At 61.2% G+C, this 56,860-nt stretch carries 47 protein-coding genes (2 of these 47 cut by a window edge); 17 read left to right on the top strand and 30 right to left on the bottom strand.

The window, feature by feature from the left end; genetic code table 11:
* Both ABFB52_RS00775 and cfaB read left to right on the top strand, forming a co-directional pair.
* Positions 1–1,821, top strand: the 3' portion of a protein-coding gene (locus ABFB52_RS00775) for a heavy metal translocating P-type ATPase (RefSeq protein WP_129972455.1). The gene continues 87 nt to the left of window position 1, outside the view; the window shows 1,821 of its 1,908 coding nt (coding positions 88–1,908); its start codon lies beyond the left edge, outside the window; its stop codon occupies positions 1,819–1,821.
* Positions 1,822–1,998: 177 nt separating this feature from the next.
* A complete protein-coding gene (cfaB, locus tag ABFB52_RS00770) occupies positions 1,999–3,186 on the top strand; it encodes a C17 cyclopropane fatty acid synthase CfaB (RefSeq protein WP_085747978.1) in 1,188 nt (395 codons plus the stop codon).
* A gap of 2 nt (positions 3,187–3,188) precedes the next feature.
* Here the strand turns inward: cfaB and cls are convergent, their stop codons facing one another.
* Entirely contained in the window at positions 3,189–4,628 is a 1,440-nt protein-coding gene (gene cls / locus ABFB52_RS00765; protein WP_085747977.1) for a cardiolipin synthase, read from the bottom strand.
* Between the two features lie 146 nt (positions 4,629–4,774).
* Here cls and ABFB52_RS00760 point away from each other — a divergent pair, with 146 nt between their 5' ends.
* Entirely contained in the window at positions 4,775–5,293 is a 519-nt protein-coding gene (locus tag ABFB52_RS00760; RefSeq protein WP_007954220.1) for a DUF3617 domain-containing protein, read from the top strand.
* Between the two features lie 45 nt (positions 5,294–5,338).
* Here the strand turns inward: ABFB52_RS00760 and ABFB52_RS00755 are convergent, their stop codons facing one another.
* The 6 genes from ABFB52_RS00755 to folE2 are packed head-to-tail and all read right to left on the bottom strand — an operon-like array spanning position 5,339 to position 10,551.
* The gene (locus ABFB52_RS00755) at positions 5,339–6,676 is read right to left on the bottom strand and encodes a dihydroorotase (protein WP_085747976.1); all 1,338 of its coding nucleotides are present in this window, start codon (positions 6,674–6,676) and stop codon (positions 5,339–5,341) included.
* 3 nt (positions 6,677–6,679) lie between these two features.
* On the bottom strand, positions 6,680–7,240 hold the full coding sequence (locus tag ABFB52_RS00750) for a carbonate dehydratase (protein ID WP_011336655.1): 561 nt from the start codon (positions 7,238–7,240) through the stop codon (positions 6,680–6,682).
* Positions 7,237–8,112, bottom strand: coding sequence for a metal ABC transporter substrate-binding protein (locus ABFB52_RS00745; protein ID WP_129972454.1), 876 nt, complete (start codon positions 8,110–8,112; stop codon positions 7,237–7,239). The genes ABFB52_RS00750 and ABFB52_RS00745 overlap by 4 nt, the downstream gene beginning before the upstream one ends.
* A gap of 11 nt (positions 8,113–8,123) precedes the next feature.
* The gene (locus ABFB52_RS00740; protein ID WP_129972453.1) at positions 8,124–8,990 is read right to left on the bottom strand and encodes a metal ABC transporter permease; all 867 of its coding nucleotides are present in this window, start codon (positions 8,988–8,990) and stop codon (positions 8,124–8,126) included.
* Complete coding sequence (locus ABFB52_RS00735) at positions 8,990–9,658, bottom strand: ATP-binding cassette domain-containing protein (RefSeq protein WP_129972452.1); 669 nt, start codon at positions 9,656–9,658, stop codon at positions 8,990–8,992. The genes ABFB52_RS00740 and ABFB52_RS00735 overlap by 1 nt, the downstream gene beginning before the upstream one ends.
* Positions 9,655–10,551, bottom strand: coding sequence for a GTP cyclohydrolase FolE2 (folE2, locus tag ABFB52_RS00730; protein ID WP_129972451.1), 897 nt, complete (start codon positions 10,549–10,551; stop codon positions 9,655–9,657). Before folE2 ends, ABFB52_RS00735 begins: the two co-directional genes overlap by 4 nt.
* An 84-nt stretch (positions 10,552–10,635) precedes the next feature.
* Between folE2 and ABFB52_RS00725 the strand changes: the two genes are divergently transcribed.
* Positions 10,636–11,835: an N-acetylmuramoyl-L-alanine amidase gene (locus ABFB52_RS00725; RefSeq protein ID WP_129972450.1), complete on the top strand. Its 1,200-nt coding sequence runs from the start codon at positions 10,636–10,638 to the stop codon at positions 11,833–11,835.
* Here the strand turns inward: ABFB52_RS00725 and ABFB52_RS00720 are convergent.
* Positions 11,832–12,206 (bottom strand): glutamine synthetase, encoded by a 375-nt coding sequence (locus ABFB52_RS00720; RefSeq protein WP_085747970.1) that lies wholly within the window; start codon positions 12,204–12,206, stop codon positions 11,832–11,834. The genes ABFB52_RS00725 and ABFB52_RS00720 overlap by 4 nt on opposite strands.
* A gap of 224 nt (positions 12,207–12,430) precedes the next feature.
* Between ABFB52_RS00720 and zigA the strand changes: the two genes are divergently transcribed.
* Entirely contained in the window at positions 12,431–13,636 is a 1,206-nt protein-coding gene (gene zigA / locus ABFB52_RS00715) for a zinc metallochaperone GTPase ZigA (protein ID WP_085747969.1), read from the top strand.
* Positions 13,636–14,286 (top strand): DUF1826 domain-containing protein, encoded by a 651-nt coding sequence (locus tag ABFB52_RS00710; protein WP_085747968.1) that lies wholly within the window; start codon positions 13,636–13,638, stop codon positions 14,284–14,286. The genes zigA and ABFB52_RS00710 overlap by 1 nt, the downstream gene beginning before the upstream one ends.
* A 4-nt stretch (positions 14,287–14,290) precedes the next feature.
* Here the strand turns inward: ABFB52_RS00710 and ABFB52_RS00705 are convergent, their stop codons facing one another.
* Positions 14,291–14,647 (bottom strand): NADH:ubiquinone oxidoreductase, encoded by a 357-nt coding sequence (locus tag ABFB52_RS00705; protein ID WP_129972449.1) that lies wholly within the window; start codon positions 14,645–14,647, stop codon positions 14,291–14,293.
* Between the two features lie 25 nt (positions 14,648–14,672).
* Here ABFB52_RS00705 and ABFB52_RS00700 point away from each other — a divergent pair, with 25 nt between their 5' ends.
* Complete coding sequence (locus tag ABFB52_RS00700) at positions 14,673–15,644, top strand: CobW-like GTP-binding protein (protein WP_129972448.1); 972 nt, start codon at positions 14,673–14,675, stop codon at positions 15,642–15,644.
* Between the two features lies 1 nt (position 15,645).
* Here the strand turns inward: ABFB52_RS00700 and ABFB52_RS00695 are convergent, their stop codons facing one another.
* Positions 15,646–16,059 (bottom strand): DUF3301 domain-containing protein, encoded by a 414-nt coding sequence (locus tag ABFB52_RS00695; protein WP_007954242.1) that lies wholly within the window; start codon positions 16,057–16,059, stop codon positions 15,646–15,648.
* A gap of 117 nt (positions 16,060–16,176) precedes the next feature.
* On the opposite strand from ABFB52_RS00695, the gene pdxY reads away from it, so the two are divergent.
* Entirely contained in the window at positions 16,177–17,049 is an 873-nt protein-coding gene (gene pdxY / locus ABFB52_RS00690) for a pyridoxal kinase PdxY (RefSeq protein ID WP_129972447.1), read from the top strand.
* Positions 17,050–17,151: 102 nt separating this feature from the next.
* Here the strand turns inward: pdxY and ABFB52_RS00685 are convergent, their stop codons facing one another.
* Complete coding sequence (locus tag ABFB52_RS00685; RefSeq protein WP_003229693.1) at positions 17,152–17,634, bottom strand: acyl-CoA thioesterase; 483 nt, start codon at positions 17,632–17,634, stop codon at positions 17,152–17,154.
* Between the two features lie 282 nt (positions 17,635–17,916).
* Here ABFB52_RS00685 and ABFB52_RS00680 point away from each other — a divergent pair, with 282 nt between their 5' ends.
* A complete protein-coding gene (locus tag ABFB52_RS00680; protein WP_064379734.1) occupies positions 17,917–19,680 on the top strand; it encodes a cation:proton antiporter in 1,764 nt (587 codons plus the stop codon).
* A 21-nt stretch (positions 19,681–19,701) separates the two neighbouring features.
* Here ABFB52_RS00680 and ABFB52_RS00675 read toward each other — a convergent pair whose 3' ends face one another.
* The 4 genes from ABFB52_RS00675 to uvrD all read right to left on the bottom strand — a co-directional run bounded on the left by ABFB52_RS00675 (position 19,702) and on the right by uvrD (position 23,979).
* Positions 19,702–20,109: an SMI1/KNR4 family protein gene (locus ABFB52_RS00675; RefSeq protein WP_007954245.1), complete on the bottom strand. Its 408-nt coding sequence runs from the start codon at positions 20,107–20,109 to the stop codon at positions 19,702–19,704.
* 138 nt (positions 20,110–20,247) lie between these two features.
* Entirely contained in the window at positions 20,248–21,126 is an 879-nt protein-coding gene (locus tag ABFB52_RS00670) for a Tim44 domain-containing protein (RefSeq protein WP_102717918.1), read from the bottom strand.
* A gap of 175 nt (positions 21,127–21,301) precedes the next feature.
* A complete protein-coding gene (locus tag ABFB52_RS00665; protein ID WP_102717917.1) occupies positions 21,302–21,742 on the bottom strand; it encodes an EamA family transporter in 441 nt (146 codons plus the stop codon).
* A 53-nt stretch (positions 21,743–21,795) separates the two neighbouring features.
* The gene (gene uvrD, locus ABFB52_RS00660; RefSeq protein WP_007954248.1) at positions 21,796–23,979 is read right to left on the bottom strand and encodes a DNA helicase II; all 2,184 of its coding nucleotides are present in this window, start codon (positions 23,977–23,979) and stop codon (positions 21,796–21,798) included.
* A gap of 259 nt (positions 23,980–24,238) precedes the next feature.
* Here uvrD and ABFB52_RS00655 point away from each other — a divergent pair, with 259 nt between their 5' ends.
* The 3 genes from ABFB52_RS00655 (at position 24,239) to ABFB52_RS00645 (ending at position 28,444) form a co-directional block, all read left to right on the top strand.
* Positions 24,239–27,112 carry a GGDEF domain-containing phosphodiesterase gene (locus ABFB52_RS00655; RefSeq protein WP_129972446.1) on the top strand — a complete coding sequence of 958 codons (2,874 nt, stop codon included), beginning with the start codon at positions 24,239–24,241 and terminating at the stop codon, positions 27,110–27,112.
* Between the two features lie 150 nt (positions 27,113–27,262).
* Complete coding sequence (gene hexR / locus ABFB52_RS00650) at positions 27,263–28,129, top strand: transcriptional regulator HexR (RefSeq protein ID WP_007954250.1); 867 nt, start codon at positions 27,263–27,265, stop codon at positions 28,127–28,129.
* A gap of 108 nt (positions 28,130–28,237) precedes the next feature.
* Positions 28,238–28,444, top strand: a complete 207-nt coding sequence (locus ABFB52_RS00645; protein ID WP_007954251.1) for a hypothetical protein — start codon at positions 28,238–28,240, stop codon at positions 28,442–28,444.
* On the opposite strand, the gene ABFB52_RS00640 is transcribed toward ABFB52_RS00645, so the two are convergent.
* Positions 28,386–29,348: a LysR family transcriptional regulator gene (locus ABFB52_RS00640; protein ID WP_039765068.1), complete on the bottom strand. Its 963-nt coding sequence runs from the start codon at positions 29,346–29,348 to the stop codon at positions 28,386–28,388. The two genes, ABFB52_RS00645 and ABFB52_RS00640, sit on opposite strands and share 59 nt — an antisense overlap.
* 190 nt (positions 29,349–29,538) lie before the next feature.
* On the opposite strand from ABFB52_RS00640, the gene ABFB52_RS00635 reads away from it, so the two are divergent.
* Positions 29,539–30,954: an acetyl-CoA carboxylase biotin carboxylase subunit gene (locus ABFB52_RS00635; protein ID WP_007954255.1), complete on the top strand. Its 1,416-nt coding sequence runs from the start codon at positions 29,539–29,541 to the stop codon at positions 30,952–30,954.
* 11 nt (positions 30,955–30,965) lie between these two features.
* Positions 30,966–32,774, top strand: coding sequence for a sodium-extruding oxaloacetate decarboxylase subunit alpha (gene oadA, locus ABFB52_RS00630; protein WP_011336637.1), 1,809 nt, complete (start codon positions 30,966–30,968; stop codon positions 32,772–32,774).
* Positions 32,775–32,879: 105 nt separating this feature from the next.
* On the opposite strand, the gene ABFB52_RS00625 is transcribed toward oadA, so the two are convergent.
* From ABFB52_RS00625 to ABFB52_RS00605, 5 genes are all read right to left on the bottom strand, one after another.
* On the bottom strand, positions 32,880–34,346 hold the full coding sequence (locus ABFB52_RS00625) for an autotransporter domain-containing protein (RefSeq protein ID WP_129972445.1): 1,467 nt from the start codon (positions 34,344–34,346) through the stop codon (positions 32,880–32,882).
* A 200-nt stretch (positions 34,347–34,546) separates the two neighbouring features.
* The gene (locus ABFB52_RS00620) at positions 34,547–37,504 is read right to left on the bottom strand and encodes an autotransporter outer membrane beta-barrel domain-containing protein (RefSeq protein ID WP_129972444.1); all 2,958 of its coding nucleotides are present in this window, start codon (positions 37,502–37,504) and stop codon (positions 34,547–34,549) included.
* Between the two features lie 220 nt (positions 37,505–37,724).
* On the bottom strand, positions 37,725–38,396 hold the full coding sequence (locus ABFB52_RS00615) for a GNAT family protein (RefSeq protein WP_102718384.1): 672 nt from the start codon (positions 38,394–38,396) through the stop codon (positions 37,725–37,727).
* Between the two features lie 12 nt (positions 38,397–38,408).
* Positions 38,409–38,855, bottom strand: coding sequence for a GNAT family N-acetyltransferase (locus ABFB52_RS00610; RefSeq protein ID WP_129972443.1), 447 nt, complete (start codon positions 38,853–38,855; stop codon positions 38,409–38,411).
* Between the two features lie 10 nt (positions 38,856–38,865).
* Positions 38,866–39,489, bottom strand: coding sequence for an FMN-binding negative transcriptional regulator (locus ABFB52_RS00605; RefSeq protein ID WP_085747958.1), 624 nt, complete (start codon positions 39,487–39,489; stop codon positions 38,866–38,868).
* Between the two features lie 92 nt (positions 39,490–39,581).
* Between ABFB52_RS00605 and ABFB52_RS00600 the strand changes: the two genes are divergently transcribed.
* A complete protein-coding gene (locus ABFB52_RS00600; protein ID WP_102688440.1) occupies positions 39,582–41,135 on the top strand; it encodes a PLP-dependent aminotransferase family protein in 1,554 nt (517 codons plus the stop codon).
* Here the strand turns inward: ABFB52_RS00600 and ABFB52_RS00595 are convergent.
* The 7 genes from ABFB52_RS00595 to aspA all read right to left on the bottom strand — a co-directional run bounded on the left by ABFB52_RS00595 (position 41,132) and on the right by aspA (position 53,625).
* Positions 41,132–45,916: a DUF6543 domain-containing protein gene (locus ABFB52_RS00595; protein ID WP_346836113.1), complete on the bottom strand. Its 4,785-nt coding sequence runs from the start codon at positions 45,914–45,916 to the stop codon at positions 41,132–41,134. The genes ABFB52_RS00600 and ABFB52_RS00595 overlap by 4 nt on opposite strands.
* Complete coding sequence (locus tag ABFB52_RS00590; protein WP_129972441.1) at positions 45,864–46,967, bottom strand: polyamine ABC transporter substrate-binding protein; 1,104 nt, start codon at positions 46,965–46,967, stop codon at positions 45,864–45,866. The genes ABFB52_RS00595 and ABFB52_RS00590 overlap by 53 nt, the downstream gene beginning before the upstream one ends.
* Positions 46,964–47,989, bottom strand: a complete 1,026-nt coding sequence (locus tag ABFB52_RS00585; RefSeq protein WP_007954279.1) for a histone deacetylase family protein — start codon at positions 47,987–47,989, stop codon at positions 46,964–46,966. Before ABFB52_RS00585 ends, ABFB52_RS00590 begins: the two co-directional genes overlap by 4 nt.
* Before the next feature lie 132 nt (positions 47,990–48,121).
* Positions 48,122–49,120 carry an AraC family transcriptional regulator gene (locus ABFB52_RS00580; protein WP_085747955.1) on the bottom strand — a complete coding sequence of 333 codons (999 nt, stop codon included), beginning with the start codon at positions 49,118–49,120 and terminating at the stop codon, positions 48,122–48,124.
* Positions 49,121–49,208: 88 nt separating this feature from the next.
* Complete coding sequence (locus tag ABFB52_RS00575; RefSeq protein ID WP_129972440.1) at positions 49,209–50,213, bottom strand: asparaginase; 1,005 nt, start codon at positions 50,211–50,213, stop codon at positions 49,209–49,211.
* Positions 50,214–50,312: 99 nt separating this feature from the next.
* Positions 50,313–51,758: an alanine/glycine:cation symporter family protein gene (locus ABFB52_RS00570; RefSeq protein ID WP_085747953.1), complete on the bottom strand. Its 1,446-nt coding sequence runs from the start codon at positions 51,756–51,758 to the stop codon at positions 50,313–50,315.
* 442 nt (positions 51,759–52,200) lie between these two features.
* Entirely contained in the window at positions 52,201–53,625 is a 1,425-nt protein-coding gene (gene aspA / locus ABFB52_RS00565; protein ID WP_039765095.1) for an aspartate ammonia-lyase, read from the bottom strand.
* 180 nt (positions 53,626–53,805) lie between these two features.
* Here aspA and ABFB52_RS00560 point away from each other — a divergent pair, with 180 nt between their 5' ends.
* The gene (locus tag ABFB52_RS00560) at positions 53,806–54,717 is read left to right on the top strand and encodes a LysR substrate-binding domain-containing protein (RefSeq protein ID WP_085747952.1); all 912 of its coding nucleotides are present in this window, start codon (positions 53,806–53,808) and stop codon (positions 54,715–54,717) included.
* Positions 54,718–54,774: 57 nt separating this feature from the next.
* On the opposite strand, the gene ABFB52_RS00555 is transcribed toward ABFB52_RS00560, so the two are convergent.
* Together ABFB52_RS00555 and ABFB52_RS00550 are read right to left on the bottom strand one after the other, a co-directional pair.
* Entirely contained in the window at positions 54,775–55,362 is a 588-nt protein-coding gene (locus tag ABFB52_RS00555; protein ID WP_085747951.1) for a hypothetical protein, read from the bottom strand.
* A gap of 34 nt (positions 55,363–55,396) precedes the next feature.
* Positions 55,397–56,002, bottom strand: a complete 606-nt coding sequence (locus ABFB52_RS00550) for a reprolysin-like metallopeptidase (RefSeq protein ID WP_085747950.1) — start codon at positions 56,000–56,002, stop codon at positions 55,397–55,399.
* A 493-nt stretch (positions 56,003–56,495) separates the two neighbouring features.
* Here ABFB52_RS00550 and purE point away from each other — a divergent pair, with 493 nt between their 5' ends.
* A protein-coding gene (purE, locus tag ABFB52_RS00545) for a 5-(carboxyamino)imidazole ribonucleotide mutase (protein ID WP_007954291.1) crosses the window boundary here: on the top strand, positions 56,496–56,860 show its 5' portion. The gene runs 127 nt beyond the window's last position; 365 of the gene's 492 nt are visible here — the first part of the coding sequence; its start codon is at positions 56,496–56,498; its stop codon lies off the right edge, out of view.

Raw genomic sequence — 56,860 nt, 5'->3', positions numbered from 1 at the left:
CTCGGCTTGCTCGGTCTGGGGCTGATCTGGCGCTGGGTGATGCCGGAACAGTCGGGCGTCAGTCAGTTGTTGCTCGGATTCGCTTCTTTATTAGTCGCGGTGCCGGTGATGCGTTCGGCGTGGTTCAGCCTGCGTTATCCGAGCCTGCACGGCATCACCGATCAGTTGATCGCCCTGGCGATGATCGGGGCCTGGGCCACGGGCGATCTGCTCACGGCAGCGCTGTTGCCGATCATCATGATCTTCGGCCACATGCTGGAAGAGCGCAGTGTGATCGGCTCCCAGGAAGCGATTCATGCCCTCGGCCAACTGACGCGCAGCCATGCACGCAAGGTGCAGGCGGACGGCTCGATCATCGAGGTCGACAACGGCACGCTCAAAGCCGGAGACAAAGTGGAAGTGCGCGCCGGGGATCGGGTGCCGGCGGACGGTCGGGTGTTGTCCGGCCAGGCCAGCCTCGATACGGCGTCGATCACCGGTGAGTCGGTGCCGGTGGAAGCGGGCGTCGGCATGGCGGTGTTCGGCGGCGCGATCAACCTCGACGGGTTGCTGCGAATCGAAGTGACCCGTACCGGGGATGAGTCCACCCTCGGCAAAGTCATCGCGCTGATGCAGAACGCCGAACGCTCCAAACCACCGATCACTCGTTTGCTCGAACGTTATGCCGGCAGTTACATGGTGCTGGTGTTGTTGCTCGCGGCGGTGACCTGGTTCATCACCAATGATGCACAGGCGATGCTCGCGGTGCTGGTGGCGGCATGCCCATGCGCTCTGGTGTTGTCGGCGCCGGCCACGGCGATTGCCGGGGTGGCGGTGGCGGCTCGGCACGGGATTCTGATCCGCAGTTCGGCGTTCCTTGAGGAACTGGCCGATCTCACCTCGCTGGTGGTCGACAAGACCGGCACCCTGACTTACGGCACGCTGCGCTTGCAGTCGATCAACAGCCCGCGAGCGGATCACGGGTCGGTGATGGCGCTGGCTGCAAGTCTGGGTGCGGCGAGCAGCCATCCGGTCAGCCGCGCGCTGGCCGGATTGATCAGCGCGGAACAGGTGCTGGTGCTGACCGATATTCATGAGCGGCAGGGATTGGGCGTAGTCGCCGGAACTGCGCAAGGCGAAGCAGCGCTCGGGCGCCCGGAGCTGTTTGCGCAGTTGGGCATCCCGACCACGGCGATCCCCGAACACGACGGCCCGATTGCCGGGCTGGCGCTGAACGGCGAATTCCTCGCCTGGCTGTTGCTGGCCGACACCGTCAAACCGGAAGCGCGATTTGCGCTGAGTGAACTGCGTGACCTCGGATTGGGACGACAACTGCTGTTGACCGGTGACCGGCAAAGCGTCGCGCAGACACTGGCCAAGGATGTCGGCCTGCACGAAGTCGAAGCCCAGGCGTTGCCCGAAGACAAACTCAATCGAGTGCTCAAGGAAATCGACAACGGCTTTCGGCCGATGGTGGTCGGCGACGGGATCAACGACTCGCTGGCGCTCAAGGCGGGCGTGGTCGGAGTGGCGATGGGAGCGGGCGGCGCGGACATCGCGCTGGCCTCCGCCGACATCGTGCTGATTGGCAGCGACCTGCGTCGGCTCGGCACTTGTGTGCGCCTCAGCCGTCAGTGCCGACGGACCTTGCAAGTGAACGTGGTCATCGGCCTGGGCTGGACGCTGGCCATTGTGGTGTTCGCGGCCTTCGGCTGGCTCGGTGCAGCGGGTGCGATGATCGCTGCGTTGCTGCACAACCTGAGCACGTTGCTGGTTCTGGGCAATGCCGGTCGCTTGCTGCGTTTTCAGGAACCACTGCTGAAGCTGAAAGCGTTGGATTGATCATTTTTCGAACTGTGCGCCGCTCTCGCAGTCATTTGAAAAGGCGCACTGAAACAGGGATGACAGCGCGGTGACAGCCGATGTGGCTGATAGTCGGCGACTATCAAATCGATAGCCTGCTAATTTTCAAGGATGGTCTACCCTCAGATCAGACGTCTGAAACCAGGGGGATATTCCATGCTCGCGCAACTTCCACCGGCCTTACAGAATCTGCAGCTTCCGCTTCGCCTGCGACTCTGGGACGGCCATGAATTCAATCTGGGCCCGACGCCCAGCGTCACCATTGTGGTCAAGGACCCATTGATGGTGTCCCAGTTGACTCATCCAAGTCTCGACGCGCTGGGGGCGGCGTTCGTCGAGGGCAAGCTCGAACTGGAGGGCTCGATCAGCGAAGTCATCCGGGTGTGCGATGAGCTGAGCTCCGCGCTACTCGATGAAGACGATGACAGTCAGCCGGTGCGCACGCTCCACGACAAGGAAACCGACGCCAAAGCCATCTCCTATCACTATGACCTATCGAACGCGTTCTACCAGCTGTGGCTGGACAGCGACATGGCGTATTCCTGCGCGTATTTCGAAACCGGCAGTGAATCCCTGGAGCAAGCCCAGCAAGCCAAGTTCCGGCACCTGTGCCGCAAGCTGCGTTTGCAGCCCGGCGATTATCTGCTGGACGTCGGTTGCGGCTGGGGCGGATTGGCGCGTTATGCCGCCCGCGAATTTGGCGCCAAGGTCTTCGGTATCACCCTGAGCAAAGAACAACTGGCCCTGGCCCGCGAGCGAGTCAAAGCCGAAGGTCTGGAGGATCAGATCGAACTGCAACTGCTCGACTACCGCGATCTGCCCCAGGACGGGCGTTTCGACAAAGTGGTCAGCGTCGGCATGTTCGAGCACGTCGGTCATGCCAACCTCGCCGAATACTGCAAAACCCTGTTCGGCGCGGTGAAAGAGGGCGGTCTGGTGATGAACCACGGCATCACCGCCAAGCACACCGATGGCCGCCCTGTAGGGCGCGGCGCTGGGGATTTCATCGAGAAATATGTGTTCCCCAACGGCGAACTGCCGCACCTGGCGATGATCTCGGCCGAGATCAGCGAAGCGGGTCTGGAGATCGTCGACGTCGAGAGTCTGCGCCTGCACTACGCGCGCACCCTGGACCACTGGAGCGAACGGCTGGAGGACAACCTTGAAGCCGCCGCGAAACTGGTGCCGGACCAGGCGCTGCGTATCTGGCGTCTGTACCTGGCAGGCTGCGCTTATGCATTCGCTCGCGGCTGGATCAACCTGCACCAGATCCTCGCCGTGAAGGCCCATGCCGACGGCAGCCATGAACTGCCGTGGACGAGGGACGACATCTACCACCCTTGAATCTAGAGAATCGGTGAAATCAGCCGGGCGATCCGCATGCCGACCTGTTGCAGGCGGTGGATCTCCCGGCTTTCTTCTTTGGCGACTTCATAGGCCTGGGTGAAGTCATCGTTGAGCATCTGTTCCACACTGGCGGCGAACTCGCTGTCGACGGTCAGCAGCATCACTTCGAAATTCAGCCGGAACGAACGGTTGTCCAGATTGGCGCTGCCGATCGCGCTGATTTCGCTGTCGATCAACACCACCTTCTGATGCAGGAAGCCCGGTTCGTAGCGGAATACCCGCACGCCGGCACGCACCGCTTCGAACGCATAAAGGCTGGAGGCGGCGTAGACGATGCGGTGGTCGGGACGCGAAGGCAGCAGCAGGCGCACATCGACCCCGCGCAGCACCGCGAGGCGTAATGCTGCGAACACGGCTTCGTCGGGAATGAAGTAGGGGCTGGTGATCCACACGCGCTCGGTGGCCGCGTGGATGGCTTCGACGAAGAACAGCGAGCAGGTCTCGTAGGCATCCGCCGGGCCGCTGGCGAGCAATTGGCAAAGCACGCCGTCCTCCGGGTATGCGTCCGGCAGGATCAGCGGCGGCAATGACCGTGCGGCCCAGAACCAGTCTTCGGCAAATGACTCCTGCATGCACGCCACCACCGGGCCGCGCACCTGGACGTGAGTGTCGCGCCACGGCGCCAGCGGTGGTTTTTCACCCATGTACTCGTCGCCGACGTTATGCCCGCCGACAAACCCGATCAGCCCGTCGACCACCACGATCTTGCGGTGGTTGCGGAAATTCACCTGGAACCGATTGAGCCAGCCGCTGCGGGTGGCGAATGCTTTTACCTCGACACCGCCGTCGCGCAGCGCCTGCACATAACTGTGGGGCAGGGCGTGGCTGCCGATGCGGTCGTAGAGCAAATGAATCACCACGCCTTCGGCCGCTTTCTTCAGCAGCAGGTCACGCAGGCGTTGACCGAGACGATCGTCGTGAATGATGAAAAACTGGATCAGCACCGCTTCCCGTGCCTGGTCGATTGCGTGGAAAATCGCCTCGAAGGTGGCCGCGCCGTTGATCAGCAATCGCACTTCATTGTTCGCCAGGCACGGCATGCGTCCCAGCTTTGGCATCGCGCGCAACGAGTCATAGGCATTCGAGGCGCGGGCGGTCAGGGCTTCTTCCACCCACGGGCGCCAGTTGAGTTCGGAAATCGCCTGGCGCATCTGTTCGTTGGCCTGGCGGCGGGCCTTGATGTAGCCATCGAAGGTGCTGCGGCCGAACACCAGATACGGGATGAGGGTGAGATAGGGAATGAAGATCAACGACAGCGCCCAGGCGATCGAGCCTTGGGCGGTGCGTACGGTCAATACGGCATGGATCGCGGCGATCGAGCCGAGGGTGTGTATCAGGGCGATCAGATAACCGAAAATGTGCGGTCCGAAATAATCCATGGGGCAACCTTGCTCCTGAAGATTCAATGCTTAACAGACCATGTTCCATGGCGATTGTCGCTATTTGTTTTCAAGCCGCCAGCGCCCGCCATGAACCGAAACAGGCGGCCGGCGTCTAACGGCCACTACTGATCAGGAGTTTTTCAATGAACGTTCGTCTGCTGGGTTTGGCGCTGGGCCTGGGTTTGGCCTTGCCGGTGGTTGCTCAGGCGCAAATGCTGCAGCCGGGGTTATGGGAAATGACGTCGAGCAATGTGAAGGTCGACGATCAGGTGATGGATGTGCAATCGATCCTCGGCCAGATTCAGGGCCAGATCACCCCGCAACAGCGGGCGGAACTGGAGAAGCAGGGGATCAACATCGGTGGCAAGGGCATCCGCGCCTGCCTGACGCCGCAGCAGGTGGCGACCAACGATATTCCGCTGGCGGACCCGCAGTCGGGCTGCAAACAGCAGATCACCGAGCGTGTCGGCAACCAGTGGAAATTCCGCTTCAGTTGCCCGAAAGCCCAGGGCACTGGCGTCGCGACGTTCCTCAGTGACCGTGAGTTCACCACCGTCGCCAATGGCACCTTCAATGCCATCGGGATCAACCAGAAGGGCAGTCTGGAAACCCGGGCAGTCTGGCTGGGTCAGGATTGCGGCACGGTCAAACCGCGAGCGTAACGTCACCATCGAAACCGCCTCCACATCGAGTGGAGGCGGTTTTTTTCAGCGCATGAACCGCAGCGGCAATCCCTGGCAGTTGTCATGGATCCGATGGTCATGCCACGCGATCTGCCCAGACACCATCGTCGTGCTGACCCGATGCCGAAAGCTGCGCTGAGCGAAGGGCGTCCAGCCGCATTGCGACAGAACCGGCTGACGTGACACAGCGACACCCTTGGGCTCCGGTTGAATCAACACCAGATCCGCCCAATATCCCTCACGCAAATAACCGCGATCCGGAATGGCAAACAGATCCGCCACCCGGTGGCTGGTCTTCGCCACCAGCGTGGTGATCGGCAACACGCCATCCGCCACCAGTTCCAATAACGCCGGCAGCGCGTGTTGCACCAGTGGCAGTCCTGACGGTGCCTGTTCATACGCTTGCTGTTTTTCCGCCCAGGTGTGCGGCGCGTGATCGCTGCCGATCACGTCCAGTCGATTGCTCAGCAGCGCCTGGCGCAGGGCGTCACGATCGCTCTGGGACTTGATCGCCGGATTGCATTTGATCAGGTTGCCGAGGTTCGGATAGTCACGGTCATCAAACAGCAAGTGATGCAGGCAGACTTCGGCAGTGATGCGTTTTTGCGTCAGCGGTTTGTCTTCGAACAGGGCCAGCTCGCACGCCGTGGTCAGGTGCAGGACGTGCAGACGAGTGCCGTAACGTCGGGCCAGATCCACCGCCAGAGACGATGAGCGAAAGCAGGCGTTGGCATTGCGGATCAGCGCATGGGCGTCGGGTGGCAGTTGGTTGCCGAAGCGTTCGCGAAGGTTTGCGGCATTCGTTTCGATGCTCGGCGTGTGCTCACAGTGGGCCAGCAGAATCGTCGGCACTTCTGCGAACAGGCGCTCGAGGGTGTTGGGGTCGTCCACCAGCATGTTGCCGGTGGACGCGCCCATGAACACTTTGACCCCGGCCACTTCGCTCGGATTGAGCGCCGCGACAATGTCCAGATTGTCGTGACTGACACCAAAGTGAAAACCGTAGTTGGCCACCGAATTGATCGCTGCCCGGCGCTTTTTGTCGGCCAGCGCGTCAAGGGTCAGGGTGGCAGGGTTGGTGTTCGGCATGTCCATGAAACTGGTGATGCCCCCGGCCACGGCTGCACGGGATTCGGTGTGGATACTGCCCTTGGCCGGCGCACCCGGCTCACGGAAATGCACCTGGTCGTCAATCATTCCCGGCAGCAGCCATTGGCCGGTGGCGTCGATTTCACGGGTCGCGTTTTCACCTTCGATGCTGCCGGCGATCTTGACGATGCGCCCGTTGCTGACCAACAGATCGGCGTCGAACTCACGCCCCTCGTTCACCAGCCGCGCATTGCGAATCAGCACACTGCTCATGGTTCAGAACTCGTTCTGCAGGGCTTTGTAGCCGCGCACCAGGTCGACGTTGGTGCGCGCAACGTCCTCGGAAAACTCCGAAGCGCTGACGCTCACTGGCGGGAATTGCGAGAGGTCGGTGCCCGGGCCGATGCGGGTGGTGGAGGGCACGTAGAACGCGTCCGGCAGATCTCGGCCGTCGACCACCGAGTTGTGCCGGACCACACAACCGTTGCCCACGACGCAATTGAACAGCACGCTGTTGAAACCGATGAACACCCGGTCGCCGACCGTGCACGGGCCATGCACGATCGAGCGGTGGGCGATGGAGCTGAATTCGCCGATGGTCACCGCCGCGCCGGATTTGGAGTGGATTACCACGCCGTCCTGGATGTTCGAATTGGCGCCGATGGTGATCGGTTCCATCTCGCCCGTGGCGTCCACTTCATCAGCGCGGATCACCGCGTACGGGCCGACGAACACGTTTTCGCCGATCACCACTTTGCCGCAGATGATCGCGGTTTTATCGACGTAGGCAGACTCGGCAATCTGCGGCAAATCACCGGAAGGATTTTTACGGATCATGGTTGGCTCAGGGCTTGGTAAAGAGTGTTGAGGTTGTATTCGAACAGCCCGGTGAAGGTGCTGGCCGGGCCACTGGCGGCGAGGGCGTCGGAGTACAGCGTGCCGCCGATGTGTGCGCCGCTTTCGTCGGCAATCTGTTTCAGCAGGCGCGCGTCCTTGATGTTTTCCATGAACACCGCTTTGACCTTGGCCTGGCGAATCTGGGTGATCAGCGCGGCGACTTCGGCAGCGGAAGGTTCGCGCTCGGTGGACAGACCTTGTGGCGCCATGAAGTCGATGCCGTAGGCCTGACCGAGATAACCGAAGGCATCGTGACTGGTGACGATCTTGCGGTTGCCCGGCGGCAGTGAACCGAGCTTGGCTTTCGCTTGGGCGAGGAGGGCGTAGATCTGTTTCAGGTAGGCCTGGCTGTTGCGCTCGTAGTCGGCTTTGTTTGCAGGATCGGCGGCGATCAGCGCCTTGGTGATATTGGCGACGTACAGCTCGGCGTTCGCCAGGTTGTGCCAGGCGTGTGGGTCGGGGACGGTTTCGCCGTCCTCATCCAGCGAGCGCGGAATCACGCCGCGACTGGCGCTGATCACGGTGGCCCTGGTATCGGTGCTGGCGACCAGCCGATCCAGCCAGGGCTCGAAACCCAGCCCGTTCTTTACGATCAGTTTCGCCTTAAGCAGGGCCTTGGCGTCATCCGGCGTCGGTTCGTAAGTGTGGGCATCGGCGTCAGGGCCGACCATGTTGGTGATCTGGATATGCTCGCCGCCCACCTGATGCACCATGTCGGCAAGGATGCTGAAACTGGTGACCACCGGCAGTTTTTCCGCCGCCGATAACGACATCGACAGCATCAGGCTGAACAGCACGAGTAGAACGCGCATCGGAAAACACCTCATTGGGATGTGAGCAAAGGCGGGCGGCGCAACAGACCGTGAACCGGTCCGAACACCACGGATAACAGGTAACCGCCACCGGCGACCAACACGATGGCCGGGCCGCTGGGCAGCGAGTAGTAGAACGACAGCAACAGGCCGAGCCATACCGATGCGCAACCGATGAGCGCGGCGATGGCAATCAGGATCGGCAGGCGTCGGCTCCAGAAGCGTGAAGCGGCGGCGGGCAGCATCATCAGTCCGACCACCATCAAGGCGCCGATGGCCTGGAAACCGATCACCAGATTGAGCACCACCAGCGTCAGGAACACGCCATGGGCGACGGGGCCGAGTCGGCTGACTGTGCGCAGGAAAAACGGATCGAGCGTGTCGAGCAGCAACGGTTTATAGATCAGCGCCATGGCCATCAGGCTGAGCGCCGATACCCACAACATGCCGTGGAGGGTCGGGCCGTCAACCGCCAGTGCGGAGCCGAATAGCAGGTGGAGCAAATCGAGTCGCTTGCCCGCGATTCCCAGAATCAGCACGCCGCTGGCCAGCGAGATGGGATAGATGGCTGCGAGGCTGGCGTCTTCGCGCAGACCGGTGCGTCGGGTGATCCACGCGGCGAGTCCGGCCATGCTCAGGCCGGCACCGAGTCCACCGAGGGTCAGCGCCGGCAGACTCAGCCCGGCGAACCAGAACCCCAATGCCGCGCCGGGGAGAATGCCGTGGGCAACGGCGTCGCCGATCAGGCTCATCCGGCGCAGGATCAGAAACACGCCCAGGGGTGCCGTGCTGCACGCCAATACCAGACCGCCGAGCAGGGCCCGGCGCATGAAGACGAACTCGTGGAACGGTTGCCATAAATGGCTGAGCGTCAGCATCAGGCCACCTGCGTGTGAGGTGTTTGCTGGATGAGATCGACGCTGCTGCCGAATGCGCAGCCGCTCTGTTTGATCAGCAAGCTCTGTGGAATGTGTTGGCGCACGGCGGCAAGGTCATGGCAAACCACGAGCAAGGTGCGTCCTTGTTCATGCCAGGCGTGAAGGTGTTGCCACAACAATGTCTGACCCAGTTCGTCGAGTGCGGCGTGTGGTTCGTCGAGCAGCAGCAACGGTGTGTCTGCCAGACTCAATCGGGCGAGCAGGGCGCGTTGCAGTTCCCCGCCGGAGAGGGCCATCAGGGGGCGATGTTCCAGTCCGCTCAGGTGCCAGTCTTCCAGTGCGGATTCGAGACGTTGGGCTCTCAGTTGCGAGGACAGTCGACGTCCCCAGAAACCGGCGGCCACCAACTCTTGAAGACTGATCGGGAACTGTCGATCCAGATGCTGTTGCTGAGGCAGGAAGGACAAACCGCTTTGGCGTGGAACACCCAACTCGACCTTGCCGGCCAGCGGTCGCTGTAGACCGGCGATGACTTTAAGCAGGCTGCTTTTGCCGCTGCCGTTGACGCCGATGATTGCCGTCAGGCTGCCGCTTTCCAACCTCAGGTTGAGCGGTGCAGTGAGCGGTTGGCCGGGTATTCCCCAGCTCAGGTTGTGGCAGCGAATCATGGCTGCTCCCGGCGCCAATGACTCTCGGCGACGGCGTCGTGAGCATGAAGGCTTTCGGCGTGGATGACTCGTACGTGGAATTCGCTGACACCGGGTGAGCGGCGCAGTGCCAGGTTCAGGCGTCGGGCGGCGTCTTCGCAGAACATCAGGTTCTGGCCATTAGCGAGGGCGAAGGCTTGTTCGTCGGCGCGTTTCACAGCGGTTTGCACGGCGGTGCCGAGGGCTGCTTCGGCGTCGTTGATGATGGATGTCAGCGGTAGTTCGTCGACGAATTCATCCAGGTACAGTTTCAATTGAGCGGTACTGCGTTGGCTGTGAGGTGTGGCCACGATGCCTTGGGTCGAGCCTAACCACGCCAACACATCGGCGTGTTGCAGTGGTTTGTTGGCAAAGTCGTCGACAAATTGTTGCTGGATCAACTGCCTCGCCAATGCTGCGGAACAGGGGCAAGTTGAGGAATACGCGACGTCGATTTTCAGTTCCACGTGGAACACTTTGTTTTTTAGCTGGGCTGAAACGGTGACGGGATAGGTTTTCCACCCCGCCAAAGGACTGACCAATGCCGACCTTCTCAGCAACAAATCAGTTTGGATATTCAGATAAGCGGTTTCGGACAGATCTTCGTGGCTGTCGAGGAAACGCTTTAGGACCTGGCGTAAAACAGCAGGAGAAAGGTTCTGCTGCTCCAGCGCTTCCAGCCCAAGATAGAGCCGTGACATGTGAATGCCGCGAGCGTCTCCATCATCCAGGCTGACGCCTGCATCCGCTTTGGCAGCCAAGCGTTGGCCTTCGATAAACACAGGTAATGCGATGCCGCACATCCCCACCCATTCGAGAGGCAGGGCCTGGCGGGCGGCTTGAGCCGCGACATCCGGCAAAGTCAGCGCGTTCATGAGCAGTTCCATCATGGTGATTGAATTTGATGTTACATTATAACAATTCAAACCACGATGCCTTTTTCATGAACAGGCTTTCATATGCACAGACGCCACTTGCTCAACCTGATGCTGGCCAGCGCGGCCTTTGTTTTGCCTTTTTCGGTGTCCGCCACGCAGATACGCAATGCGCGGCTTTGGCGTTCGGATGACAAGCTTCGGCTGGTGTTCGATCTGAGTGGTCCTGTGAGCTACAAGACCTTCACCTTGAGTGCGCCGGAGCGGTTGATCATCGATTTGAGCGGCGCCAGCCTGAGTGGGGATTTCAGCCAGTTAGCGTTATCCGGCACCCCTATTCATTCGATCCGCTCCGGCCATTTTGGCCAAGGGAACACCCGGATCGTGCTGGATCTAAGCAGCCCGGTTCAGCTCAACTCATTTTTGTTGGCGCCTCAAGATGGGCAAGGACATCGCCTGGTTTTGGACTTAATGAGCGCATCATCGGGGCTGCCTCCGAGCGTTCCACGTGAAACACCCCAGGAAAAATCCCACCCCAAGCGCGACATCATGGTGGTGGTCGACCCTGGTCATGGCGGAAAAGATCCGGGTGCAATCGGCGCCAAAGGCGAGCGGGAAAAAGATGTGGTTTTGTCTATTGCACAACTACTCGCACGTCGGCTTAAACGAGAGAAAGGATTTGATGTGAAGCTGGTTCGTAACGACGATTTCTTCGTCCCGTTGCGCAAGCGTGTGGAGATTACGCGTCAGCACAAGGCCGATATGTTCATCTCGGTGCACGCCGATGCTGCACCGCGTCTGACGGCTTCTGGGGCGTCGGTGTATTGCCTGTCCGAGGGCGGCGCTACATCCGCCACCGCGCGGTTCATGGCGCAGCGTGAGAACGGTGTGGATCTGCTCGGCGCGACCAGCCTGCTCAATCTCAAGGACAAGGATCCGATGCTCGCTGGCGTGATCCTCGACATGTCGATGAACGCAACCATTGCTGCCAGTTTGCAACTCGGAAGCACAGTGCTGGGCAGCCTGGCCGGCATCACCACGCTGCACCAAAAGCGCGTGGAACAGGCTGGATTTGCCGTTCTGAAATCGCCGGATGTGCCGTCAATCCTGGTGGAAACCGGTTTCATTTCCAACGCACGGGACAGTCAGCGCCTAGTGACGGCGCGTCATCAGCAAGCCGTGGCAGACGGTTTGTTTGAGGGCTTGCAGCGCTACTTCCAGAAGAATCCGCCTGTCGACAGCTACATGGCCTGGCAACAAGAGCAGAAAGGATCGCCGGTTTAGCAGCCAGTGATCCGGCTGCAGGTGAACTTCGCACTGCTGCCGCCTGAGCTGGAGAACCGATTGATCGTCGTCCAGCCCACTCGCCGGTTGTAGCCAACCCAGGCTTCCCCATCGGAAGCGATGCCGGTGAAGAACGTCAGTTGCCCGTAGCGGCTGTTGGTTTGTGCCCAATAGCGGTTGCCCGCTTTCTCGAATCCGCGCAGGTAAATCGTGCTGCCGACGGTGTTGACGCTATAAGCGTTGCCGTTGCCATCGATGCACGCCAGAAGGTTCGCGCTGCGCGTGCAATTGGCGAGCCCCGGCACTTGTGCTTCGGCAGTCAGCGTAAGCAATGCCAGGCAGATAAACGAGTATTTCAACGCGGTTTTCATGACGTAACTCGGCGGCGATCTGATTACAGCTTCGGGCCCTTTGTCACTTTGGGCAAGAAGAGAGTGGATTGATTTTGTTGTTATACTATAACATTAATCGGGCAAGGCTTTCCGTGGCTTCCATTTCAAGCGTCCGCTTCCCTGGTGATCTCATCGAAGCCCAAGAACGCAGGCCCCTGAGAGCCTCCAGCGCTGTTTAGCGACCGTCTGATGAGGTTTATCCAATGTCTTCCCGACTTCCCGTGACCGTTTTGTCCGGCTTTCTCGGCGCCGGAAAAAGTACACTTTTGAATTACGTACTACGTAACAGAGACGATCTGCGCGTGGCCGTTATCGTTAACGATATGAGCGAGATCAACATCGATGGCGGCGAAGTCCAGCGTGATGTCAGCCTGAATCGTGCAGAAGAGAAGCTCGTGGAGATGAGCAATGGCTGTATCTGCTGTACGTTACGTGAAGACCTGCTTGAAGAGGTCAGCCAGTTGGCTCGTGAAGGCCGCTTCGATTACCTGCTGATCGAATCCACTGGAATCTCCGAGCCGTTACCCGTGGCCGAGACATTCACCTTCCGTGATGAGCAGGGACAAAGCCTCGCCGACATCGCTCGCCTCGACACCATGGTCACTGTAGTCGATGGCATGAACTTCCTGCCGGACTACCAGGCCGCGGAAAACTTAGCGTCCCGTGGCGAATTCCTCGGTGAAGAAGATGAGCGTTCGATCACCGATCTGCTGATCGAACAGATCGAGTTCGCCGACGTCCTGTTGATCAGCAAGATCGACTTGATCAGCAGCCGCGAGCGGGAGGAGTTGATGGCCATTCTCAGACGCCTCAACGCTCAGGCTGAGATCATCCCGATGGTCATGGGTGAAGTATCGCTGGCGAAGATTCTCAATACCGGTCGTTTCGACTTCGAAAAGGCCGCCCAGGCCCCGGGCTGGCTACAGGAACTGCGTGGCGAACATGTGCCAGAAACCGAGGAGTACGGCATCGCATCCACGGCTTATCGGGCACGCCGGCCCTTCCATCCGCAGCGTTTCTTCGACTTCATCGATCGCCCTTGGGTAAACGGCAAACTGCTGCGCTCCAAAGGCTTCTTCTGGCTGGCCAGCAAACCCACAGACGCCGGCAGCTGGTCCCAGGCAGGTGGCCTGATGCGTCACGGTTTCGCCGGACGCTGGTGGCGTTTTGTGCCAAAAGAACAGTGGCCGCAGGATCAGGAAAGTACCGCCGCGATCATGGAAAACTGGATCGCCAGCGTAGGTGATTGTCGCCAGGAGCTGGTGTTTATCGGGCAGAACATCGATTTCGCACAGCTGTCGTCGGAACTCGATGATTGCCTGCTGACCGATGACGAGATGGCGCTCGGTACTCAAGGCTGGCTACAGCTACGTGATCCTTTTGGCTCCTGGCACGACGAGGTCGCTTGATGCTCGCCCTGAAACCGCTGCCAGGCAGCACGCGTCATCAGTCTTTCGGCCAGACCCCTCAGGCGCTGGCAAACATACTCGACGATGAAATCAACCTCGCGGTCTGGCAACGCCAGCTTCCGCTGCACATTGCCGAATTTGCGGACTTGTTGCTGTCTCTGAACGAACCTTACGCCGAGGCACTGTGCCTGGAATTGCCGGACGAAGACGCAGAACCGGATCTCACGGGACTGGCCAGCGGCTTTCGCGATCTGGAAGGCTACGAAGGGTTTATCGCCGACCTGAAATGGCTGGTCAGTGCCTTCGCCTGCCTGCTGGGCGCGCGGCGGATCGGCTTGCGCCTGCGGGTATTGGACAAGGCCATGTGTCCGCGTTTTCACGTCGATCATGTGCCAGTGCGGTTGATCACGACATACGCCGGTGTCGGCAGTGAATGGCTAAGGGAAGGGGAGATGGATCGTCGGCAACTGGGAAAGCCGCAAGCCGAGCCGCAGGAAGCGTCACGGATTCAGCAATTGAATCGGGGCGAAGTGGCATTGCTCAAGGGCGAGAAATGGCACGGCAACGAAGGTTTCGGGCTGATCCATCGCTCGCCGCAACCGGCGCCGGGAGAGCGGCGGCTGATGCTGACCCTCGACTGGCTCGGATAGCGCCTCAGGGCTTGAGCCATTTCCCCTGGCCCTGGGCCTCGCAATAGGGCTGCAAATACGCCGCATCGGTGGCCACGCCGTAATAGTGGATATCCTGGCGATAAGGCATATTGGCGACTTGCGCGTTGCTGCACACGCCGAATGCGCCGGCGGGGCACTGGCCGACGTATTGAACCTCGACTTTCTGCCCGGCCAGGGTCGGCTGGCAGAAGCCGTCGTTGAACAGTTTTTCCGGGATGTTGCGGTTCTGCTGGCAGACTTTCACGTCGAGCCGCTCCGCCTGACTGTGCACCACGCAGGCCTGGGCCAACGCCTTGCCCGACACCAGCGTCAGCAGCAACCACCATCCCATCCACCGCATCTTCGACCTCCAGAAAACCTTGATCATGTTGCAGAACATTCCCACCCACGTCATCGCCGGCCCCTTGGGCGCGGGCAAGACCAGCCTGATCCGCCATCTCATGGCCCAGCGACCGGCGGGCGAGCGCTGGGCGGTGCTGATCAACGAGTTCGGCCAGATCGGGCTCGACGCTGCGCTGTTGACCCGCGACGCCGATGGTATCGCACTGGGCGAAGTGGCCGGGGGCTGTTTGTGTTGCGTGAACGGTGCGCCGTTCCAGATTGGCCTGGGGCGTTTGTTGCGCAAAGCGCGGCCGGATCGCCTGTTCATCGAGCCCTCGGGGCTCGGGCATCCGGCGCAGTTGCTGAAGCAGCTGAACGAGGCACCGTGGCAAGGCGTTCTCGCCGTACAACCTTGCGTGCTGGTGCTGGACGCCCAGGCCCTCGTCGCGGGCAAACCGCTGCCGGACGCGCAGCAGGAAACCTTGTCCAGCGCAGGCTTGCTGCTGTTGAACAAAGCAGAATGCCTCGACGAGCCCTCGCGTGAACTAATCACCAGACAGTTGCCGTCTGTACGATTGATCTGGACGCAGCAGGCGATGTTGCCGCTGAGCGAGTTGCCAGGTCTGGAGGTGCAGGCGCAAGCAGGTGTGGATAAGTTGATCGTGCCCCAAGGGCTGGCGCAGATGCCGGCCATCTGGAGCGATCCGGCGTTGCCGATCTGCCTGAGCCAGGCGCAGGAGAGTGGTTGGAGCATCGGTTGGCGCTGGCATCCGAGCCAGGTATTCGATGTGTCGGGGATAACCCAATGGTTAAAAAGCCTGAACTGTCGGCGGGCCAAACTGGTAATTCACAGCCTGGACGGCTGGCAGTCAGCCAATGCGCTGGACAATGCCGAGCTCCGCTGGCTGCCCAGTGAATGGCGCAAGGATTCCCGAATCGAGCTGATTTTCGACGAACCGCAAGCGGTCGGTGAATTACAGGCCGGACTGGCCCGGTGTCGGCTTCAGGCGAGCTGATTCAAGGCTTCCACTTGGTGTGTTCCTGACGCCACTGGCTCAGCTCGATCACTTCACCACGCGGCTTGGTCACTTCCACTACGGGCGGCGTGTCATCAAATGGTGCCGGGTAGGGCGCCAGTTCAATCTGCGCGCTGTGCGCGCCGAATTGAGTGATGGTGCCGTTGTGTCGGGTTTCGCCGGTCACGGTAAATTCGAAATTGTAGACCCGGGCCAGACGTCGCCGACCGCTGGCGTCCTTGATCAGGCCGATCTTCTTCAGTGCCACGTTACCGTCGAGCAACTCGACGCCGACATTCACGCAATGCTGTTTGACCCGCTCCAGCGCCCGCTCGCGCAAGCCGTGGTTGTGCCAGAGCCACGCACCGGCGACGGCGAACAGCATCAGCACGAAAATGTTTTCCAGGGTGAGCATCAACACGAAACTCCAAATGATGGCGTCAGCTTAACTGCGTCGCCGGTCTGTCGTACAGGCTGCGTTTCGTCGCATACTGCGCGGCTTGAATTTCAATCGTTTTACGGAAAAACCCGAATGAAACGTACGCCTCATCTGCTCGCCATCCAGTCCCATGTGGTGTTCGGCCACGCCGGCAACAGCGCTGCGGTTTTTCCGATGCAGCGGGTCGGGGTAAATGTCTGGCCGCTCAATACGGTGCAGTTCTCCAACCACACACAGTACGGCCAGTGGGCCGGCGAAGTGCTGGCGCCGCAGCGGATCCCCGAACTGGTCGAAGGCATCGCCGCGATCGGTGAGCTGGGCAATTGCGACGCCGTGCTGTCCGGCTATCTCGGCAGTGCGGCGCAGGGGCGGGCGATTCTCAGTGGCATCGAGCGGATCAAGGCGGCCAACCCGAAAGCCCTTTATCTGTGCGACCCGGTGATGGGGCATCCGGAAAAGGGCTGCAGCGTTCCTGCTGAAGTCAGTGATTTCCTGCTGGAAGAAGCCGCTGCCGTTGCGGACTTCATGTGCCCGAACCAGTTGGAGCTGGACAGCTTCTCCGGACGCAAACCGCAGTCGCTGTTCGATTGCCTGGCGATGGCGCGGGCGCTGCTGGCTCGTGGGCCGAAAGCGGTGCTGGTCAAACATCTGGATTATCCGGGCAAACCGGCGGATGGCTTTGAAATGTTGCTGGTGACCGCCGAGGGCAGCTGGCATCTGCGGCGTCCGCTGCTGGCGTTTCCGCGTCAGCCGGTGGGAGTGGGCGATCTGACGTCCGGACTGTTTCTGGCGCGCGTGCTGCTCGGGGATAGCCTGGTGGCGGCGTTTGAATTCACCGCAGCAGCGGTGCATGAAGTGCTGCTGGAAACCCAGGCCTGCGCCAGTTACGAACTGCAACTGGTGCGGGCGCAAGACCGGATTGCGCATCCGCGGGTGAAGTTCGAAGCCACGCCGATCAGCCTCTGATACCGCGCCGGCTTCAATCGCGAGCAGGCTCGCTCCCACGGATAAAACATCACCTGTGGGAGCGAGCCTGCTCGCGATAGCGGTCGTCAGATCGCTAAAATCTCAGGCGTCGCCCTTGATTTCCTGATAGCGCTTTTCCAGCTCCTGACGGATCTGCCGGCGTTGTTGCGCCTGCATGTAGCGGCGCTTGTCTTCGCTGTTCTGCGGTTGCAGCGGCGGTACGGCGGCGGGTTTGCGCTGATCGTCTACCGCGACCATGGTGAAGAAGCAGCTGTTGGTGTGGCGTACCGAGCGCTCGCGGATGTTCTCGGTCACCACTTTGATGCCGACTTCCATCGAGGTGTTGCCGGTGTAGTTCACCGACGCCAGGAAGGTCACCAGTTCGCCGACATGGATCGGCTCGCGGAAAATCACCTGATCCACCGACAGGGTCACCACGTAGCGGCCGGCATAACGGCTGGCGCAGGCGTAGGCCACTTCGTCGAGGTATTTGAGCAGGGTGCCGCCATGGACATTGCCAGAGAAGTTGGCCATGTCGGGGGTCATCAGTACCGTCATCGACAGCTGGGCGTTTCCGGGTTCCATAACGTTCTCACGGGTCAAGGCAGGGTTGCTGGAAGAAACACCTCTGCGGGTGCCTGGTCGCTTTTCAAAAGCACCGTTATCGGGACGCCAGGCAACTGGCCGCCGTCACGCCCGAATCGATCTGTTTCCATATATTGCACCGCCTTTCAGCCGGAAGTCGCGGTGTTACCCTGCAAAAGCGCCTTCCCAAGGGCGATTCCTACACCCAAAGCGGATTTTTACTCAGCTCGCCCAGACATTTCCCATGCCTGCGTGAGCCTCGTCATTCAAGGAGCCCACACCATGCATGCCATCAGCTTTATTCAGGATCTGGCGGTGATCATGTTGGTCGCAGGTGTGGTGACCGTGCTGTTCCACCGCTTCAAGCAGCCGGTAGTACTCGGCTACATCGTCGCCGGTTTCATCATCGGCCCGCACACACCGCCATTCGGCCTGATCCACGACGAAGAAACCATCAAGACCCTCGCCGAGCTGGGGGTGATTTTCCTAATGTTCTGCCTGGGCCTGGAGTTCAGCCTGCGCAAGCTGTTCAAGGTCGGCGCGACGGCCTTCATCGCGGCGTTCCTCGAAATTGTCCTGATGATCTGGATCGGCTACGAAATCGGCCGCTGGTTCGACTGGAACACCATGGATTCGCTGTTCCTCGGCGCGATCCTGGCGATTTCCTCGACCACCATCATCGTCAAGGCGCTCAACGACCTGAAGATGAAAAACGAGCGCTTCGCGCAGTTGATCTTCGGTGTGCTGATCGTCGAGGACATTCTCGGCATCGGCATCATCGCCTTGCTGTCGAGCATCGCGGTCAGCGGCACGGTGAGTTCCGGCGAAGTGTTTTCTACCGTCGGCAAGCTCTCACTGTTCATGATCGTCGCGCTGGTCGTCGGCATTCTGTTGGTGCCGCGACTGTTGGCCTACGTGGCGAAATTCGAAAGCAACGAGATGCTGCTGATCACCGTGCTGGGCCTGTGTTTCGGCTTCTGCCTGCTGGTGGTCAAACTCGAGTACAGCATGGTGCTCGGGGCGTTCCTGATCGGCGCGATCATGGCCGAGTCGCGGCAACTGCTGAAAATCGAGCGCCTGATCGAGCCGGTTCGCGACCTGTTCAGTGCGATCTTCTTCGTCGCCATCGGCCTGATGCTCGATCCGATGATCCTTCTGCAATACGCGTGGCCGATTGCGGTGATCACTGTGGCCGTGGTGCTGGGCAAGATGCTGTCCTGCGGCCTCGGGGCGTTTATCGCGGGGAATGACGGACGCACCTCACTGCGGGTCGGGATGGGGCTTTCGCAGATTGGCGAATTTTCTTTCATCATCGCGGCGCTGGGGATGACCCTGCAGGTCACCAGCAACTTCCTGTATCCGGTGGCCGTGGCGGTTTCGGTGATTACCACGTTGCTGACGCCGTACCTGATCCGGGCTGCCGATCCGCTGTCGATCAAGCTGTCCGCCGCGATGCCGCAGCGCCTCGGTCGAGTGTTCGGAATGTACGGCGAATGGCTGCGCAGCATTCAGCCGCAGGGTGAGGGCGCGATGCTGGCGTCGATGATCCGGCGGATCCTGCTGCAGGTCGGGGTCAATCTGGCGCTGGTGATCGCGATTTTCTTTGCTGGCGCTTTCTTTGCCGGACGCCTCTCGATCTGGATGCAGGACTGGATCAGCGATCCTAGCTGGCAGAAGGCGTTGATCTGGGGCGGGGCGTTGCTGGTGTCGTTGCCGTTCCTGATCGCGGCCTATCGCAAGCTCAAGGCGCTGTCGATGCTGCTGGCGGAGATGGGCGTGAAGCCGGAAATGGCCGGGCGTCACACGCAGCGAGTGCGCCGGGTGATCGCCGAAGTGATCCCGATCATCTCGCTGCTGGTGATTTTCCTGCTGTTGGCAGCCTTGTCGGCCAGTATCTTGCCGACCAACAAGTTGCTGGTGCTGATCGCCGTGGTCGCGGCCGCCGTGGCGGCGCTGCTCTGGCGCTGGTTCATCCGGGTGCACACGCGGATGCAGGTGGCCTTGCTGGAAACCCTCGACAACCACAAGGAGCCGTCGGGGCACTGACCACCCATGGGGAGGGGCGTTTCAGCTTTCCAGCCAGACGTCCCGAGCCCAGTGCCAGACCGATTCCCAGGACTCTTCGGTGATCAGTTCTTCTTCGCCCGACCACAGCACCACGGTGCCGTCTTCTTCGACGCAGTAGTAGTCATCACCGTCCTGACAGATCGGAATCAGGTCGCGCGGCACGCCGGCATCCCAGGCGTTGGCGGCAACGTCCGGCAGGTAGGTGTGGGATTGCGGGTCGGTGACGGTCACCGGCTCCAGGCTGCCGTAAACCACGTCGCTGACGGTCAGCAGAAACTCTTTGAAGACGAACGGGATGTTGATGAAGAGCTCTTCTTCGATTTCCACCAACTGGTCTTCGTCGGGCAACTCCAGGGGAACCGGTACGGGTTCGTTGGCTTCGCGCAGTTGTTCGATGATTTCTTCCACGTCCGGGATCCTCTTGCTTGAATGGCGCGGTTTATATGGGGCGGTTTATACAGTAGCTCGCTATAGATGCAACCGCGAAATAGAAAACCCCGGCCGAGGCCGGGGTTTTCATTACTGCGGGTAAAACGTCGGAGGTGATCAGCCGTTCTGGCGGATACCGGCGACCAGCCAAGGCTGGTTGTCGCCCTGTGGACGTTCCATGTTCCAGCTTTCGCTGAACACTTCGCCCTGCTGGTCGAAACGCGAAGTCTTCGACACGCCGCTGAAGGTCAGCGTGGCAATGGTCTTGTCCGCACGGTCATCCACGCCATCCAGTTGCACCTGGAGATTGTCGATGTAGGTGGACTGGAAGGCGTCACCCAGCTCCGCGCGTTCGCGCTTGAGGAACTCGAACATCTGCGGAGTCACGAACTCGGCGATCTTGTCCATTTCGTTGGCGTCCCAGTGCTGCTGCAGCGCCTGGAAGTGGCTGCGGGCAGCTTCGAGGAAGCGCTGTTCGTTGAACCAGGTCGGCGCGTTGATCACCGGACGGGTGGCAGCAGGCGCGGCCGAACCACCAAAGATCGAACCCATGGCTGCCGGTTTCTGTTCGAACACTTCACGCTGCATCGGCGCGCCGGCCGGAGCGAACTGCTCCTGCTGCTTGCGACGACGGGCGGCGATGAAGCGGAAGATCACGAACGCGATCACGGCCATGATCAGGATGTCGAAGAACTGCATGCCTTCGAAGCCACCGCCCATGAACATGGAAGCGAGCAGGCCACCGGCCGCGATGCCGGCCAGAGGGCCGAGCCATTTCGAAGCACCGCCGGCCTTGGCCGCAGCGCCTGCGGCACCGGCAGCACCAGCGGTCGCCGCAGCGCCGCCCATGCCTGGGGAAGAAGGAGCCATCTGGCTGGTCTGGTGCGTCGGCGCAGCGCCGGCGCTTTTGCCACCACCAAAGCGCTTGGCGTTGGCGTCGAGGCTCATCGTCAGGCCGATACACAACGCCATGGCGATGCTAAGAAAACGTTTCATAAAGGGAATTCCCGTTTGTGGAGACACGCGCGCCATGTTGCACAGCTGAAGTGTTACTGGCTAGCGAGAGAGTGTTTCGGGCTTTTGCCTGACAGGTTACGTTCAGCTCGGTCAGGGCAATAAGGCCATGTACTTTTGTCTGTAGGAAAAGGCGATAGGTTCAGCAGGAAATGGATCAGCGCCGCAAGGCCAGCATCACCACACCGGCGGTGATCAGGCCGATGCCGCCCCACTGGCGCAGGTCGAGTTTCTCGCCCAGCAGGATCACACCGAGCACCGCCACGAAGACCACGCTGAGCTTGTCCACCGGGGCGACCAGCGATGCCGGTCCGACTTTCAACGCCCGGAAGTAGCACAGCCACGAAGCGCCGGTTCCCAGGCCCGACAACAGCAGGAACAGGTAGCTCTTGGCGGAGATCGATCCCAAGGACTGATATTGGCCCGTGGCGTACAAAATCAAGGCCAGACTGACCAATACGACGATTGTGCGCAGTAGGGTAGCGAAGTCGGAGTCGACGTTTTCGATGCCGATCTTGGCGAAGATGGCCGTCAGCGCGGCGAAAGTCGCCGAGAGCAGGGCCCAGAACGTCCAGGAAGAAAAGAAGCCCGAGCCCATCGATGTTGCCTCCAGTGCCCGTTCCCGCGCCGGGCGCGGGAACGAACGGTGACTTATATGGCTTCCAGCTTCGCGTACCCGAGCATCAGCCACTTGCTGCCTTCGGCGAAGTTCACCTGCACCCGCGCCTGGGCGCCGGCGCCCTCGAAATTGAGGATCACGCCGTCGCCGAAGATCGAGTGACGGACAGCCTGACCAAGGCTCAGGCCGGTTTCCGGAATCTCGCTGCCGCTGAACAGGTTGCTGCCGCCCATCGACTGGTTGCCGCCGAACGGCCGGCTGACGCTGTTGGACAGACGCACTTCCTGAATCAGGCCTTTCGGTACTTCCCGTACGAAACGCGACACCTTGTTGTAGGTTTCGCTGCCGTACAGGCGTCGGGTTTCAGCATAGGTCATCACCAGATTCTGCATCGCCCGGGTAATGCCGACATAGGCCAGTCGCCGCTCCTCCTCAAGGCGCCCCGGTTCTTCCAGGCTCATCTTGTGCGGGAACAGGCCTTCTTCCATGCCCACCAGGAACACGTAAGGGAATTCCAGGCCCTTGGCGCTGTGCAGGGTCATCAACTGAATGCTGTCTTCGTGCTCGTCGGCCTGGGTGTCGCCGGCCTCCAGCGAAGCGTGACCGAGGAACGCCGCCAGCGGCGTCAGCTCTTCGTCTTCTTCGGTGTTCTCGAAGTTGCGCGCGGCGCTGACCAGTTCCTCAAGGTTTTCCACCCGGGCCTGGCCTTTCTCGCCTTTTTCCGCTTCGTGGTAGGCGATCAGTCCGGATTGCTCGATAACGGTCTGGGTCATCAGGTGCAACGGCATCTCGGCGCACTTGGCGGCGAGATTTTCGATCAGCTCGATAAACGCGCCCAGCGCACCGGCGGCGCGACCGGTCAGACCCTTGTTGGCCACCAGCTGGCGCATGGCTTCCCACATCGACACATCGCTGTGACGGGCATGGTCGCGGATCGCTTCGACGGTTTTCTCGCCGATGCCGCGAGCCGGGACGTTGATCACCCGCTCCAGGGCCGCATCGTTGCCGCGACCTTCCAGCAAACGCAGGTAAGCCATGGCGTTCTTGATTTCCGCCCGCTCGAAGAAGCGCTGACCGCCATAGATGCGGTACGGAATGCGTTCACGCAGCAAGGCTTCTTCCAGAACGCGCGATTGGGCGTTGGAGCGGTAGAGAATCGCGATATCGCTGCGAGCCAGGCCGGTTTTCAGCGCACTTTCGATGGTTTCGACAACGTAGCGCGCTTCATCGTGTTCGTTGAAGGCGGCGTAAAGGTTGATTGCTTCGCCGTCGCCACCATCGGTCCACAGTTCTTTGCCGAGACGTCCGGTGTTGTTGGCGATCAGGGCGTTGGCGGCCTTCAGGATGCCGGCCGTGGAGCGGTAGTTCTGCTCCAGACGGATGGTCACCGAATCCGGAAAGTCAGAAGAGTACTGGTGGATGTTCTCGATTTTCGCGCCGCGCCAGCCGTAGATCGACTGGTCGTCGTCGCCAACCACCATCAGGCTGTCGCCACCCTTGCCCAGCAGACGCAACCAGGCGTACTGCACGGCGTTGGTGTCCTGGAATTCGTCCACCAGAATATGTCGGAAACGCTTCTGGTAGTGCGCCAGCAGGCCCGGGTGGTCGCGCCACAGGTCGAGGGCGCGCAGCAGCAGTTCGGAGAAATCGATGACGCCGGCACGCTGGCACGCCGCCTCGTACGCTTCATAAATGCCGCGCATGGTGGCCAGGAACAGATCGCCGCTGGCCTGAATGTGTTGCGGACGCAGACCTTCGTCTTTCTGCCCGTTGATGAACCACTGGGCCTGACGGGCCGGCCAGCGTTGCTCGTCCAGTCCCAACTCGCGGATCACCCGCTTGACCAAGCGTTGCTGGTCGTCGCTGTCGAGAATTTGAAAGGTCTGGCTCAGCCCGGCTTCCTGCCAGTGCGCCCGCAACAGGCGGTGCGCCAGGCCGTGGAAGGTACCGACCCACATGCCGGCCGGGTTGATGCCCAGCAATTGCTCGATGCGGTGACGCATCTCGGCAGCGGCTTTATTGGTGAAGGTCACCGACAGAATCGAGTGGGGCGAGGCGTTTTCGACCTGGATCAACCAGGCGATACGGTGCACCAGCACTCGGGTTTTGCCGGAGCCGGCACCGGCCAGGACCAATTGACGACCAACGGGAGCCGCTACGGCCTGGCGTTGGGCATCGTTGAGGGAGTTCAGCAGAAGGGAGAGATCATCGCGCATCGGGGCATTCTAGGGTGCGCCGCAGGCCCGGGCAAACCGAGCTTTGCATTAGCCGATGAAAGTCCTGCCGATGACGACCGGTCGGTCACCGGCTACAGGCGTTGGCCCGCCTCGCTTGGGGGCTTTTGCGGGTGTCGGGAGGCTGAAAAGTTTCGGTGAAATTATGATCTGGGGCAGTTTGGCAAGTGGTTCGGCTTGTGTATGCTCCGTCCACGTTTCCGGGCGCATGCTCACACTTATAAGAACAAGAACGTTGCCTATGACCCTCAGCTTCGACCTGTCGGGCCCCTCTGTGGAACCCAGGGTAATCCGCAAGCATTACGCCACCCAGATGGCGGTCGAGCGCACGCGCCTTCTTTATCAGGGTTCGCTGTTGCCAACCCTGTTCATGTTGATCAATGGTCTGGTCTGCGCCGGTCTGCTCTGGAGTCCGCAGCGTTACTTCGTGGTCAGCGTCTGGCTGGTGTGGCTGCTGTCGCTGGTGGCGTTGCGGGTGATTCAGGTCGCGGCCTTCGATTCGGCGATTCCCGATCGCCAGGCCCAGCCGATCTGGGGGCGGATGTTCCTGCTCGGCTCGACCATGACCGGCCTGACCCTGGCCGGTGCCGGCATCGCCCTGGTCCCGGCCGACAACTTCATGCAGCAAGCCTGGGTGTTCGGCCTGATCGGTGCCGCGACCCTGTCGGCCAGCGTGGCCTACGCCGTGAGCATTCCGGCCTTCCTTTCCTTTACCTTGCCGTGCCTGCTGCCGGCCATCGGCTACCTGTTCTGGGGCGGTGACGAACTGGCGCGCGGCTGGGGCTGGCTCGGGCTGATCCTGCTCGGCTCGCTGAGTGTGGTGGCGTGGCAGGTCAATCGGCTGATCGATCGCGGTTTGCTGCGGCGCTTCCAGAACCAGCATCTGATCGAACACCTGCAACAAGCGCAAACCCGCAGCGAACAGCTCAATCAGGAGCTGGCGAAGGAAATCGAACACCGGCGTTGCGCCGAGGGCAAGTTGCGTGAAGCCCAAGTTGAACTGGAGGACCGGGTCGCCCAGCGCAGCCGGGAACTGGACGTCGCCAACCAGGCCCTGAGCAAGAGCGAGGCGCGCCTGGCCCTGGCGTTGAAAGCCAGTGAGCTGGGGCTGTGGGACTGGAACCTGCAGACCGACGAAGTTCACCACACACAGATTCAGGAACTGTTTGGCATTGACCCGGAATACGTCACCGGGCTACTCAGGCATCTGCGGCCACGCTTGCACCCCGAAGATGTGCCGCCGCTCAAACGAGCGCTGATCGAGCACCTGAAGGGGCGCACCGAGGACTACCAGATCGAGTACCGCGTGCGCCATGGCGACGGCCACTGGGTCTGGATCGAAGACCGTGGGCGAGCGGTGGAGCGCGACGAAAACGGGCGGGTCATCCGCATGGTCGGCACCCGCCGCGACATCAGCGTCAGCAAAAGCCTGGAAGCCCAGCAGCAGCTGGCTGCGACGGTGTTCGAGGCCGCCAGCGAAGGCATCGTTATCCTCGACCCGAATTATTCGCTGATCGCCATCAATCAGGCCTTCAGTCGGGTCACCGGCTATGACATCGGCGACATGCTCGGGCGCAACGTCGTCGAATTGCCTTGCAGTCGCGACGCCCGTCGGCACTACGTCGCGATCCGTCACGCGCTGGAGCAGCACGGCAGCTGGCAGGGCGAATTGGTGGAAACCCGCAAGAACGGCGAGCTGTATCCGCAATGGCTGCAATTGAATGCCGTGCGCGACAGTCGGGGAAATGTGAGCCATATCGTCGGCTTCTTCGCCGATCTGTCGGCGCGCCGCGAATCCGAAGAGCGCATGCGCTACCTGACCCACTATGACGAACTCACCGGCCTGGCCAATCGCTCGCTGTTCCGCGAACGCCTGCACGAAGCTCATCAGCGCGTGCGGCAGGGCGGGCGCCGGAGTCTGGCGCTGCTGCATATCAATCTGGATCGCTTCAAGCTGCTCAACGACAGCCTCGGTCATGAGATCGCCGACCAGTTGCTGCAAAAGATGTCTCGGCGTCTGGTCAACGCCTTGCCGGAAGCCGACACCATCGCCCGGCTGTCCGGCGACGAGTTCGCGGTGCTGTTCGACGCCTACGGCAATCTGTCGAGTCTGGCGCGGGTCGCCACGCGACTGTCGACCAAGCTGCGTCTGCCGTTGACCGTGGAAGGGCATGAACTGGTGGTCAGCGCCTCGATGGGCATCAGCATGCTGCCGGACAATGCCCGGGAGATTTCCGCGCTGGTCAGCCAGTCGAACATGGCCATGCAACATGCCAAGCACCTGGGCGGCAACAATTTCCAGTTCTACACCGACAGTCTGCAGGCCAGCACGCTGGAGCGCCTGCAACTGGAAAACCAGTTGCGCAAAGCCATCGAGGAAAAGCAGCTCAACGTCTTCTATCAACCGAAACTGTGCCTGGCGACCGGGCGTCTCAACGCGGCGGAAGCGCTGGTGCGCTGGGATCACCCGACCATGGGCCGGGTACCGCCGGGGGATTTCATCGGTCTGGCCGAAGAAACAGGGCTGATCGGGCCGATCGGCGAATTCGTCCTGCGTCAGGCCTGCTGGCAGGCGTGTGAATGGCAGCGTCAGGGGCTGGCGCCGATCCGGGTTTCGGTGAACCTGTCGGTGCATCAACTGCGCCAGGGCAAACTGGTCAGTCTGGTGCGTCAGGTGCTGGAGGAAACCGGCCTGGCACCGCACTACCTCGAACTGGAACTGACCGAAAGCCAGCTGCTCGACAGCGTCGAACACATCATCGCCACGTTCCAGCAGTTGCGGGATCTGGGGGTGAAACTGGCGATCGACGATTTCGGCACCGGCTATTCATCGCTGAGCTATCTGAAGCGGATTCCGGTGGACTACGTGAAGATCGATCAGGCCTTTATTCGCGGGTTGGGCGAGGGCAGCGAGGACGCGGCGATCACCCGGGCGATCATTGCGATGGCTCACGGGCTGTCACTGAAAGTTGTCGCCGAAGGTGTCGAGCGATCCGAGCAGCTGGCGTTTCTGAAAGCTGAAGGTTGCGACGAGGTGCAGGGCTATCTGATCAGCCGTCCGGTGGAGGCGGTCGGCCTTGCCGCGTTGCTGCGTGAACAGGAAAAACCGCTGTAAAGGGCTACATGCAGCGCATGTCGCCTGATCCGGGGGGATCGAGTTACGCATTGAGCAGGCAAAAAGCCGATTCATGTAGTATAACTACAAACTTGCTACATCCCCGGCATCTGGCCAAAGCACATCTTTCCATAACAAGAGTCCAGCCCCTTGAATCTGCTGCAACACATCGCCCAGTCACGTCACCTGTTACGCAAGTCGGAGCTCAAGGTCGCCGACCACGTGCTGCTTGACCCTGCGGCAGTGATGCACAGTTCCATGGCCGACCTGGCTCACAGCGTCGGCATCAGCGAGCCGACCATCGTGCGCTTCTGCCGGGCCATCGGTTGTTCCGGTTTTCAGGATCTGAAACTCAAGCTCGCGCAAAGCCTCGCGGCCGGCGCCAGCTTCGGTCAGTTCGCGATCCATGAAGACGACTCCGTCGCCGACTACAGCCTGAAGATTTTCGACACCACGTTGCACACGCTGATGGAGGTTCGCGAGAAGCTCGATCCTCTGGAGCTGCAACGCGCGGTGACGCTGATGTCCCAGGCCCAGCGCGTCGAGTTCTACGGTTTCGGTGCGTCGGGCGCGGTGGCGGCGGATGCGCAGCACAAGTTCTTCCGTCTGCTGCTGACCGCCGCGGCGTATTCCGACCCGCATATGCAGGCGATGTCGGCGGTGACGCTGAAGCCGACAGACGTGGCGATCTGCATTTCCCAGTCCGGCCGTTCCAAAGACTTGCTGATCACCGCCAACCTCGTTCGCGAGAGCGGTGCGTCGCTGATCACCTTGTGCCCGAGCCAGACACCGCTGGCCGAGCTGTCGACCGTCAACCTGGCGATCGACGTTCACGAAGACACCGAAATCTACACGCCGCTGACCTCGCGTATCGCTCACCTGGTGGTGATCGACGTACTGGCGATGGGCGTGGCCATGGCGCGCGGGCCGAGCCTGGTCAACCACCTCAAGAGCGTCAAGCGCAGCCTGCGCAGCTTGCGGCTGTCGCCAAAATCGGTGAAAGCGCTGGATGACTGATTGTCGTGGGGTGATGGCAATCTTCATCTGCCTGTAACCCCGACGCAGCCAAATCGTCATCCACCGCGCCTATCGTGAAACTCCCGTAAACGCCTTGGGAGACTCGAAATGGCTCAGCCTTACGAAGAACGCAACAGCGCCGCGAAAACCCGTCGTCAGCAGGAAGACCAGCGCCGCATGGAGTTTCGCCGCGCCATCGAAGATCGCTTCGAACTTCGCCAGCTTCAGGCCGAAATCGGCGATTTTCCCGAGGACATCAATCACTGGCAGGCAGCGCCGGCAGCTTCCCGTCGAAGCGCTCAACCAGCGCGCTGATCTGCACCCGTTCGCTGCGGATAAACGCCAGGAAGGCGTGCGCCACCGGTGACAGCCGCTTGGCTTTGGCTTGCACCAGGCACCAGCTGCGAAACAGCGGCAATTCTTCGACCGGCAGCTCGACCAGGCCGCCGGTCGCCAGCTCCAGGTTCAGGGCGTGGCGCGTCAACAGCGCCAGGCCCAGACCCGCTACCACGCATTCACGCTGGGCTTCGGCCGACGCCACTTCCTGGGTCTGGGTGAAGTGCACGCGCTTCTCCTTGAAATACTCCTCGCAGGCCAGTCGCGTGCCCGAGCCGGGTTCGCGGATCAGCAGGGTGTACGGCTCAAGGTCCTGCAAACGCAGCGGACCCATGTGTGCCAGCGGATGATCCGGCCGCGCCACGGCGACGATCGGGTTGTTGAGGAACGGCAGGAATTCCAGACCCATGTCCTGGGGCACCATCGACATGATCACCAGATCGTCGCGGTTGTCGGAGAGCCGGCGGATCACCTGGCCACGGTTGACCACCGTCAGTTGCAGATTTACTTCCGGATGCTGACGCTTGAACGCCGCGAACAGATGCGGCACGAAGTATTTGGCGCTGGATTCCACCGCCAGCTTCAACTGGCCCTGCAGCGAGCCCTGCATGTCCGAGAGCTGCATGTCGAGGTTTTCCAACCGGCCGAAGATGTCCCGGCTGGCGCGCTGAAGTGCTTCGGCCGCTTCGGTCATGTAGAGTTTTTTGCCCACGTAATCGAATAATGGCTGGCCGATCAGCTCTTCGAGCTGACGAATCTGTAGGCTGACGGCCGGTTGTGTGAGCGACATTTCCTCGGCGGCACGGCTGTAGGAGCGCAAATCGCACACTTCGTTGAAGATCTGCAATTGACGCAATGTCATACGCATCAAAGACTTACGCATTTTCTACCGACTCTGGCCGCGGGCTGATGCGTTGACTATAAGTCTTTACTTATGCCTGACCCAATTTTTATTCATTTTTGTTAATCCCTTGGCAGCGCTAGTGTGGAGCCGAGACCAGATTGAAACATTTGGTCACGTGCCGACCTGGGTCTAGCAGGTCGTGGTGCCACCGGCTCAAGGGAACCTCCAAGTGATAACAAAGATCCTGATCGCCAACCGTGGTGAGATTGCCGTACGAATCGTGCGTGCCTGCGCCGAGATGGGCATCCGCTCGGTCGCGATCTATTCCGACGCCGACCGGCATGCCTTGCATGTCAAGCGTGCGGACGAGGCCCACAGCATTGGTGCCGAGCCGCTGGCCGGTTACCTGAACCCGCGCAAGCTGGTGAACCTGGCCGTGGAAACCGGCTGCGATGCGCTGCACCCCGGCTACGGTTTCCTCTCTGAAAACGCCGAGCTGGCAGACATCTGCGCCGAACGCGGAATCAAATTCATCGGCCCGTCGGCGGAAGTCATCCGCCGCATGGGCGACAAGACCGAAGCGCGCCGCAGCATGATCAAGGCCGGCGTACCGGTCACGCCGGGCACCGAAGGCAACGTTTCGGGCATCGAGGAAGCATTGAGCGAGGGCGACCGCATCGGTTACCCGGTGATGCTCAAGGCCACTTCCGGTGGTGGCGGTCGCGGTATCCGTCGCTGCAACAGCCGCGAAGAACTCGAACAGAATTTCCCCCGGGTCATTTCCGAAGCCACCAAGGCCTTCGGTTCGGCGGAAGTGTTCCTGGAAAAATGCATCGTCAATCCGAAACACATCGAAGCGCAGATCCTCGGCGACAGCTTCGGCAACGTCGTGCATCTGTTCGAACGTGACTGCTCGATCCAGCGCCGCAACCAGAAGCTGATCGAAATCGCCCCGAGCCCGCAACTGACCCCGGAACAGCGCGCCTACATCGGCGACCTGTCGGTGCGTGCAGCCAAGGCCGTAGGCTACGAGAACGCCGGCACCGTGGAGTTCCTGCTCGCCGAGGGCGAGGTGTACTTCATGGAGATGAACACTCGGGTGCAGGTGGAACACACCATCACCGAAGAAATCACCGGGATCGACATCGTCCGCGAACAGATCCGCATCGCCTCCGGCCTGCCGCTGTCGGTGAAGCAGGAGGACATCCAGCACCGCGGTTTTGCCCTGCAATTCCGGATCAACGCCGAAGACCCGAAAAACAACTTCCTGCCGAGCTTCGGCAAGATCACGCGCTACTACGCCCCCGGCGGCCCTGGAGTGCGTACCGACACGGCGATCTACACCGGCTACACCATCCCGCCGTTCTACGACTCGATGTGCCTGAAATTAGTGGTGTGGGCGCTGACCTGGGAAGAGGCGATGGACCGTGGCCTGCGCGCCCTCGACGACATGCGTCTGCAAGGCGTGAAGACCACCGCCGCGTATTACCAGGAAATCCTGCGCAACCCGGAATTCCGTAGCGGCCAGTTCAATACCAGCTTCGTTGAAAGCCACCCTGAACTGACCAACTACTCGATCAAGCGCAAACCCGAAGAGCTGGCCCTGGCCATCGCCGCCGCCATCGCCGCCCACGCAGGCCTGTGAGGAATAGAACAATGACTAAAAAGATTTTCGTAACCGACACCATCCTGCGCGACGCTCACCAATCGCTGCTCGCCACCCGCATGCGCACCGAAGACATGCTGCCGATCTGCGACAAGCTCGACAAAGTCGGCTACTGGTCGCTGGAATGCTGGGGCGGCGCGACCTTCGACGCTTGCGTGCGTTTCCTGAAAGAAGACCCGTGGGAGCGTCTGCGCCAACTGCGCGCTGCGTTGCCCAACACCCGCCTGCAAATGCTCCTGCGCGGCCAGAACCTGCTGGGCTACCGCCACTACAGCGATGACGTGGTCAAAGCGTTCGTCGCCAAGGCCGCAGTCAACGGCATCGACGTGTTCCGCATCTTCGACGCGATGAACGACGTGCGTAACCTGCGCGTGGCGATCGAAGCGGTGAAGGCTGCCGGCAAACACGCCCAGGGCACCATCGCCTACACCACCAGCCCGGTGCACACCATCGACGCGTTCGTCGCCCAGGCCAAGCAAATGGAAGCCATGGGTTGCGACTCGGTGGCGATCAAGGACATGGCCGGTCTGCTGACCCCATACGCGACCGGTGAGCTGGTGCGTGCACTGAAAGCCGAGCAGTCGCTGCCAGTGTTTATCCACTCCCACGACACCGCCGGCCTGGCAGCCATGTGCCAGCTCAAGGCAATTGAAAACGGTGCCGACCACATCGACACCGCCATCTCCAGCTTCGCTTCGGGCACCAGCCACCCTGGCACCGAATCGATGGTCGCTGCACTCAAGGGCACCGAGTTCGATACCGGTCTGAACCTGGAGCTGTTGCAGGAAATCGGCCTGTACTTCTACGCCGTGCGCAAGAAGTACCACCAGTTTGAAAGCGAATTCACCGCCGTCGATACCCGTGTTCAAGTGAACCAGGTGCCGGGCGGGATGATTTCCAACCTGGCCAACCAGTTGAAAGAGCAGGGCGCTCTGAACCGCATGGGCGAAGTGCTGGCGGAGATTCCGCGCGTGCGTGAAGACCTTGGCTTCCCGCCGCTGGTGACCCCGACTTCGCAGATCGTCGGCACCCAGGCGTTCTTCAACGTGCTGGCCGGCGAGCGCTACAAGACCATTACCAACGAGGTGAAGCTCTACCTGCAAGGCGGCTACGGCAAGGCGCCGGGCACCGTGAACGAGAAGCTGCGTCGCCAGGCCATCGGCAGCGAAGAGGTGATCGACGTACGTCCGGCCGATCTGCTCAAGCCGGAAATGACCAAGCTGCGTGCCGATATCGGCGCACTGGCCAAGTCCGAAGAAGACGTGCTGACATTCGCCATGTTCCCGGACATCGGTCGCAAGTTCCTCGAAGAGCGTGCCGCCGGCACCCTCACTCCGGAAGTGCTGCTGCCGATCCCGGAAGCGGGCAAGGTGGCTTCGGCCGGCGGCGAAGGCGTACCGACCGAGTTCGTCATCGACGTGCATGGCGAAACCTACCGCGTGGACATCACCGGTGTCGGCGTCAAGGCTGAGGGCAAGCGTCACTTCTACCTGTCCATCGACGGCATGCCGGAAGAAGTGGTGTTCGAGCCGCTCAACGAATTCGTCGGCGGCGGCAGCAGCAAGCGCAAGCAGGCTTCGGCCCCGGGCCACGTCAGCACCACCATGCCGGGCAACATCGTCGACGTGCTGGTCAAGGAAGGCGACACCGTCAAGGCGGGCCAGGCTGTGCTGATCACCGAAGCGATGAAGATGGAGACCGAAGTCCAGGCGGCGATTGCCGGCAAGGTCACCGCCATTCATGTCGCCAAGGGTGACCGGGTGAACCCGGGCGAAATCCTGATCGAGATCGAAGGCTGAGATAACGGCCTCGATACAACGCTTTAAACCTCGGGGGGGCATGTGCTCCCCTTTTTTTTTGCTTTCAAATTGCTGCCGCACCGTGCGGCAGCAACCCGTCCGGACTTAGAACGCCATTCGCCATTGCCCCGATACGCCGTGGTTTCGGCTGTCGCTACCGATCTCACCCGACAAGCCAACACCGAGTGTGTGGCTGGACGAGACGGCCAGATCAAGCCCGGTGTCGAGCGTCAGGCTGTTGCGATCCAGCTCCGCGCCGTAAACGGTGTAGTCATGGCCGCCGGTGACCAGACGTTGCCGGGTGCTGGTGTAGGTCTCGCCATAAACGTGTTTCCACCCCGCGCTGAGTCGTGGCGTGAGGCGCATGCCGTTATCCAGCGTGCTGACTTTCGCCATGCGCAGGCCGACGGTGGTGTTGAAGTTGCCTTGGGATTGAGCGTGAACCTTGAGCGCCGCCGCTCCGCCTTTCTCGGTGTAGCCGTCGCGCTGGTAGCGTTGGTAACCGAGGCTGGCAAATGGCTCGATGCTGACGTTGGCCCGACCCAGGTTGTATCCCGACTCGATGAACACTTGCTGGGTGCTGGCCTGGTAGTTGCCTTTCAGTCGGTCATGGAAGCGGCCGAACGCGACTTCGCGGCGGGTACTGCCTTCATGGTTGCTCCAGGCTGCGCCGAGCCGAAGTGACAGCGGGCCGGTCTGTCGCAGGGCGTAAGCGCCGAGGTGCCAACTGTCGAGGTCGCCGTCCAGTTCCTTGCTGTCCATGCGCGTATCGGAGGTGCCGCCCATCAAACCCAGTCGCCATTCTTCGTCGAGGCGCCAGTCCGCACCGAGCAGCAGGCCTTTGGTGGAATGCTGCATGGGCTCCACATCGCGATCCAGTTTCCCGCTGTGGCCGAGGGCCTGCAGCCAGACCCTGCCGCTCTCGGCATTTCCGGCCGCGTGGCGCGGTGCGTTTGGCTGGTTTTCATGCAGGTTATCGAGCTGGTGCATGGCCGACAGCAGGCTGGCGCTGACCGGTGTGACGCTGCTCAAGGTGGCCTTGGCGAGGTTGGCGTTGCTGCCGCCGGCCAGTTGATCGTAGGCGAGGGCGGCCGTAGTTTCGTCGGCAGCGAGCAGGGCTTCGATGGCTGCGTTTCCCGGAGGTAGAGGGGAATCCGTTGACGGCGGCTGGTCTACCACTTGGGTTTGTTGAGATGCGGACGTTTCGGCCAGAACCGATTCCGGTAAGGGCGCTGGTTTTTCCAGGCTTTCTTTGAGTGCGCTGCCGCTTTGCGTCGTGGCGACCTTCTCGGAGGGAATGTCATCGGGTGCAGGAAGGGGTGCCGCTGGAATCTCAGTGCTGACCGGAAATGTTTCTGGCGTCGGAGCGATACTTTCTGCAAGCAGTGGCTCTGGAGCGAGACTGGGCGGAGCAGGTTTTTCTTTCTTCTTGCGCGCAGGCTTGGGTTTCACTTCGTCCATGACGGGCGCATCGGGCTCCGACTGCTCCGCCAGAGAAAATTCCACGCAACCGACTGCCAGCGCAACCGCCAGCACAAGATGTTGAAGCTTGTATTTGCATTGAATGGGCATTCAGTTCGTCTCATGTGAAATGAGGCCAAACTGTAAAAGTCGATGCCGGTCCACCGATGCCGGGCAATTCCGAGTCGGATGCAGGTGATGGCGTCTGCTTTTGTAGCCCGGGCGCTGGCAGGTAATGAACCCGCCATGATTACCCGATCGACCAGACGCCTTTACCTACAACTCCCGCTGAAATCCGGATTGGCGAAATCTCAAAAACTCATCTGCCACTGCCCGATCAACCCGTGATTACGGCTGTTGCTACCAATCTCGCCGCTGTATCCCAGCCCCAGCGTATGCCGCGCGGAAATGCCAAGATCCAGCCCTGCTTCGAGTACGAGGCTGTCGCGATCCAGCGAGCTGCCATCGACGCTGAACGCCGTGCCACCGACCACAAATGCCTGACGGGTCGAGCTGCTGACATCGCCGTAGGTGTGCTTCCAGCCGGCGGCCATCCGCGGGGTCAGGCTCATGCCATTGTCCAGCGAGCTGAGGTGCGCCAAGCGCAGGCCGAAGGTGCTGCTGAAGTTGTCCTGGGTCTGACTGTCGACCTGCAAGGCCGCGGCGCCACCCTTTTCCTGATAGCGGTCGCGGTGATAGCGCTGGTAGCCGAGGCTGGCGAACGGTTCGGCGCTGAGTCGGCCGCTGCCCATGGCGTAGCCGAGTTCGGCGAACGCTTGCTGGCTGTCGGCGTCGTAATCACCCTTGGGGCGATCGCTGAAACCATTGAACGCGATGGTGCGTTTGCTTTCGCCCTGATGACCGCTGTACGCCGCGCCCAAGCGCAAGGCGATCGGACCGTTTTGATGCAGCGCATAAACGCCGGCGTGCCAGCTCTCGACATTGCCGTCGAAGCCGGTGGCGTCCAGGTCAGTCTTCGAATAGCCGCCGAGCACGCCCAGACGCCATTGTGGATTCAGTGCCCAGTCGGCACCGAGCACGCTGCCCTTGGTGCGTTGTTCCAGACCGCTGCTGCCGTGTTCGCCATCCAGCTTGCCGTAGCCGCCAATGGCCTGCAGCCAGAGCCGGCCCCGGGCGTTCGGATCGTTCAGGTTTCGTGCTTCGGACGGTACGCCGTTGGCGGCGAGGATCGGCGTATCACGCTGATCGAGGCCGACCATCAAGCCTGGGCTGCCACCCATTTGCTGCATCGCCGAGAGCATGCTGCTGCCGACCTGGCTGCTGGCGCCGAGGGTGGCGCTGGTCAGGTTGGCGTTGCTGGCGCCGGCCAGTTGCTCGATGGCTGCGCCCGCGCTGGATTGCGTGGTGTTGAGCAAGGCGTTGTACAGCGCATTGTTCTTGCCGATCGAGGCCAGGCTGTTGGCGGCATTGCTGCCGTTGCCGGTGGCGGCGAATTCATTGAACGCCACGTCATTGCGGGTGTAAGTCAGGTCGACCTGCGTTGGCGTGTAAGCGAGGGTCGGCGTGAGGAACGCGTAGTCGCTGGTGACCGCGCCGAACGTGCCGTTGACCCGCGCTGCCTGCAGCACTGTGTAATGGCTCTGCCACGGATAAGTGCCGCTGCCGGGATTGACCGCCAGCGTTGCGCCGTTGAGGTTGGCCGTGCCGCCGACCTGGACCGGCGCGCTGCTGCCATCGGCATTGACGCCATAAGCGAGGGTGGATGCGCTGCCCATGTTCAAGTCGTGCACGATGGCCGCGGTGCCGAGGCGGGTGTCGGTGCGCAACGTGCCATTGACGTTGAGGTTGCCTACCGAACCGCCACCCGCATACACACCACCGACGTCCACGGTCAGGTTGCCGGCGATACCGCCCTGGTTGATCAGCGTGGCGCCGTTGCGCACGGCACCACCGTCGCTGAAGTCGCCGCTGCCGGTGAGCGTCCAGGCACCTTGTTTGACTTCCAGCCATTCAAGGTTGCGGCTCGCACCGAAGCTGCCGCCCGCCGCATCGTCCATCACCACGCGGTCATAACCGCTGCCGCCATCGACCACGCCGACAAAGCGGCTGCCGTTGCGCAGGGTCAGGCTGTCATTGCCGCCGCCCAGATCCAGCGCCAGCCCGTTACTTCCGCTGACGGTGCCACCGTTGATCACGTTGTCGGCGAACTCACCGACGAATTTCACCCCGAAACCGTCGAGGCCCTGGATGGTGCCGAAGTTCTCCAGCGTGGTGGCCGCCAGCCCAGAACCACCGCTGCCGTCGTCCACCAGAATTGCGCTGTTGGCGCCGCTGATCAGCGCATCCATGGCGTTGAGGATATAGCCGCCGCCCAGCGCAATGCCTTCACTGCCATTGGCGAAGCCACCCTTGTCCACACCACCGGCGCCGACGCCCTGAATGGTGCCGTAGTTTTCGATGTGGGCAATCTTGTCGATGTCCACGCCGTCACCGTCGCCATTGGCTTGCAACCCGGAATAGGCGCCAGTGATGGTGCCGTGGTTGATCACCGTGCCGTCGCCATCGGAACCGAAACCGGAGCCGTTGCGCCCGGTGATTTGCCCGTAGTTGACCAGCGTCGCTCCCAGGTCGGTGGTGATGCCATGGCGCCCGCCCGAAATCACGCCGTAGTTGGTCACGCTGACACCGGTCGCGGTGTCGATATCGATGCCGTCGAACTTCTGGTCGGCGTTGTGCGAGTCACCGGTGGAGATCTCGCCGTAGTTGCTGATGGTCGCGTTGGCGCCGGTTTTCATGCCGTCGCTGGCGTCGCCACGAATCAGCCCGCCCGCGCGGTTGATGATCGTGGTTTTGACCCCGTCGCTGCGCAACGCATCCAGATCCAGGCCTTGGCCTGTGGTCGAGCGAATGGTGCCGCTGTTGTCGATCAGCAGGCTGCCGCTGACGAAGTTGCTGTCGATGCGAATCGCGTCGTTGGAGCCGAGAATCTGCCCGCCGCTGCGGTTATAGATGGCGTAGTTTCGCGCCTGGGTCAGGTCGCCGCTGCTGTCGATGGCACGGCCACCGGTAGAAATGATCTTGCCGGCGTTGTCGATGATCACGCCGACACCGCTGGTGCCGTCCTTGAGGCTTACCGCCTTGCCGCTGTTGGTGATGCTGCCCGGCGCCGAAATTGTCAGCGTGTCGCTGCCACCCAATGTCTGCGATGCAGTCGTGGCGGTGTCGATTTGCACGGTCTTGCCGTGGGCGGCGCTGGCGGCGATCAGCAGGGCAATGGCAAACGACAGGCGCTGGGGCGGGAAGGGCATGGGGCGGGCGTCCTTTTGTTATAAGCGGGGCGTCCTGTATAGCGGAGGGTTTTTACAGAATGATGTACGGACTATGTGCATTCTTTTGCAGTTCAGGCCTCAGATTTGGACGTTCATCTGCAATTCATTGCAGATCCGACGGTGGCGAAGAGTCGAAATCGCAGCCTTGGACATCGCTTGAACGAGATGACACAGGCTGCGCTCTTTTACGTTCACTGGTTCAACCGCGGCACTCAACCAACCCCTTCACCTGCCCATCCGCCGTCTGATTCTCATCGCTCAACCAGCGCTCGAACCCCGCCGCAATCGCCGGCCATTCCGAGTCCAGAATCGAGTACCACGCGGTGTCGCGGTTCTGGCCTTTCACAACCATGTGCTGGCGAAACACACCTTCGAAGCTGAAGCCCAAACGCTCGGCCGCGTATTTGGAACGGGCGTTGCCGTTGTTGCATTTCCATTCGAGGCGGCGGTAGCCGAGGGCGAAGGATTCTTTGGCCAGCAGGTAGACCGCCTCGGTGCTTTTCGGCGAGCGCTGCATCGGGGCGCCGAAGGTGACGTGGCCGATTTCGATGCGGCCCTGGGCCGGGACGATCGACATCAGGCTGAGGATGCCTTGCACCTGGCCGCTGGCGCGGTCGATGACGCTGAAGAAATACGGATCTCTGTGGGCGGCGTGATTGTTTAGCCAGTCATTGAAGGCGCTGCGCTCCGGAAACGGGCCGTAGGGCAAATAGTCCCAGAGTTTCGGGTCGGCGCCGGGGCCTTGCAGGGCATTGAACAGGTCGTCGCCGTGGCGTGCCGGGTCGAGTTTTTCCAGGCGGATGAAGCGGCCTTCGATCAGGGTGGTGGAGGGTGGCGGCACGCCTTTCCAGTCAGCGAGAGAAATCGTCATGCGCGTGGCTCCTTAAATGGCTTTGCGAAACTGGATGAAACCCGGGCGCTCGGCGATGCGCTCGTAGAGCTGAATCGCTGTGGCGTTGGTTTCGTGGGTCAGCCAGTGCACCTTGCAGCAGCCGTCAGCCTTGGCCGTGGCGTAAACGTGTTCGATCAGCAGGCGACCGACGCCGGTGCCACGGGTTTGCGGCTCCACCAGCAGGTCTTGCAGGTAGCAGGAGTTTTCGATGCTCCAGTTCGAACGATGGTAGATGAAATGCACCATGCCCACCGCTTTGCCGTCGGCCCAGGCGAGGGCGGCGTGGGTCGGTTCGTTCGGGTCGAGAAAGCGCTGCCAGGTGCTCTCGCTGACGGCGTCCGGCAATTCAGTGTTGTAGAAGCGCAGGTAGGCCTGCCACAGCGGCAGCCAGGCGGCGTGATCGGCGGCGCTGACCGGACGGATGTCGATCTGACTCATGGTGATTTCCTTAACGCATCAAGTGAGCGAGGGTTTGATCGTTGATGTCGGAGCTGGCAGCCAGGCCTTCGCGCACGCCGGCGATGTCTTCGGCGCTGCGGTTCTGGCTGAGCTTGCGCTTGCCTTCGAGGCGATCGATCGGAATGGCGAACCCGACGATGGCCTTGAGCATGCCGTCGATGTAATCGGCCGGGGCATCGTCAACCGACCAGGGCTGGGCGCGGCCGGCCTCATGGCGGTTGGTGAGGGTGCTGACGATGTCCAGCAGGCGACCACCGTCGCTGAAGGTTTCGGCGTGACCGTAGGCGTGCACGGCAACGTAGTTCCAGGTCGGCACGACTTTGCCGTGCTCGGCCTTGCTCGGGTAAAAGCCCGGGCTGACGTAGGCATCGGCACCGGGGAAAATCAGCAGGGCCTCGGCGCCGTCGCGCAGGTCTTTCCACTGCGGATTGGCCTTGGCCAGATGCCCGTACAGCGTGCCGTTCGGACCTTGTTCGCGATGCAGCAACACCGGCACATGACTGGCTTGCAAGCCTTGTTCACCGTGGGTCACCAGGATGGCGAGGCGGGTGGCGAGGATCAGTTCGTGCAGTTGGGACAAGTCGTCGATGGCAAAGGCGCGGGGCGTGTACATGGAGATAATTTCCTTGGCGAATGGCTGCATCGTAGGCAGGCTATTGGTCTGTTGTAAGAGCCATTGATGACCAATTTCATAGGTCCATTGTCATGCCCGATTCGACCACGCTGTCACTGCCGTTCAACCCTGCCGGTATCGAGCTCGACCGCCGCAAAGGGCTGAGCCGTCAGCTCTATCAGGCCTTGCGCCTGCGGGTGCTCGACGGACGTCTGGCCAGCGGCACGCGCCTGCCGGCCAGCCGCGATCTGGCAGCGGCGCTGGGGATTTCCCGCAACAGCGTGGTGCGCGCCTACGATCAGCTGTATGCCGAAGGTTTCATTGAAGGCCGGGTCGGGGACGGCACTTATGTGGCGCAGTTACCGCAATCGGTGGCGCCCGCGAAAAAATTATCCACAAAAGTATCCACAGGGTTTTCAACAGGCTTACCCACAACCTTATCCACAATTTCGGTCAATTCCACTGGGGATTTATCCAGCAAAGTTATCCACAGTGGTGCATTGCAGCGGCTTGAGCAGAACCATTTACCGACGCCACCGAGCGGTCCGCCGCGAGCATTCCGGGTCGGTGTTCCGGCGTTTGATCTGTTTCCGTTCGACGTCTGGGCCAAGCTGAACGCGGCGTTCTGGCGCAAACCCGATTTGCAGCAACTGTGTTACGGCGACCCGGCGGGCGATGCGCGCCTGCGCGGTCTGATCGCCGCTTATTTGCGCAGTTCGCGCGGCATGCAGTGCTCGGCTGAGCAAATTGTGATCACCAGTGGCGCGCAACAGGGAATCAGCCTTTGTGCACAGTTGCTGGTGGAGCCGGGCGCAGGGGTGGGCATCGAGAATCCCGGCTATCGCGCAGCGGGTCATGCGTTCGCCTTGGCCGGCGGTCGATTGCACGGTATTGCCGTGGACGAAGAGGGCATCGACTGCGCGGCACTGGCGGCCGCCGAAGATTGCCGGGTGGCTTATGTCACGCCGTCTCATCAATACCCGACCGGTGTGGTGATGAGCCTGGCGCGACGTCTGGAACTGCTGGCCTGGGCCGAGCGCACCGGCGGCTGGATCGTCGAGGACGACTACGACGGCGAATATCGCTACACCGGCGCGCCATTGGCACCGCTGGCTGCGCTCGATCGCCAGGGTCGCGTGTTGTACGTCGGCACTTTCGGCAAGGTCGCGTTCCCGGCGCTGCGCCTGGGTTATCTGGTGTTGCCGCCGGGGCTGGTCGAGGCCTTTGCGCAGCGGCGCGCGGTGGATGTCCGGCATTCCGAAGTGAGCACTCAAGCGGTGATGGCCGAATTCATGGCGGCCGGGCATTTCCAGCGGCACATCCGGCGGATGCGTCGGGCAGCCCTCAGTCGGCGTAACGCCCTCATCAACGGTTGGCCGCAAGGATTGGCGGGCGTGGGTGAGCTGCCGGCGGTGTCAGCGGGACTGCATCTCACCGTGGCGGTCGACAGCGTGGCCCGCGAACAACAGCTGATCGAGCAGGCCGCCAGCGTGGAAGTGGAAGTCCACGGCCTGAGCAAGTATTGGCTGCCTGACTCGACGACCCCGATCGATCAGCGCGCCGGTCTGGTGCTGGGTTTTGCGGCGGTGCCGGAGCCGGCGATCGAGTCGGCTCTGGCCCGTCTGCGTGAAGTCTGGCGCCCTTAAGCGTCTTTCGGTTGAGCCTGCGGCTGCGATTTCAGGAACAGATCGCGTACCTGCGGATCGACGATGCGCCGTAGTGCATTGTCGACGGCATCGAAGGTGCTGAGTGCCTGCCGCGTTTTGTCATCGAGCGTCTGCAGATAGGCATCGGCCGGTTTCAGGTGGGCGGTGGTGTACAGCTCATCTGCATCCCCGAGCTGGTCGTAGTGGAAGTGCGCCACCCACAGCGGCTTGTCAGCGTTGTTCCTGTCGAGAATCCGATACTCCTGAAAGTAGTCCCCGCGATAACGGGTACGAATGCGCCCGCGAGGGTCTTTGCTGACCTTGACCTGCCCGTTGTCGTGCATCCAGTGGAAATAGGTTTCCCGAGGTTTGCGGTGTTTAAGCATGGTCGCATAGACCGCTATGCCTTCGGCCTGTGTGCGGATGGCACCCGCGCGCAGGTTCGGGATGAGGGAGGTGACGGGCCACGGATCCTTCCTGGCGTTTTTTCTTCGGGTGATAGCGCTTTCGACGTCATTGGCCGCTTGCTTGAGCCGCTCGACTTGCTGTTCGAACATGTCGCGGATGTCGGCGGGAATGCGCCCTGGTCGCTTGGCATCCTCGCGGGTCTTCCTGTTGAATCGGTCGATGTCCGCTTCAAGCTGGATGGCCGATGAAAGAAGGTCCTCGTCATCCTTGGGCATCTTCGGGTCAGGTCGTCGAGTGGACAGTTTGACGAACGGGACCTCTGCGCTGGAGTCGCCCTCCGGGGCAGTGGAAGCCTGCTCGTCCACCTCTGGGCGGGGGCGGCTCTTGGAGACCTTCACTTTGGACTGCGATGTGGAGGGCTGCGGTCTGGACTTGACGGGTGCCGGTCGTTCCTCAGGTTCAGGCAGTTCCGTGGTCAGTCGATTGCGAGCCAGCAGGTGGAACTCGCCGATCAGCTCGCGAACCCTGTCGAGTCTGTCCTGGACGAACTGGCCGGGATGGTCGGCAGGCAGCTGTTCGACGCGTTCACCGAGGCTGGCGAAGAGGTCGTTCCATTGCGACAGGCGTTCGAGACGCGCTGGCTGTCCGTCTGCGGTCACCGCTGTTTTGCTCAACAGGATCAGCTCATGGCTGGCGTCGGCGGCAGCAGCCGTAATGATCCCGATGGCAATACGGGCGGCATTCATGGCGGCCCCCGGTTGATCCACGACACAGCGTTCATAGGACATGCCGATTTCATTGGCCTTGAGATCGAGCGGGCTGAAGTCTGGCAGCAGCAATTCCAGTCGTGTGGCCACTTCTCTGGCCTTGGCCGAGTGGCTGTTCAAGACGTGCAGCGAACGATCCAGGGTCTGCAGGGTGGCAATCATTTCGTCGCTCATCGCGGTGGCGACGGTGGCTATTTCGATCTGCTTGTTTCGCGGTATCGCTGTCTGGTTGATTGCGCTGTCAACGAATATTTGCGTGGTCTTGGCATAAGTCCGCATCTTCACTCGCAGCCACGAGCCAAAACAGCGGTGCTGACCCAGAGTAAGGCTCATCAGTCTGGCCTGGTGTACCGAGCCGCCGCCCCCTGCCTCGCGCCAGATCTCGAGTTGGTCCAGGGCCTTGGTGTAGTCATTGCCCAGCTTCGTGGCGCGGTCCAGATAAATGGATGCGGAGTGCTCGAATCCAGCTTCGCTGATATCCCGTGGAAGGGCGACCAGTGCTCGCAGCAGCAGTGTTTTCGCTTCGGTTTCGCCTGCTTCAAATTGTTCCAGCTCAGTCCACGCTGCATCCATGATCTGTTTTTTGGATCGACGGAATGCCTCGATCCGGCTTCTCGGCATGCCGCCGCGCAAGCGCAGTTTCGGGTCCCAGTGCCATTGTCCGGCCGTCTCGTCGTATTTCAGGGCCATGCCGATACGCTGTGGGTCGGCCGGGTCAACGATGTGAACCGGCTCGCCTGGCCGGGCGATCACTTCAAACCAGCGCATGCCGACCTGGACGCACGTCTTGCCGTCGAGGGTGTAGAGGTGAGTGACCGACGAGGCTCGTTTGCCGCTCAAGTCAGGTGCGGCGATGCTGAAACGGTCGAGCATCGCGATGAAGCGTGCGCTGGTGCCAGGTCGCAACAGCGTCCCCTGTTCGAGTTGAGTGAAATGATCGGCAGGGACTTCGCCGGTGACAACCAGCGGATCGAGGACGACGGATGGCGCGACCGCTGGCGCAGGTTGCGGCGTTCTCGCGGACGCCACGCTCTCCGGCGTCCCTTGCTCGAACTCGTACGATTTACTCCGGCGCGGCGACCAGGAGCGGTTGCGTCGTACCACGGCGTGCTGAGTCATGATGATGCCGAGGGTGAGCAGAACATCGGCGGTGGATTGCCAGGCCACCAGATTGTCGTCGCGTTCATGGGCATCAATCGCCTGCTGGATCTGCGTGATGGTCTGCCAGACCCAGACAGCGGTGCCGGCTGCGCCGCTCATGAAATTTGCGGCGACGCTGAAAATGGCCCAGCCGCTGTCCGCCAGAAGTGCCCAGCGACGCTCACGGTTGGACTGTGACTGACGGTTCGCAAGCTCGACCAGTGCCTGACTGTTCGCCGCGTACAGCGCAGCGAGGATGTCGCCGTCGAGCGGCGCATTTTCCAGTTCGATCGGGCCGGTCAGGTCCAGATGCATGAACGGTTCCGTGGCCAGTTGAGTGACGATCCACGGCGAGGGCAGACCCACCGGGAAGGCGTATTGCGAGTACTCGAAACTCAGGGCCGCGCTGCCCATCCAGGCGAGTACCGAATTGCGCAGTTCGCCCGCCTGATACAGCGCATACATCAGGTTCTGCAACGAAGCGAACTGCATCAATGGGGTGTCCAGCAGCGGTCGGTACAAAAGACAGGGACCGTGTGCGTGATCTCGCGGACAAATGATGAACATGTTGGCGACCACATCCGAGCGCCGGCTCAAGCGGCGGCGCGGGACGAACGCCAGAGGCCGGATGGTCACCGGATGTTCGGCCGCCGGCAGTTTGCGGTTGATGGCATCCATCAACTGGCAGACATAGGTATAGCCACGCTCATCGATTGCACCCTGGCGTCTGAGTTTGCACTCCAGCGCGAGCATCGGCAGAAGCGTCGGCAGCTGGCGCAGATAGCGAGTCCGGTGCGCGGTCGAACGGATCGGGTCATCGATCAGCGCGCGTTTGATCAGTTGCGGATAGTGACCACCGATGTCGACCTTTTCCGCGACGGCGGTCAGAAAATCCACCGTCAACCAGCCAGGTACGGCTCGGCCATCGTCGAAGGCGATCGTGGCCTGGTAGGGCGTGGCGTTTTGCAGGGCAAATTCACCCAGGGTTTCGTGTACCTGATCAAATGGATTGGGCAGCGTGAAGCCGCCGGTTTCGAGGCTGTTCGTCACCGTGATTCGCAGCTGTTCCAGAGGCAGGTCGGCGGCGCCTTCAGCGCTTTCGTCGGCAATGATCGCTTCACGCATCCGGCGTTCGGCGTAGGGTTTGATCAGGGGAATGTCGTCTTCCCTGAACGCGCCATTCCCGGCTTCGTTGCGCAACGTGCCGAGCTCGGCAACGTAGCGACTGTAGTCCTGCAGGTCATGCGCCGACCCATCGAGCAACCAGTCGGGAATGGCCTCTTCCAGCTGGTCGAGCCGAGCCCGCTCAAGTGGGCTGAATCGACTGCGGCGCTGGCGGCCGGAACCGGCGTGGGCACTGATCGACCGGCTGGCGGGATCCAGTGCCTCGATCGCGCCGAGCTGGTTGCTGATCTGCGCCTGGGCGACGGCATCGAAGATGTTTCCTTCGGGCTCGATCAGGCGCCATTTCAAGGAGCGATCGGACAGCCGGGGATCGAGTCGCTGCGGCAATGTTTCTCCCAGCGCGGTCAGCGAGTCGAATGATTCATAGCCATCGGCAACGGTGTACATCAGGATCCGGTTTCGTTTTTTGACGGTGGCGGTCAGCACGAGAGCGCCGGCGACAAGCAGGTGTGTGCTGTCCTCACCGTCGACCAGTTCGATGTCCATCAGGCAGGCTTTCAGTCCGACGAAATCGTTGGCTGCGGTCGAGCGCTCACTCCGGTCCGGATGCTGCGCGACAAATCGTGCGAATGCGCATTCGTCGGCGTCCCAGCCGCTGGCCGACTGCACATTTGCCGCCGAGCACAACTGATCGGACAGCTCTTGCCAGCGTGGCTGGCCATTGGCGGACTCGTTCCAGTAATCGAGCTGACGCTGCTGATATTCGAGGAACAGAAAAGGTGCGAGGTCGTTCACCAGCGCAGTGATGTCGTCCATGCTCACCGGCAGAAGAGTGGGAGGAACTGCGTTGGGTGTTCGGGTCAGGAAGTGCTCGCCTTCGATGTAATCGGCTGTGGTCTTGTGCAGGCAGTGCTGGATGAAGGCATGGGTCAGCGACTCGAAGGCGAAGACCCTGGCGGTGTTCTCTGAGGTGTCGGCCTCGCGCAGAGGTGTCGCGAGCATGCAGTGATCCGGATCGATGTGTTGGTCGGGATAGCTTTTGTTCAGTCCTTCGCGCAACAACGTCGAGGCGACTTGATGCAGCGAGTAGCCCTGGCCGGTCAGTTCGACCAGCCGGCTCTGTTTCAGCAAAGGAGGGGAAACGTCTGGGGCGGCGGCAGGTTCAGTCATGTTCATGTCCACGGGGAAAAATCGGACACTAAAATCCTGGCCGCGCTGCGATGCGGTACATAGATCTTGCAGGCAAAAAAAAGACCCGCGGCTGCGGGTCTGGTCGGGTTGCAGCGCTTCAGGTGCCGGACTTGATCTTGGTCCAGGCCCGGGTGCGCGCCCGTTCCGCATCACGCGGCAACGGTTGCAGGGTGTAGAGCGTGTTCATCGCCGCATCGGTCGGGTACAGATTCGGGTTGTTGCGAATCGCCGGGTCGACAAGTTCGGTGGCGTCCTTGTTCGGGTTCGGATAACCGACAAAATCGCTGACCGGCGCAATCACCTGCGGTTGCAGCAGGTAGTTGATGAAGGTGTAGGCATCCTGCGGATTCTTCGCACCTTTCGGGATGGCAAGCATGTCGAACCAGATCGGCGCGCCTTCTTTCGGCAGACGCATGTCCACCACCACGCCATTTTTCGCTTCCTTGGCGCGGTTGGCCGCTTGCGAGAAGCTGCCCGAATAGCCGACGGCAACGCAGATGTCGCCGTTGGCGATGTCGGCCATGTACTTGGACGAATGGAAGTAGGTCACGTACGGACGAATCTTCATCAGCAGCGCTTCAGCCTTGGCGTAGTCCGCCGGGTTCTTGCTGTTGGGATCCAGACCGAGGTGTTGCAGGGCCAGCGGCAGAATCTCCGATGGCGAGTCGAGCAGGGCCACGCCGCACTGCTTGAGCTTGCTGATGTTCTCTTCCTTGAAGATCAGGTCCCAGCTGTCCACCGGCGCGTTGTTACCCAGCGCGGCCTTGACCTTGGCCGGGTTGAAGCCGATCAGGATGGTGCCGTACATGTACGGCACGGCGAACTGGTTGCCCGGATCGTTGGCTTCGATCAGCTTCATCAGTTTCGGGTCGAGGTGGTTCCAGTTCGGCAACTGGCTGCGATCCAGCGGCTGGAACACCCCGGCCTCGATCTGCTTGGCGAGGAACACGTTGGACGGCACTACCACGTCATAGCCGGAGTTGCCGGTCAGCAGCTTGGCCTCCAGCGCTTCGTTGGTGTCGAAGATGTCGTAGACCAGTTTGGTCTGGCTGTTCTGCGCCTTGAAATCTTCCAGTGCCTTGGGAGTGATGTAGTCGAACCAGTTGTAGACGCGCAGGGTACGTTCTTCCGCATGAGCGCCGCCGCTGCTCAGCAGCGCCGCGCACAACGCCGGCGCGATGAAGTGCTTGAGTCTGCTCATTGTTCGAAACCTTCGAGCACGTTCACCGCGTTGATGCCGATTTCTTCCACCGCGTAGCCACCTTCCATGACGAACAGGGTCGGTTTGCCGAGCGCCGCGATGCGTTTGCCCATCGCCAGGTAATCCGGGCTGTCGAGTTTGAATTGCGAGATCGGGTCGTCCTTGAAGGTGTCGACGCCCAGCGACACGACGATGATGTCGGCACCGTAGTTGTCAATCTCCTGGCAGGCCTGATCCAGCGCTGCACTCCAGACATCCCAACCGGAACCGGCCGGCAGTGGATAGTTGAAGTTGAAGCCTTCACCGGCGCCTTCGCCGCGTTCGTCTTCGTAGCCGAGGAAGAACGGGAATTCCGCTTCCGGATGGCCGTGGATCGAGGTGAACAGCACGTCACTGCGCTCGTAGAAAATCGATTGGGTGCCGTTGCCGTGGTGGTAGTCGACGTCGAGGATCGCGACCTTCTTGTGGCCCTGATCGAGGAACGCCTGCGCAGCGATGGCGGCGTTGTTGAGGTAGCAATAACCGCCCATCAAATCACCGGCAGCGTGGTGTCCCGGTGGACGGCACAGGGCGAAGGCACCACGGGCGCCACGCTGGATTTCCGCTTGTGCGGTCAGCGCTACTTGCGCCGCGCTGTACGCCGCTTGCCAGGTGCCGGCGGTGATCGGCGCGCCGCCGTCGAAGCTGTAATAACCGAGCTGGCCGTGCAGACTGGTCGGTTTGACCTGACGCAAGGTGCGCGCCGGCCAGGTGTAGGGCAGCAAGTCGCCGTCGGTGTTGAATTCGGTCCAGCGCGCCCAGGCACCTTTGAAGAAGTCCAGGTAATCGCGGCTGTGGATGCGCTCGATCGGCCCGAGGCCGAAATCCTTCGGCGCCTCGACCGGGCCGAGGTTTTGGTTTTTCACCCGTTGCAGCACGTGGTCGGCGCGTGACGGCATCTCGAAGCAAGGCTTGAGCTGCCCGTCGATCAATTCGCAGCGGCCATGGTGCAGGTGGTGATCGTCAGAGTAGATCGTCAGCATTTGTTGTTCTCCGCAGGGGCTGATTCGGTTGGCTCCAGTGTTGCGGCGTGGGCCGAATCGGAGAACGGCCAGAGAGGCCAAAAGGGGATCGATGTGGCCAAAAATACTGACCTGATATCGCCCCTCGACGGTTTAACCGTGTGGTCGGAACTGACTCGGCGCCACGCCGCTCCAGCGCACGAAGGCGTGGCGGAAGCTAGCGGTCTCGCTGAAGCCGAGGGTTTCGGCGATGCGGTAGATCGGCAACTGATCCTCGCAAAGCATCTGCTTGGCCCGCTCGAAACGCAGTTCGTCGAGCAGCTCCTGATAGCTGCAACCCATGTCCTTCAGGTGTCGGCGCAGCGTGCGCGGCGAGCAGTTCATCTGTTGCGCCAGACCTTCCAGCCCCGGTGCGGCATTGAGTTGCGCACTGAGCAACTGGCGGATCCGCCCCAACCACGCCTGGCGGCCGGTGAACTCGGTGTTCTGCTTGCGGCAGCGTTCGGCCATCGCCTGGTGGGTGATGATGTCGGCCAGCGGCAGCGGCTGATCGAGCCAGCGCCGGTCGAAGGCGAAGGCGTTGTCCTTGGCGCCGAAGTGCAGGGGCGCCTTGAAGTGTTCGGAATAGCTGTCGCGATAGTCTGGCGCGCTGTGTTCGAAGCGGGCAGCCAGCAATGGCAACGGATGGCCGAGCAGGTCGTCGCAGATGACTTTCAGCGACACCAGACAGAACTCCGCGTTGAACACCGCCATCGCCGGGCTCTCGCGATAATCGGCGGCGACAAACCAGACGCGCTCGCCGTCATCTTCCAGGCTCAGCTCGAAAAGTGTTCCCAGCAGCGCCGGATAACGGATCGCCAGGCGCAAAGCGTCACCGAAGGTGGCACAGGTCAGCAGCGCGTAACCGAGGATGCCGTAGCAGGAAACATGCATGCGCCGGCCCAGCTCCAGACCGATGTCGTGTTTGAGCGCGACCGCGTTGGCGCAGACCTGCATCTCCTGATTGGTGGTGATGCGGGTGTCGGCCCGGCTCAGATCCGCCGCGCTGATGCCGCTGCCGGCCAGCAGCGCTTCGCTGGACAGGCCCTGATCCCTGAAGGTGTTGAGCACCAGGGAGACGGCGTTGAGGGTGGTGAGGTGGGAGTGGAGCATCGCGAACTTCCAGCCTTGGGATGCTGGAAACGGCAGCAAGTTGCATGCCGGGCTGTGGGAGCAGAGGTGCTCCCACAGCTTGTTGCGATCAGATGAGCTCGCCGCACAAGTCGAGTTCGACCAGTCGCCGCACTTCAGCTGTCTCAAGACCCGCGCCAAGCAATCCGTTCAACTTGCCGAACGCTGCTTCGCGGGTCATGCCGCCACCGGACAGCACGCCAACGCCACGCAAGCGGCTGCCCGCTTCGTAGACATCCAGCTCAACACCGCCTTCATGGCACTGCGTGACCGCAACCACGACTACGCCGTTGTCCCGCGCCCGACCAAGGCTGGCGAGGAATTGCGGGTTGTCGCTTGGCCCGGTGCCGCTGCCGTAGCACTCCAGCACCAGACCCTGAATGCCGCTGTCGAGCAGGCCGTCGATGATCTCGGCGCCGATGCCCGGGAACAGCGGCAATACCGCCACCTTGGCCAGTTGCTTGGGCTGGTTGTAGTTCAGCGCTGCCGGCAGGGACGTGGCCTTCAAGCCGCCGCCCTGACGCTCCAGGCGTTTGAACGGATGACGGCCGAAGCTGCGCACTTTCGCGCAACGGGTCGGCGCCAGCAGTTCGCCGTGGAAATACAGATGCACGCCCGGCGCCAGGCCGTGGCCGAGGGCGACCAGTGCGCCGCTGAGGTTTTCCCAGGCGTCGCTGTCGGTGACGCCGGCCGGCAGCATCGAACCGGTGAAGCACACGCGGGCATGCAGGCCGAGCAACTGGAAGCTCATGGCGGCGGCGCTGTAGGCCAGGGTGTCGGTGCCGTGCAGGATCAGCACGCTGTCGCAACCTTGCACATCGACGGCATCGACGACGGCTTCACGCAGTTGCTGCCAGTAGGCCGGGGTCATGTTGGCGCTGTCGATCAGCGGCGACATCTCGCGAAAGCGCCACTGCGGTACGACCAGCTCAGGCTGGCTGTGCAGGTAGTCGCGCATCCGCGCTTCGAAACCGGACGCCGGGGCCAGGCCATTGGCGCTGGCCTGCATGCCGATGGTGCCGCCGGTGTACAGCACCATGACGTGCTGGGCGGCAGGGTAGGTCGAGGAATTCATGGGGAGTTCTCCTGAACGAGGACAGCATGCGGTCGAGCATGACGCCGACCGCCGCCTGTGTCACGCCGGGCGCAAGACCTGCGCCCGGTTTTTACCCGATCAGCGTTGCGCTGCAGGGATGCCTTGCGGCTGAGCGTCGGCCTGGGTGTCGGCCGACGGATTGGCAGGCCAGGCCTTCAGGTCCAGATCCAGGTCGCTGAACTTGCTGGAGTCGAACACCGGCTGGTCGACGCCGGCGCGACGCTGCGCATCGTAGTCGCGCATCACGCGCATGCCGACCTTGAACAGCATGGCCAGGGCCACCAGGTTGACGAAGGCCAGGCAGGTCATGGTGATGTCGGCGAAGGCGAACACGGTCGACAGATCCTGCATCGAACCCCAGACCACCAGCGCCAGCACCAGGCCGCGGAACGTCATCAGCGCCGCGCGGTTGCGGGTGAGGAACTGCAGGCTGTTTTCGCCCAGGTAGTAGTTGTAGAGGATGCAAGTGAAGACGAACAGCGACAGCGCGACGCTGACGAACATGCGGCCCCAGTCACCCACCACGGCGGCCAGCGAGTTCTGGGTCAGGACGATGCCGTCACCTTCGAAGCCCGGGGTGTAGAAGCCCGACAGCAGGATCAGCAGCGCGGTGCAGGTGCAGATCACGAAGGTGTCGAGGAACACGCTGAACGCCTGAACCACGCCTTGAGCGCCAGGATGCTTCACGGCGGCCACGGCGGCGACGTTCGGCGCACTGCCCAGGCCCGCTTCGTTGGCGAACACGCCACGTTTCACGCCCATCACGATTGCGCTGCCGAGCAGGCCGCCGAAGGCCGGGTCGAGACCGAAGGCGCTCTTGAAGATGGTTTCCAGCATGGCTGGTACGTGTTCGATCTGGGTGCCGATCACGTACAGGGTCACGCCGATGTAGGCCAGGGTCTTGATCGGTACCAGCAGGTCGGACACCGAAGCGATGCGCTTGATGCCACCGATGAAGGTAATGGCCAGCAGCACTGCCAGGACGATACCGGTGTGTTGCGGATCAAAGGCAAAGGCGTTTTGCAGCGAGTGGGTCACGGTGTAGGACTGCAGGCCGATGAAGGCGAATCCGTAAGTGACCAGCAGCAGAATCGAGAACACCACCGCCATGCCTTTGAGTTTCAGGCCGTGCTGGATGTAGTAAGCCGGACCGCCACGGTACAGGCCATCGCCATCGGCGCGCTTGTAGACCTGGGCCAGCGTACATTCGAAGAAGCTGCTGGACATGCCGACCAAAGCGGTCACCCACATCCAGAACACCGCACCCGGACCACCGAGAGTCACGGCGATGCCGACACCGGCGATGTTGCCTGCACCGACGCGGCCGGCGAGGCTGAGCATCAGGGCCTGGAACGAGCTGAGTTGCCCGGCGCTGCCTTTGAGGCTGTCGCGGAACACCGCGAACATGTGGAAGAAGTGGCGCAATTGAACGAAACGCGAGCGAATCGTGAAGTAGCTACCGAGCCCGACAATGAGCACGATCAGTACTTTCCCTGAGAGGAAGTCGTTGATGACTTCGAGCATGGATTTTTCCTCGCTGTTTATTGTGTAAGCAAATGCTGGATGGTCGGAAACATCGCGTTACACCGGTGTGCGTGCGGCACAACGGGCGAGGCGAGGGTTTCGTCCCGGATCCATATCGCGGGTTTGTTATTAGTTCGGGTTTCGCATGGGTTATGGCCTCGTTACCGACGACCGCTCACGCGAAGAGGGGCGGCACTATACCGATCAGTGCGGCGCCCGTCTGCACGGTTGTGGTGCAAGCGACGAAACGAAGCTTTGAAACACCCGACGTTACCGGCGTCGGGCTTGTCTGGGAGCCGGTTTGCAGCCAGCTTCCATACATACGGTTCTCAGGTTCAAACAGTTAAAAAAAAGGGCTCGGGGAATGCTCCCCAAGCCCTCAAAAGGTGAGAGGTGTCTAGTCCCTCGACCTGGTGAGCGGTGCTACAAGTAACGCGTCGGATCAGGCCTTCAGAGGCACCAGGCGCGGAGCAATCATGTTTTCCGGGCGCAGGATGTCGGCGAGCATGGCTTCGTCGAGCAGACCTTCTTCGCGCACCAGTTCCAGCACGCCGCGGCCGCTTTCAAGGGCGATACGGGCGATGCGGGTGGCGTTTTTGTAGCCGATGTACGGGTTCAGTGCGGTGACCAGACCGATCGAGTGTTCGACCAGTTCACGGCAGCGCGCTTCGTTGGCGGTGATGCCGACGATGCAGTGCTCGCGCAGCATGTCCATGGCGCGTTGCAGCAGGCGGATCGAGTCGAGGATCTTGAAGGCGATCAGCGGCTCCATCACGTTCAGTTGCAGTTGGCCGCCTTCGGCTGCCATGGTCAGCGCCAGATCGTTACCGATGACCTGGAAAGCAACCTGGTTCACGGCTTCCGGGATCACCGGGTTGACCTTGCCTGGCATGATCGAGCTGCCTGGCTGACGCGCCGGCAGGTTGATTTCGTTGATGCCGGTACGCGGTCCGCTGGACAGCAGGCGCAGGTCGTTGCAGATCTTCGACAGCTTGACTGCGGTGCGCTTGAGCATGCCGGAGAACAGCACGAAGGCGCCCATGTCGGAAGTGGCTTCGATCAGGTCGGCGGCTGGAACCAGCGGTTGACCGCTGATCAGCGCCAGACGCTGTACGGCCAGGGCCTGGTAGCGCGGGTCGGCGTTGATGCCGGTGCCGATCGCGGTGCCGCCCAGGTTCACTTCGGTCAGCAGTTCCGGGGCCAGCGTCTTCAGACGGGCCAAGTCTTCGCCCATGGTGGTGGCGAAAGCACGGAATTCCTGACCCAGGGTCATCGGTACGGCGTCTTGCAGCTGGGTACGACCCATCTTCAGGACGTGGTTGAATTCTTCACCCTTGGCCGCGAACGCCTGAATCAGGCTGTCGAGGCTGGCCAGCAGCGCGTCGTGACCCAGCAGCAGACCCAGACGGATCGCGGTCGGGTAGGCGTCGTTGGTCGACTGCGCCATGTTCACGTCGTCGTTCGGGTGCAGGTACTGGTACTCGCCTTTCTGGTGACCCATCGCTTCAAGAGCAATGTTGGCGATCACTTCGTTGGCGTTCATGTTGGTGGAGGTACCGGCGCCACCTTGAATCATGTCGACCACGAACTCTTCGTGGAAATCGCCGCGGATCAGACGGGCACAGGCTTCGCTGATGGCAGCGTGCTTGGCTTCGCTCAGGTGACCCAGCTCGCGGTTGGCGTCAGCGGCAGCCTGTTTGACCATCGCCAGACCGACAACCAACTTCGGGTAGTGCGAAATCGGAACGCCCGAGAGGCGGAAGTTATTCACCGCTCGCAGGGTCTGGATGCCGTAATACGCTTGAGCAGGGACTTCGAGGGTGCCAAGCAGGTCGTTTTCTGTGCGGAATGATGCAGCGGAGGACATGATAGAAATCATCTCGATATGGACCCGGTCTGTGCCGGAACGCTGCGAATGCTAGGCTTGTGGGAATTTTTGGGCCAATGCTGTTAAACACTGCCCTATGCACATTCGGCATAATGCCCGTGTGACGCCGCGTGCGCGGCAGACGTGTGACCTGTTTTGGTGCGTGTCCGGGAGGACGTGATGAATCTGGAAAGCAAATGGCTCGAGGACTTCAGTGCTCTGGCTGCCACCCGCAGCTTCTCGCAGGCGGCCGAACGGCGCTTCGTGACCCAGCCGGCTTTCAGTCGGCGGATCCGCAGCCTGGAAGCGGCGCTGGGCCTGACGCTGGTCAACCGCTCGCGCACGCCAATCGAGCTGACGGCGGCGGGGCAACTGTTCCTGGTGACCGCGCGCACCGTGGTCGAACAGCTCGGTGAAGTGCTGCGCCATCTTCATCATCTGGAAGGCGGGCAGGGCGAAGTGATCCAGGTCGCGGCGGCGCACTCGCTGGCGCTGGGTTTCTTTCCGCGCTGGATCGCGCAATTGCGCAACGAAGGCCTGAACATCGCTACCCGGCTGGTGGCGACCAACGTTGGCGACGCGGTGCACGCGCTGCGTGAAGGTGGCTGCGATCTGATGCTGGCGTTCTACGACCCGGACGCGGCGATGCAGATGGACCCGGAGATCTTCCCGTCGCTGCACCTGGGCCAGACCGAAATGCTTCCGGTATGTGCGGCGGATGCCAATGGCAAGCCGCTGTTCGATCTGGAAGGCGAGGGCAGTGTGCCGTTACTGGCGTACAGCGCCGGGGCGTTTCTCGGACGCTCCGTGAACGGCTTGCTGCGTCAGCGTCAGCTGCGCTTCACCACGATCTATGAAACCGCCATGGCCGACAGCCTGAAAAGCATGGCGCTGGAAGGCCTCGGCATTGCCTGGGTACCGCAGCTGAGCGTGCGGGCCGAGCTGGCGCGGGGCGAACTGGTGGTCTGCGGCGGCGCGCAGTGGCATGTGCCGCTGGAGATTCGTCTGTACAGATGCGCGCTGGTGCGCAAGGCCAATGTGCGGTTGTTGTGGCGCAAGTTGGAGGGCGGCGCGGCGAGTGGCAATAGCTGAGTGATGGAAGCAGAGGCGAACTTTGTTTTCGCCTCTGCCGAGTCTCCAGGCGAACGGTCAGCCTTTGCTGGCCAAATGGTTTTGTATGTTTTCCCGGTTTTTCTGGCTGAAACTGTAACAAATGGATCTGAGTGGATGGGGTTGTGGGGTCATGTACGTTTCACACCACCAGCCGTTGTATTGAATTTCCGAATCTTCATGTCGGGCGCCCAGCAAGTGACCGACTTCATGACCCACAGTGATCCGGCTGCCGAGAGAAGAGATTGCAAAGTTTCCGGTATTGAGTGGAGGCCATAGCAGTGCAGCCCCCCCAGTCCTCTCATTCAGGTTTTCTTTAGTCAGCAGAACGACCTGATCCAGCGGGCCAGTCTCGAAGCCTTCGGCCTTGGCCAGCTCCAGGTATTGGCGGCCCAGTATTTCCCAACTTTTCAAGGTCCGTAGCGGGTCATCACCTTTGTAGTTGAACTGGCTGTAGGGGGCGCCCCTGCCAAAGACAACATTGAATTTTCGATCGATAAAGCTTTCCAGCTCTTTTACAAAAGGCTGGAAGTGCTCGGCGTAAATACTCGTGGTTGTCGTCGCCGGAATATCGTCGTGAACGACGGCGAAGATATTGATGTCTCGTTTCTTGTTAACAATGGTCATCTGTAATTCCTTTTTAAGTTCGGCATGCCTTGCCTCAGTCCCAGTCTTCCTCGGGACGCAGGGTCGATTGCACTGGGCCTGTTACAACTTTTGTGCTCAGGTACTTACGAATGTTTTCTCGATTTTTATCACTGAAACGGTCGGCGTTGCTTCGCAGTGGAGAGAACTCATCACTCGACATGACCGTTTCGCTCCACCATCCGTTGTAGAGAATTTCGGCGTCTTCATGTGTTGCACCGAACATGTGCCCTACTTCGTGAGCGGCCGTGCTGACTTTTTCTGTCGAGGCGATACCCACGTAACCCGGGAGTTCGGCAATTCCCCGTGTACGGCTGTTTATAGAGTTGCGCGTCAGTAACAGGAACTTGATCAAGCGCAGGTCAAGATTAGTGTTTCGATACTTGTCGACCTTGGTTTTCCAAGCGCTCAGTGAGGCACGTTCGTTCAAGTTTTGATACGGATGACTGCTCAGGCCCCTTGCTTCTGATGGTTCGATCAGTCGAATCAGCATTTTGCGGCCGGTAATGCTCTCGATCTCCGCTGCAAGCCAGGAGAAGTGCCTTTTGTATAGATCTTCCTTAGTGTAATCCGACAGGTCTTCGTGGATGAAAACTTGTAGTGCTATTGGTTCCTTTAGCATGTTTAAATCCTTTTAATGTTTGAGTTATTGCGGGTTTTAGCAATGCGCCCAGCTTGCGATGTATTGCAAGAGGTATAACGGTAGTGGGTATTTCTGGTTGATATTGATATTGCCGGTTGTGGTGATTGGTTGCGTCAGTAAGTTGTGGGTGATTGTTTATATACCATGCGCGATGAGTTATGACGCTCAGGAGTGTTTTGAATTTTATTACATGGATGCCGCAGTGAGTTAAGTGCGTTCCCGATATAACTTGATCGCTATGTATTTCGTTTGAACGGCAGAGGCGCTGTTCTTGATTTTCGAGTCAGTAAAATGAGTGGTTCGGTGCAGATGACAGATGGTCGCCACGGGGGCTGTTTATTGCTTTCTTTGCGGTATACTGCGCGGCCTTCGGCCGGTTCGTCCGGCCATTTTTCCTACAACAAGCCACGCATCCTGCGTGGCTTGTTGTTTTTGACGCGCCTGCGGGCGCCCAGAGAGAAGAGGCGCGACGATGAGTGCACTGGTTGGCGTGATCATGGGCTCCAAGTCCGATTGGTCCACCCTTAGCCACACCGCCGATATGCTGGAAAAGCTCGGCATCCCTTACGAGGTCAAGGTGGTTTCCGCCCACCGCACCCCGGATCTGCTGTTCCAGTACGCCGAAGAGGCTGAAGGCCGCGGCATCGAGGTGATCATCGCCGGTGCCGGTGGCGCAGCCCACCTGCCAGGCATGTGTGCGGCCAAGACCCACCTGCCGGTGCTGGGTGTTCCGGTCCAGTCGGCGATGCTCTCGGGCGTCGATTCGCTGCTGTCGATCGTGCAGATGCCGGCCGGTATTCCGGTTGCCACCCTGGCCATCGGCAAGGCCGGTGCGAT

The sequence above is a fragment of the Pseudomonas sp. 9.2(2024) genome, assembly GCF_039695385.1.
GTDB lineage: Bacteria > Pseudomonadota > Gammaproteobacteria > Pseudomonadales > Pseudomonadaceae > Aquipseudomonas > Aquipseudomonas paraglycinae.
Note: the sequence above shows the minus strand (reverse complement) of the source record. Positions and strands in the feature narration are given on the sequence as shown.

Excerpts from the sequence above, each read along its gene's own strand:
- cfaB (WP_085747978.1), top strand. The coding sequence starts at position 1,999 with ATGCTCGCGCAACTTCCACCGGCCTTACAGAATCTGCAGCTTCCGCTT.
- cls (WP_085747977.1), bottom strand. The coding sequence starts at position 4,628 with ATGGATTATTTCGGACCGCACATTTTCGGTTATCTGATCGCCCTGATA.
- ABFB52_RS00760 (WP_007954220.1), top strand. The coding sequence starts at position 4,775 with ATGAACGTTCGTCTGCTGGGTTTGGCGCTGGGCCTGGGTTTGGCCTTG.
- ABFB52_RS00755 (WP_085747976.1), bottom strand. The coding sequence starts at position 6,676 with ATGAGCAGTGTGCTGATTCGCAATGCGCGGCTGGTGAACGAGGGGCGT.
- ABFB52_RS00750 (WP_011336655.1), bottom strand. The coding sequence starts at position 7,240 with ATGATCCGTAAAAATCCTTCCGGTGATTTGCCGCAGATTGCCGAGTCT.
- ABFB52_RS00745 (WP_129972454.1), bottom strand. The coding sequence starts at position 8,112 with ATGCGCGTTCTACTCGTGCTGTTCAGCCTGATGCTGTCGATGTCGTTA.
- ABFB52_RS00740 (WP_129972453.1), bottom strand. The coding sequence starts at position 8,990 with ATGCTGACGCTCAGCCATTTATGGCAACCGTTCCACGAGTTCGTCTTC.
- ABFB52_RS00735 (WP_129972452.1), bottom strand. The coding sequence starts at position 9,658 with ATGATTCGCTGCCACAACCTGAGCTGGGGAATACCCGGCCAACCGCTC.
- folE2 (WP_129972451.1), bottom strand. The coding sequence starts at position 10,551 with ATGAACGCGCTGACTTTGCCGGATGTCGCGGCTCAAGCCGCCCGCCAG.
- ABFB52_RS00725 (WP_129972450.1), top strand. The coding sequence starts at position 10,636 with ATGCACAGACGCCACTTGCTCAACCTGATGCTGGCCAGCGCGGCCTTT.
- ABFB52_RS00720 (WP_085747970.1), bottom strand. The coding sequence starts at position 12,206 with ATGAAAACCGCGTTGAAATACTCGTTTATCTGCCTGGCATTGCTTACG.
- zigA (WP_085747969.1), top strand. The coding sequence starts at position 12,431 with ATGTCTTCCCGACTTCCCGTGACCGTTTTGTCCGGCTTTCTCGGCGCC.
- ABFB52_RS00710 (WP_085747968.1), top strand. The coding sequence starts at position 13,636 with ATGCTCGCCCTGAAACCGCTGCCAGGCAGCACGCGTCATCAGTCTTTC.
- ABFB52_RS00705 (WP_129972449.1), bottom strand. The coding sequence starts at position 14,647 with ATGCGGTGGATGGGATGGTGGTTGCTGCTGACGCTGGTGTCGGGCAAG.
- ABFB52_RS00700 (WP_129972448.1), top strand. The coding sequence starts at position 14,673 with ATGTTGCAGAACATTCCCACCCACGTCATCGCCGGCCCCTTGGGCGCG.
- ABFB52_RS00695 (WP_007954242.1), bottom strand. The coding sequence starts at position 16,059 with ATGCTCACCCTGGAAAACATTTTCGTGCTGATGCTGTTCGCCGTCGCC.
- pdxY (WP_129972447.1), top strand. The coding sequence starts at position 16,177 with ATGAAACGTACGCCTCATCTGCTCGCCATCCAGTCCCATGTGGTGTTC.
- ABFB52_RS00685 (WP_003229693.1), bottom strand. The coding sequence starts at position 17,634 with ATGGAACCCGGAAACGCCCAGCTGTCGATGACGGTACTGATGACCCCC.
- ABFB52_RS00680 (WP_064379734.1), top strand. The coding sequence starts at position 17,917 with ATGCATGCCATCAGCTTTATTCAGGATCTGGCGGTGATCATGTTGGTC.
- ABFB52_RS00670 (WP_102717918.1), bottom strand. The coding sequence starts at position 21,126 with ATGAAACGTTTTCTTAGCATCGCCATGGCGTTGTGTATCGGCCTGACG.
- ABFB52_RS00665 (WP_102717917.1), bottom strand. The coding sequence starts at position 21,742 with ATGGGCTCGGGCTTCTTTTCTTCCTGGACGTTCTGGGCCCTGCTCTCG.
- uvrD (WP_007954248.1), bottom strand. The coding sequence starts at position 23,979 with ATGCGCGATGATCTCTCCCTTCTGCTGAACTCCCTCAACGATGCCCAA.
- ABFB52_RS00655 (WP_129972446.1), top strand. The coding sequence starts at position 24,239 with ATGACCCTCAGCTTCGACCTGTCGGGCCCCTCTGTGGAACCCAGGGTA.
- ABFB52_RS00645 (WP_007954251.1), top strand. The coding sequence starts at position 28,238 with ATGGCTCAGCCTTACGAAGAACGCAACAGCGCCGCGAAAACCCGTCGT.
- ABFB52_RS00640 (WP_039765068.1), bottom strand. The coding sequence starts at position 29,348 with ATGCGTAAGTCTTTGATGCGTATGACATTGCGTCAATTGCAGATCTTC.
- oadA (WP_011336637.1), top strand. The coding sequence starts at position 30,966 with ATGACTAAAAAGATTTTCGTAACCGACACCATCCTGCGCGACGCTCAC.
- ABFB52_RS00625 (WP_129972445.1), bottom strand. The coding sequence starts at position 34,346 with ATGCCCATTCAATGCAAATACAAGCTTCAACATCTTGTGCTGGCGGTT.
- ABFB52_RS00620 (WP_129972444.1), bottom strand. The coding sequence starts at position 37,504 with ATGCCCTTCCCGCCCCAGCGCCTGTCGTTTGCCATTGCCCTGCTGATC.
- ABFB52_RS00615 (WP_102718384.1), bottom strand. The coding sequence starts at position 38,396 with ATGACGATTTCTCTCGCTGACTGGAAAGGCGTGCCGCCACCCTCCACC.
- ABFB52_RS00610 (WP_129972443.1), bottom strand. The coding sequence starts at position 38,855 with ATGAGTCAGATCGACATCCGTCCGGTCAGCGCCGCCGATCACGCCGCC.
- ABFB52_RS00605 (WP_085747958.1), bottom strand. The coding sequence starts at position 39,489 with ATGTACACGCCCCGCGCCTTTGCCATCGACGACTTGTCCCAACTGCAC.
- ABFB52_RS00600 (WP_102688440.1), top strand. The coding sequence starts at position 39,582 with ATGCCCGATTCGACCACGCTGTCACTGCCGTTCAACCCTGCCGGTATC.
- ABFB52_RS00595 (WP_346836113.1), bottom strand. The coding sequence starts at position 45,916 with ATGCGGAACGGGCGCGCACCCGGGCCTGGACCAAGATCAAGTCCGGCA.
- ABFB52_RS00590 (WP_129972441.1), bottom strand. The coding sequence starts at position 46,967 with ATGAGCAGACTCAAGCACTTCATCGCGCCGGCGTTGTGCGCGGCGCTG.
- ABFB52_RS00585 (WP_007954279.1), bottom strand. The coding sequence starts at position 47,989 with ATGCTGACGATCTACTCTGACGATCACCACCTGCACCATGGCCGCTGC.
- ABFB52_RS00580 (WP_085747955.1), bottom strand. The coding sequence starts at position 49,120 with ATGCTCCACTCCCACCTCACCACCCTCAACGCCGTCTCCCTGGTGCTC.
- ABFB52_RS00575 (WP_129972440.1), bottom strand. The coding sequence starts at position 50,213 with ATGAATTCCTCGACCTACCCTGCCGCCCAGCACGTCATGGTGCTGTAC.
- ABFB52_RS00570 (WP_085747953.1), bottom strand. The coding sequence starts at position 51,758 with ATGCTCGAAGTCATCAACGACTTCCTCTCAGGGAAAGTACTGATCGTG.
- aspA (WP_039765095.1), bottom strand. The coding sequence starts at position 53,625 with ATGTCCTCCGCTGCATCATTCCGCACAGAAAACGACCTGCTTGGCACC.
- ABFB52_RS00560 (WP_085747952.1), top strand. The coding sequence starts at position 53,806 with ATGAATCTGGAAAGCAAATGGCTCGAGGACTTCAGTGCTCTGGCTGCC.
- ABFB52_RS00555 (WP_085747951.1), bottom strand. The coding sequence starts at position 55,362 with ATGACCATTGTTAACAAGAAACGAGACATCAATATCTTCGCCGTCGTT.
- ABFB52_RS00550 (WP_085747950.1), bottom strand. The coding sequence starts at position 56,002 with ATGCTAAAGGAACCAATAGCACTACAAGTTTTCATCCACGAAGACCTG.